The sequence below is a fragment of the Rhodobacter sp. P1_C2 genome (assembly GCF_056406375.1).
The window spans coordinates 55776-113446 of sequence record NZ_JBFUAG010000008.1; the positions used below are offsets into that span (position 1 = coordinate 55776).

45 protein-coding genes (2 of these 45 cut by a window edge) are annotated in these 57671 nt (G+C 67.2%); 25 read left to right on the plus strand and 20 right to left on the minus strand.

Going from position 1 to position 57671, the window contains the following annotated elements; translation table 11 throughout:
* The 4 genes in view from AC1DZT_RS15095 to AC1DZT_RS15110 are tightly spaced (at most 23 nt apart) and all read right to left on the minus strand, a layout consistent with a single transcriptional unit that may run on beyond the window.
* Positions 1-327: the 5' end (the start) of a zinc-dependent alcohol dehydrogenase gene (locus AC1DZT_RS15095; RefSeq protein ID WP_478007468.1), read on the minus strand. The gene continues 654 nt to the left of window position 1, outside the view; the window shows 327 of its 981 coding nt (coding positions 1-327); it begins with the start codon at positions 325-327; the stop codon falls past the left edge of the window.
* 23 nt (positions 328-350) lie between these two features.
* Positions 351-1358 (minus strand): Gfo/Idh/MocA family protein, encoded by a 1008-nt coding sequence (locus AC1DZT_RS15100; RefSeq protein ID WP_478007469.1) that lies wholly within the window; start codon positions 1356-1358, stop codon positions 351-353.
* Positions 1355-1642: a YciI family protein gene (locus AC1DZT_RS15105; protein ID WP_478007470.1), complete on the minus strand. Its 288-nt coding sequence runs from the start codon at positions 1640-1642 to the stop codon at positions 1355-1357. The genes AC1DZT_RS15100 and AC1DZT_RS15105 overlap by 4 nt, the downstream gene beginning before the upstream one ends.
* 14 nt (positions 1643-1656) lie before the next feature.
* Positions 1657-2727, minus strand: a complete 1071-nt coding sequence (locus AC1DZT_RS15110; RefSeq protein ID WP_478007471.1) for an SDR family oxidoreductase — start codon at positions 2725-2727, stop codon at positions 1657-1659.
* A 504-nt stretch (positions 2728-3231) separates the two neighbouring features.
* Between AC1DZT_RS15110 and AC1DZT_RS15115 the strand changes: the two genes are divergently transcribed.
* Positions 3232-3708 (plus strand): universal stress protein, encoded by a 477-nt coding sequence (locus AC1DZT_RS15115; RefSeq protein WP_478007472.1) that lies wholly within the window; start codon positions 3232-3234, stop codon positions 3706-3708.
* Positions 3709-3877: 169 nt separating this feature from the next.
* Here the strand turns inward: AC1DZT_RS15115 and AC1DZT_RS15120 are convergent, their stop codons facing one another.
* Entirely contained in the window at positions 3878-4789 is a 912-nt protein-coding gene (locus AC1DZT_RS15120; protein WP_478007473.1) for a fatty acid desaturase family protein, read from the minus strand.
* Between the two features lie 243 nt (positions 4790-5032).
* Here AC1DZT_RS15120 and AC1DZT_RS15125 point away from each other — a divergent pair, with 243 nt between their 5' ends.
* The 4 genes from AC1DZT_RS15125 (at position 5033) to AC1DZT_RS15140 (ending at position 9203) form a co-directional block, all read left to right on the plus strand.
* The gene (locus AC1DZT_RS15125) at positions 5033-5956 is read left to right on the plus strand and encodes a LysR family transcriptional regulator ArgP (protein ID WP_478007474.1); all 924 of its coding nucleotides are present in this window, start codon (positions 5033-5035) and stop codon (positions 5954-5956) included.
* A gap of 235 nt (positions 5957-6191) precedes the next feature.
* Positions 6192-6599, plus strand: coding sequence for a hypothetical protein (locus AC1DZT_RS15130; RefSeq protein WP_478007475.1), 408 nt, complete (start codon positions 6192-6194; stop codon positions 6597-6599).
* A gap of 765 nt (positions 6600-7364) precedes the next feature.
* Complete coding sequence (locus tag AC1DZT_RS15135; protein ID WP_478007476.1) at positions 7365-7949, plus strand: Hint domain-containing protein; 585 nt, start codon at positions 7365-7367, stop codon at positions 7947-7949.
* A 381-nt stretch (positions 7950-8330) separates the two neighbouring features.
* Positions 8331-9203, plus strand: coding sequence for an SH3 domain-containing protein (locus AC1DZT_RS15140; RefSeq protein WP_478007477.1), 873 nt, complete (start codon positions 8331-8333; stop codon positions 9201-9203).
* Between the two features lie 17 nt (positions 9204-9220).
* Here the strand turns inward: AC1DZT_RS15140 and AC1DZT_RS15145 are convergent, their stop codons facing one another.
* Positions 9221-9970 carry a response regulator gene (locus AC1DZT_RS15145; protein WP_478007478.1) on the minus strand — a complete coding sequence of 250 codons (750 nt, stop codon included), beginning with the start codon at positions 9968-9970 and terminating at the stop codon, positions 9221-9223.
* A gap of 11 nt (positions 9971-9981) precedes the next feature.
* A complete protein-coding gene (locus tag AC1DZT_RS15150; protein WP_478007479.1) occupies positions 9982-11223 on the minus strand; it encodes a GAF domain-containing sensor histidine kinase in 1242 nt (413 codons plus the stop codon).
* A 295-nt stretch (positions 11224-11518) separates the two neighbouring features.
* On the opposite strand from AC1DZT_RS15150, the gene AC1DZT_RS15155 reads away from it, so the two are divergent.
* From AC1DZT_RS15155 to AC1DZT_RS15175, 5 genes are all read left to right on the plus strand, one after another.
* Positions 11519-12529, plus strand: a complete 1011-nt coding sequence (locus AC1DZT_RS15155; RefSeq protein WP_478007480.1) for a substrate-binding domain-containing protein — start codon at positions 11519-11521, stop codon at positions 12527-12529.
* A 115-nt stretch (positions 12530-12644) separates the two neighbouring features.
* Positions 12645-14096 (plus strand): sugar ABC transporter ATP-binding protein, encoded by a 1452-nt coding sequence (locus AC1DZT_RS15160; protein WP_478007481.1) that lies wholly within the window; start codon positions 12645-12647, stop codon positions 14094-14096.
* A complete protein-coding gene (locus AC1DZT_RS15165) occupies positions 14093-15034 on the plus strand; it encodes an ABC transporter permease (protein ID WP_478007482.1) in 942 nt (313 codons plus the stop codon). The genes AC1DZT_RS15160 and AC1DZT_RS15165 overlap by 4 nt, the downstream gene beginning before the upstream one ends.
* The gene (locus AC1DZT_RS15170; RefSeq protein WP_478007483.1) at positions 15031-15972 is read left to right on the plus strand and encodes an ABC transporter permease; all 942 of its coding nucleotides are present in this window, start codon (positions 15031-15033) and stop codon (positions 15970-15972) included. Before AC1DZT_RS15165 ends, AC1DZT_RS15170 begins: the two co-directional genes overlap by 4 nt.
* 27 nt (positions 15973-15999) lie before the next feature.
* Complete coding sequence (locus tag AC1DZT_RS15175) at positions 16000-16920, plus strand: SMP-30/gluconolactonase/LRE family protein (protein ID WP_478007484.1); 921 nt, start codon at positions 16000-16002, stop codon at positions 16918-16920.
* 16 nt (positions 16921-16936) lie between these two features.
* Here the strand turns inward: AC1DZT_RS15175 and AC1DZT_RS15180 are convergent, their stop codons facing one another.
* The 10 genes from AC1DZT_RS15180 to AC1DZT_RS15225 form a co-directional block, all read right to left on the minus strand.
* Positions 16937-18058: an ABC transporter ATP-binding protein gene (locus tag AC1DZT_RS15180; RefSeq protein WP_478007485.1), complete on the minus strand. Its 1122-nt coding sequence runs from the start codon at positions 18056-18058 to the stop codon at positions 16937-16939.
* A gap of 73 nt (positions 18059-18131) precedes the next feature.
* On the minus strand, positions 18132-19349 hold the full coding sequence (locus tag AC1DZT_RS15185) for an extracellular solute-binding protein (protein ID WP_478007486.1): 1218 nt from the start codon (positions 19347-19349) through the stop codon (positions 18132-18134).
* 27 nt (positions 19350-19376) lie between these two features.
* Positions 19377-20249: a carbohydrate ABC transporter permease gene (locus tag AC1DZT_RS15190; protein ID WP_478007487.1), complete on the minus strand. Its 873-nt coding sequence runs from the start codon at positions 20247-20249 to the stop codon at positions 19377-19379.
* A gap of 4 nt (positions 20250-20253) precedes the next feature.
* Positions 20254-21138 carry a carbohydrate ABC transporter permease gene (locus tag AC1DZT_RS15195; protein ID WP_478007488.1) on the minus strand — a complete coding sequence of 295 codons (885 nt, stop codon included), beginning with the start codon at positions 21136-21138 and terminating at the stop codon, positions 20254-20256.
* A 3-nt stretch (positions 21139-21141) separates the two neighbouring features.
* Positions 21142-22299 carry a Gfo/Idh/MocA family protein gene (locus AC1DZT_RS15200; RefSeq protein ID WP_478007489.1) on the minus strand — a complete coding sequence of 386 codons (1158 nt, stop codon included), beginning with the start codon at positions 22297-22299 and terminating at the stop codon, positions 21142-21144.
* Positions 22300-22454: 155 nt separating this feature from the next.
* Complete coding sequence (locus tag AC1DZT_RS15205; protein WP_478007490.1) at positions 22455-23378, minus strand: ROK family protein; 924 nt, start codon at positions 23376-23378, stop codon at positions 22455-22457.
* Complete coding sequence (gene nagA, locus AC1DZT_RS15210) at positions 23375-24490, minus strand: N-acetylglucosamine-6-phosphate deacetylase (RefSeq protein ID WP_478007491.1); 1116 nt, start codon at positions 24488-24490, stop codon at positions 23375-23377. Before nagA ends, AC1DZT_RS15205 begins: the two co-directional genes overlap by 4 nt.
* 5 nt (positions 24491-24495) lie before the next feature.
* Entirely contained in the window at positions 24496-25584 is a 1089-nt protein-coding gene (locus tag AC1DZT_RS15215; protein WP_478007492.1) for a D-TA family PLP-dependent enzyme, read from the minus strand.
* A gap of 1 nt (position 25585) precedes the next feature.
* On the minus strand, positions 25586-27130 hold the full coding sequence (locus tag AC1DZT_RS15220; protein ID WP_478007493.1) for a M81 family metallopeptidase: 1545 nt from the start codon (positions 27128-27130) through the stop codon (positions 25586-25588).
* Between the two features lie 2 nt (positions 27131-27132).
* Positions 27133-27639, minus strand: a complete 507-nt coding sequence (locus AC1DZT_RS15225; protein WP_478007494.1) for a hypothetical protein — start codon at positions 27637-27639, stop codon at positions 27133-27135.
* Between the two features lie 190 nt (positions 27640-27829).
* On the opposite strand from AC1DZT_RS15225, the gene AC1DZT_RS15230 reads away from it, so the two are divergent.
* The 6 genes from AC1DZT_RS15230 (at position 27830) to AC1DZT_RS15255 (ending at position 34965) form a co-directional block, all read left to right on the plus strand.
* Entirely contained in the window at positions 27830-28741 is a 912-nt protein-coding gene (locus AC1DZT_RS15230) for a MurR/RpiR family transcriptional regulator (protein WP_478007495.1), read from the plus strand.
* A gap of 72 nt (positions 28742-28813) precedes the next feature.
* Entirely contained in the window at positions 28814-29584 is a 771-nt protein-coding gene (locus AC1DZT_RS15235) for an SDR family oxidoreductase (protein WP_478007496.1), read from the plus strand.
* A gap of 7 nt (positions 29585-29591) precedes the next feature.
* Complete coding sequence (locus AC1DZT_RS15240) at positions 29592-31493, plus strand: beta-N-acetylhexosaminidase (RefSeq protein WP_478007497.1); 1902 nt, start codon at positions 29592-29594, stop codon at positions 31491-31493.
* A 60-nt stretch (positions 31494-31553) separates the two neighbouring features.
* Complete coding sequence (locus AC1DZT_RS15245) at positions 31554-32987, plus strand: M81 family metallopeptidase (protein WP_478007498.1); 1434 nt, start codon at positions 31554-31556, stop codon at positions 32985-32987.
* A 2-nt stretch (positions 32988-32989) separates the two neighbouring features.
* Positions 32990-34216, plus strand: a complete 1227-nt coding sequence (locus AC1DZT_RS15250) for an MFS transporter (RefSeq protein WP_478007499.1) — start codon at positions 32990-32992, stop codon at positions 34214-34216.
* Positions 34213-34965, plus strand: a complete 753-nt coding sequence (locus AC1DZT_RS15255) for a copper homeostasis protein CutC (protein ID WP_478007500.1) — start codon at positions 34213-34215, stop codon at positions 34963-34965. Before AC1DZT_RS15250 ends, AC1DZT_RS15255 begins: the two co-directional genes overlap by 4 nt.
* On the opposite strand, the gene nagB is transcribed toward AC1DZT_RS15255, so the two are convergent.
* On the minus strand, positions 34923-35702 hold the full coding sequence (gene nagB, locus AC1DZT_RS15260; RefSeq protein ID WP_478007501.1) for a glucosamine-6-phosphate deaminase: 780 nt from the start codon (positions 35700-35702) through the stop codon (positions 34923-34925). The two genes, AC1DZT_RS15255 and nagB, sit on opposite strands and share 43 nt — an antisense overlap.
* A 10-nt stretch (positions 35703-35712) precedes the next feature.
* Positions 35713-36117, minus strand: a complete 405-nt coding sequence (locus tag AC1DZT_RS15265; RefSeq protein ID WP_478007502.1) for a Rid family hydrolase — start codon at positions 36115-36117, stop codon at positions 35713-35715.
* 321 nt (positions 36118-36438) lie between these two features.
* Between AC1DZT_RS15265 and AC1DZT_RS15270 the strand changes: the two genes are divergently transcribed.
* From AC1DZT_RS15270 to AC1DZT_RS15305, 8 genes are all read left to right on the plus strand, one after another.
* The gene (locus AC1DZT_RS15270; protein ID WP_478007503.1) at positions 36439-37050 is read left to right on the plus strand and encodes a phosphatase domain-containing putative toxin; all 612 of its coding nucleotides are present in this window, start codon (positions 36439-36441) and stop codon (positions 37048-37050) included.
* Positions 37047-37808 (plus strand): DUF1684 domain-containing protein, encoded by a 762-nt coding sequence (locus AC1DZT_RS15275; protein WP_478007504.1) that lies wholly within the window; start codon positions 37047-37049, stop codon positions 37806-37808. Before AC1DZT_RS15270 ends, AC1DZT_RS15275 begins: the two co-directional genes overlap by 4 nt.
* A 224-nt stretch (positions 37809-38032) precedes the next feature.
* Positions 38033-39820 (plus strand): ShlB/FhaC/HecB family hemolysin secretion/activation protein, encoded by a 1788-nt coding sequence (locus AC1DZT_RS15280; protein WP_478007505.1) that lies wholly within the window; start codon positions 38033-38035, stop codon positions 39818-39820.
* Position 39821: 1 nt separating this feature from the next.
* Positions 39822-40427 (plus strand): invasion associated locus B family protein, encoded by a 606-nt coding sequence (locus AC1DZT_RS15285; RefSeq protein ID WP_478007506.1) that lies wholly within the window; start codon positions 39822-39824, stop codon positions 40425-40427.
* A gap of 84 nt (positions 40428-40511) precedes the next feature.
* The gene (locus AC1DZT_RS15290) at positions 40512-46958 is read left to right on the plus strand and encodes a YDG domain-containing protein (RefSeq protein WP_478007507.1); all 6447 of its coding nucleotides are present in this window, start codon (positions 40512-40514) and stop codon (positions 46956-46958) included.
* Positions 46959-47071: 113 nt separating this feature from the next.
* Positions 47072-49231 (plus strand): peptidase domain-containing ABC transporter, encoded by a 2160-nt coding sequence (locus AC1DZT_RS15295; RefSeq protein WP_478007508.1) that lies wholly within the window; start codon positions 47072-47074, stop codon positions 49229-49231.
* Positions 49228-50526, plus strand: coding sequence for an HlyD family type I secretion periplasmic adaptor subunit (locus AC1DZT_RS15300; protein ID WP_478007509.1), 1299 nt, complete (start codon positions 49228-49230; stop codon positions 50524-50526). Before AC1DZT_RS15295 ends, AC1DZT_RS15300 begins: the two co-directional genes overlap by 4 nt.
* Positions 50527-50571: 45 nt before the next feature.
* A complete protein-coding gene (locus AC1DZT_RS15305) occupies positions 50572-51180 on the plus strand; it encodes a class I SAM-dependent methyltransferase (protein WP_478007510.1) in 609 nt (202 codons plus the stop codon).
* Between the two features lie 132 nt (positions 51181-51312).
* Here AC1DZT_RS15305 and AC1DZT_RS15310 read toward each other — a convergent pair whose 3' ends face one another.
* On the minus strand, positions 51313-53172 hold the full coding sequence (locus tag AC1DZT_RS15310; RefSeq protein ID WP_478007511.1) for an O-linked N-acetylglucosamine transferase, SPINDLY family protein: 1860 nt from the start codon (positions 53170-53172) through the stop codon (positions 51313-51315).
* Between the two features lie 276 nt (positions 53173-53448).
* Between AC1DZT_RS15310 and AC1DZT_RS15315 the strand changes: the two genes are divergently transcribed.
* A protein-coding gene (locus AC1DZT_RS15315; protein WP_478007512.1) for a hypothetical protein crosses the window boundary here: on the plus strand, positions 53449-57671 show its beginning. It continues 6751 nt past the right edge of the window; 4223 of the gene's 10974 nt are visible here — the first part of the coding sequence; its start codon is at positions 53449-53451; its stop codon lies off the right edge, out of view.

The window sequence follows — 57671 nt, forward strand, 5'->3', positions numbered from 1 at the left end:
AAAGAACTCGCGGTCCGCGCCGTCCATCGAGAATCCGAAATGGTGAATCCGCTCCGGCGTCCGGATCACGCATTCGCCGACGACGCGGTCGCCCCGGCTGAGGCCCTTGACGTTGCGGCCGACCTCGACCACCTCGCCCACCCATTCATGGCCCGGCGTGACGGGATAGGAGATCGGGATGATGTATTGTCCCGCCAGCAATTCGTAATCCGAATGGCAGATGCCGACGCGGGTGGAGCGGATCATCACCTCGTTCTCGGTGATCGTCGGCATCTGGACCTGGGTGACCACCGGCTTCTTGGGTTCGTCGAAGATCAGGGCTTTCATCGTCGTCTCCTTACGCCGCCGTTTTACGCGACCGTTTCGATCTTGCCCGACAGGGCCGAGGCGAAGACCGCCTCGAGAAGGGCTATGTTATCAACCAGATGGGCGGCGGTGATCGGATAGGTCTCGGTCCCCCGCACGGCGCGGGCAAACGCCACGAGATTGTCCTTCACCGGCTCTGCCGGCGGGATTTCCACCGTGGTGATCGGCCCGCCCTGCAGGGCCGAGGTCACGACCCAGCCATCCGGGCTTTCGACATGGGCCTTGTCGCGGATGTCGATCCAGCCCTTCGCGCCATAGACCGTGAAGCGCGACATGAAGGGATTGGCGAGCGAGGCCGAGACATAGGAGGTGCCGCCGCCCTTGAACTTCACGAAAGCCGCCACCGTGTCGCCATTGGGCAAGTCCGAGGACAGCTTCTCGCAGATGCAGAGCACACTCTCCGCCGGCCCCAGAAGCCGCACCGACAGGTCCAGAAGATGGATGCCGGTCGCCGTCATGCCCCCCGCCGGGGCCTGATCGGCCTTCAGGCGCCAGTTGTCGCGGTCGAGGCTGAGAAACTTGTCATGGCTGAAATTGGCCTCGATCTGCTGGATGCGGCCCAGGGCGCCGGCATCGGCCTTGGCGAGCATCTCTGCAATCGGCGGCTCCCAGCGGCGTTCGTGGCCCATGCCGAGGATCAGGCCGGCATCGCGGCACAGCGCCACCGCCTTTTCGGCCCCCGCCTTGGTCAGCGCCAGGGGCTTTTCGCAGAAGACATGCTTGCCCGCCGCCACCGCCGCCTCGATCTGGGCGCCGTGCAGGGAATGCGGCGTAGCGAGCACCACCGCCTCCACCGCCGGATCGTTCAGGGCATCGGCGTAATCGGCGGAGAGGGCGATGCCGCGTTCGGCGCAAAGGGCTGCGACCGAGTCCAGATTGGGCTCCACCGCGCGCACCACCTTGATTTCGGCCGGGGCTGCGGCCAGCACGGCGAGCATCTTCTTGCCCCACCAGCCCAGACCCACGAGGGCAATTCCAACCGGGGCGCTCATGACCGGTTGTCCACGCGCTTGAGGAAGGGCCGGATCGAGATCGTGGCCCAGAGCCCGGCCTTGAAGAAGGGATCGGCCTGGTTGAAGGCCTCGACCTCGGCCAGCGAGGCCGCCTCGACCACGAAACAGCTGCCGATCATCGTGACCTCGTCATCGGCCAGCAGGGGGCCAGAGATCACGGTCTTCATCTTGGCTGCCCCGAGATAGGCCTTGTGCGCCTCGTAATGGTCCAGCCGTTTCTGGACGGCGCCGGCATGGTCAAGGCAATGGATGACATAGTGCATGGGGTGCTTCGCTCTCAGGAGGGGATGATGCGACGGGCGCGGAGCTCGTCGAAGACGTCAAAGAAGCTGTGGCTGGTCTGCTGATAGGCGGCAAAGCCAAGGGTCCGGCTGTTGGTCATGTCGGTGAAACATTCCAGCGTGCGCCCCAGATCGGCGTCCGAATGCCAGAAGGAGGCAAGCTTGCCGACCGGGATGTCCTGCAAGCCGTGCTTGGCCACGATCTCGGCCCAAAGGGCAGGGGCCTCGGCCATCTGGCTTTCCAGTGTCACCGGATGGCCGGGATAATCCCCGACCTTCAGGCCGAAGTAATCCGCGATCTGCGCCCAGAGCCAGGTCCAGCGGAAGAGATCGCCGTTGACCGTGTTGAAGGGCATGTTCCACGCCGCCTCGGTCGTGGCGGCCCAGTGGAGCTGCTTGGCCAGGATGCGCGCATCGGTGACATCGGCCACCGCGCCATATTGCTCGGGCGAGCCGGGGAAGGTGAAGGGCCGCCCGGTGTGCTTGCAGATGCTGGCATAGACCGCGAGCGTCACCGCCATGTTCATCGCATTGCCGATGACGAAGCCGATCATCGTATGCGGGCGGTGCACGGTCCAGGTGAAGCCGCGCCTGGCCGCAAATTCGAAAAGCACGTCTTCCTGCGCGTAGTAGAAATTCAGTCCCGGCAGACGCGGGCTGCTTTCGAGGAAGGGGGTATAGGGCTTGACCTTGGCATAGTCGTCAAAGGAGCCGAGGTAGTGCTTCAACCCGGTCACCAGGGCCGCATGTCTGATCGGCGCCGCGGCCAGACCTTCGAAAAGGTTGCGGATCATCAGGGCGTTGACGCGGACATTCGCCGCCTCGTCCTTCTGGCGCGACCAGGTGCAGAAGAAGACATGGGTGACATCGCCGGCGGCTTTGAGCGCCGCAAGGCTCGCCGCGCCATCTTCCAGATCGGCGGCGATATGGCGGTCGGACCAGGGCAGGTCGGCGGCGCTGCGCGACAGGGTCACGACCGTCCAGCCCTGCTCTTTCAGGTGGCGTCCGGTGTAGCTGCCCGACAGCCCGGTCGCCCCCACGATCAACGCGACGTTTTCTTTGCTCATATGACAAGACTTTCCATTCTGACCTTGGCCCCGAGGAAGCCGGATCGGGTGATGCATCCGCAACTTCAGATGCCTGGCGCCCGGAACTGCAAGGCAATTCCCCTTCGCCGTCCTTCCCCCTGGCGCAGCCTCCCCGCTGCATCTTCCGCGTCCTCGCCTGTGGCGAAACCGGACGGGTCGACAGGGCAAAAGGTAGCAAACAATCCCGGCGTCACTTGGATTGATTTTTCCGGATCGGATAAATCGCAGCCGCAAGGCCGGGGTCCCCCGCCGCCCGGCGCGAAAGCCTGCGCCAGCCCGGGTTTCAAGGCGGCAGAGGGCGGGCGGCGGGGTCAGCGCCCCGCCTTGCGGGCCAAGGAAAGGGCGTCGCGGGGGCGGGAATGTCCGGATCGGATTTTTCGCGAAATCGGTGGGTGGCACCTTGGGCGGGGAGGGCGAAACCGCATCAGCTTTGCCGCGACCTGTGGTAGGATCGGGCAATGACCTGCCGCGATGGAGGGCAAGATGTACCGACAGATCCTTTTGGCCTATGACGGCACGCTGGAGGGGCGGCTGGCCCTGCGCGAGGGGGCCCGGCTGGCGCAGACCTGCGGCGGGCAGGTGACCCTGCTGGCGGTGGTCGATCCCGGCTTCGGGCCGGGGATCGGGATCGACATGGTGGGCGCCTATCTGCCGCCGGACGATACCGCCGCCTACCAGAAGATCCTCGATGACGGGGTCGCGCGGCTGACGCGGCTGGGCCTGCGCCATGCAGCGCGGCTGGAATATGGCCCGCCCGCCGAAAGGATCGCCGCCGTGGCGCGCGAGATCGCGGCCGATCTGGTCGTCGTCGGCCACCGGCCTCAGGGCCTTGTGGCGGGATGGCTGCTCGGCTCGGTCACCTCCGATCTGACCAACAGCCTGACCTGCAGCCTGCTGGTGGCGCGGATGGAGATTTCCGACGAGGTCCTGTTCGGGACGGGGCAGGCAGCTTCGGCCTGAGTGCGGCCCGGTACGCCAAAAGCAGCACGCCCCGGGACTGACTTGGGCCCGGGGCGAAGGTGTCGGTATGTGGGGAGTCAGTGTCGTAGGCCTCACGCAGGGCCTGTCACGGAAAAAGGGCGCCCTGTGTCAGGCGCCCCTTGGGGGGCGGGGCGTGCTGGCCCGGGCGTTACAGGCTGGGCCGGTTGCGGGCAACCTTGGCGCGCTTGCCCAGCACGGCCACCGGCAGATGCTCGGCCAGGCCATGGTGGACGGGCCGCGCCGCCGTGCGCTGGTTGCGATAGCTCGGGTCCTTGCAAAGCTCGGAATGGGCATTGTGCAGAAAACGCGCCGGGATCTGCGGGAAGAGATGGTGGACCAGATGGTAGGAGTCGTTGCGCGGGAAGAAGACCCAGCGCACCGGCCCGGGGGCCAGAACGTTCCGCGTCGCCTCCAGCTCGTCCTTGGCGCCGACCAGCCCGGCATGGTCCAGGCAATCGGTCCAGAAGTTCAGAGTCGGATAGATGTAGAACAGCGGCAGGACGACGAAGAACAGCGTCGTCAGCGGCGCGAGGTACAGGCCCAGCCCCATCAGCGCCAGCAGCACGAGCTTGAAGCCGACGAAGAGGCGGCCATCCTCGGCCGAGAGGTTGATCCCCGAATAGATCGGCAGGTGACGCCCCATCAGGGGCACCATCGCCAGCCGGAAGATCTTGCGCGGCGTCAGCTGCTCATGCAGGCCGAACTTCTCGATCACGGCGAATTCCTCGTCGCTTTCGTAGTCGCCATTGTATGCATGATGCGACAAATGATCGGACCGGTACTTCTTGAACGTCTTCATCAGAAGCGAGGTGCAGATCCGGCCGATCGTCACATTGTCGTCGCGGTTGTCCGAAAAGGTCGAATGGCAGCATTCATGGACGATGTTGTTCAACCCGCGCAGACGCGTGCCGATGAAAACCGCGGTGGCGACCATGCCCAGCACGGACCAGACCGAAATCGGGCGCGACAAAAGGTAATTGCCCAGCCAGACCGAGGCGAGGATCACCAGGAGATAGGCCCCGAGAACCGCCCAGGCGGCCCACCGGTCATAGCGTCTCATCCCTGAAAACTGACCCATGAATTTCTTGCGTAGCAGTAATCCCGACATTCCGGCCCCCGAGCTTCTCTTCCAATATTCTACACAATTTGAACACTTTGTGAACACAATCGGAGAAATCTTCTTGGCCGGAAGGTGTCGCATCAGGCTGGCTTATGGATAATTAGACTTGCCGCCGGGTCTGTGTTATTTCATAGAGAACTATTCTAGTGCGGCATTAGCGGCACTTATGCAGAGAGACCTGACATGTTGCGCTATGACTACGATTCCCTCGCCGTTCTGTCTGCCGTCGTCCGCGAAGGCAGCTTCGAAGCGGCTGCGAAATCGATCAATGTCACCCAATCGGCGATCAGTCAGCGAATCAGACAACTGGAAGAAAAGGTCGGCGCGGTGCTGGTGGCGCGGGGTCGCCCCTGCGTTCCGACCGATGCCGGCCTGCAGCTGTGCCGGCATTTCGAACAGGTCGCGCTGATGCAGCAGGAGCTGGGCGAGCGGATGAGCACGCTGATCGGCGGCGGGGCCTCCACCACGGCGACGATCCGGATCGCGGTGAACAACGACAGTCTGGCGACCTGGTTTCCCAGCGTGATCTACCGCGCGACGCAGGAGCTGGCGGTCCGGGTCGACATCCTGCCCGACGATCAGGAACATACCGAGGACAGCCTGAAATCGGGCGATGCGCTGGCGGCGGTGACCTCGCTGGAAACGCCGGTCCAGGGCTCGCGCCGGATCTCCCTCGGCTCGATGGATTACATCGCCGTCGCGGCGCCCGAGATCTACCACACCCGCTTTGCCCGCGGCGTCTCGCTGGAAACGCTGCGCGGGGTGCCCTGTCTGGCCTTCAACCGCAAGGACACGATCCAGGCCCAGTGGATGACGCTCTGCTTCGGCGAGGCGATCCCGCTGTCGACGAATTTCGTGCCCTCCTACGAAGGCTACATGTCCTGCTGCCTGAACGGCACGGCCTGGGGCCTGGTGCCGCGCACCCCGCGCGTCAACAAGCTGATCGCGGATGGCGCGCTGTTCGAGATGAGCCCGGGCAAGGAGGTGAAGATCTCCCTCCACTGGCAGGCGACCAACCAGCCAAGCGCCATCCTCTCCCGCCTGGCCGAGATCGTGCAGGAAGAGGCGAAGATCCATCTCTATCCCGACCGGTTCCGCTCGGCCTGAGGCGCGGTCCGCCTCGCCTGCGATGCGCCGCCCGGACCTGATCCGGGCGAGCGGGCGCCGTTTTGTGTGACGCTTCCGCAACAGAGCCCCCTGAAAAGCGGCCCGGGTCTGCCGGGCTGCGGCCCAAGCATCGTCATGTCAAAAGCTTATTTAAGCCACATTAACCATCAGAATGGTACGGGCGCTGATCGTGCCTCGGTGCGCTATTCAGGTTTTCGTGTGGGGATTTCGTATCATGATGTGGTTCAATTTTCAGTCCGGGTCAGAGCGTCACGCGGGAGGTCTGCACGGCACCCCCGCCTATGCCGCCGCCTCTGATCGCGACGCAGGCCAAGGCTTCGCGGCGCTGAGCGAGCGCGACACCGGCCTGCTGGTCCTGCGCCGGCTGATCGAGGATTTCGGCGGCGAGGCGACCGGCACCAGCCTGTCGGCGCGCATCGCCGCGCAGTTCCGAGCGCTTGGCCGGCTGCAGGCGCCGCCGCGTGGCCAGATCCTTGTCCAACTCGCCGAACTTGCGACCTGCGGGGCCGTGACCCTGGAAGAACTCGACGCGCATGAGGTCGTCGCCCGGATCACCGCCGAGGGCGCACGGCTGGCCTATGACAGCTATGTCTATGGCGGTACCGCCTTCGAGGCCCGCTGAGGTCCTTTGGCGCCCGGGCTTTCACCGTGAAGCCCGCGCGCCCCGCATCCCCTTTCGTCTGACCCGGCTTCCGCGCTGATCCTTTCCTGCGCAGGCAAGCCGGGATCTGCCGCCAGATGGCAGAACCGGCGCCTCGCCCCAGCCCACCCACCTTGCATTCCGCCGCCCACCCGACCGCGCAGCCTTTGCTGCGTCAAGCGGGGGCAGGGCAAGGTCGCCGCCAGACGGCCCCGCCTGATCGGTGCAGCCGCATCTGCCCGCGCTGTGTCGTCCTCGCGGGCCTCATTCCCTTTACCCCACGGATCGACCCAGGCCCCGGTTTTCCCCCAGAAGAGGCGGTTGCACGTTCCCCTGCTGCCCCGTTTTCCTCGCGAGGGGTGCGTAGCGGGCCTGGCGGCCATCTGCACGGCCATTTTCCGATGATTCCCGGCGGGGCGCTGCGGCTGACCCGCACACCCCATCCTGTGGCACTGAGTCGCAAGCCAAACCCGGCCGCACCCCCGGTTTTGGGGGGTGCAGAGGCCCGATTTCACCCCGTTCCCCGAAATCGAAACGAAGTGTTGCTAAAGTGACAACAGTGTCCTGACTGCCATTCTGGCCGGGGTCGCGGGCTAATCACATGATTTAGATCAAGGTTTCCGAAAATTTCGCCAAAAGCGTCTTCGGCAGGCCTCGGACGGCCGCCTCTCCATAAAAATTGAAAGTTAACTTTTCTAATGCTAGATTAGTTATGCTAATTACGGATTTGTGTAGGAGTGGTTGACCATGTTTATCGCCCAAAGTGCCGCAAAAGCCTTCTCGATCGCCGTTGGTATGGTGCGCCCGACCGTGCGCCCGGTTCAACGCAACATGCCCATCGACCGGATGGCCAACTGGACCATTCCGGGCTTCCTCGGGCAAGCGCGTGTCCTGACGGCCTTTGGTGCGATCCCGATCGAACTCCTGCGCGTCAATGACCCGGTTCGCACCGTGACCGGCCGCATCCTCTACGTCCGCCGCATCCAGCGCGTTGGCCTCGACGATGGCTTCCTCGGCCGTCACCCCGAAGCCCAGCCGATCAAGATCGCCACCGACGCCTTCGCCCAGGGTTATCCGGAGCAGGACCTCTACCTGTCGCCGGGCCAGGAACTGTCGGTCGCCCTCGGCAATGCACCGGCCCAGCGCATCCGCGCCGGGGACATCCAGGGCAACAGCGCGGTGACGAGCGCGCCGCAAGAAGCGCTGGTCTACTACAGCATCGAACTGAGCGAATCCGCCTATGTCTATGTCGAGGGCGTGCCCGCCCTGATCCTTTCGACGCCTTCGGTCCAGCAGGACGAAGACGAGTACGATGAAGACTTCGACGCGTGATTTCGGCAATCGGGCCGATCTGACCACGCCTCGGATCGCCTGACGTTTCTGCCGCGCGCCTCCACTGAGGACTGAGGTCTCTGGTGGCGCAGGGTGCAAAAGCCGGGAAGACCCCCCAAACCAGAAGAATGTCCTGACCCTCGGTCAGATGGCCGCCGCGCCGGGCGCTTCGTACCACTGCCAGACGCCCCGCCTTTCCCCACCTCACCCACATGATGGCCCTAGAAGGCCGCAAGCGGCGTGATCGCCGCTGCCGTCCTGCGGGTGCGCAGCCGTGGCAAGGATCCGCGCGGGGGGCAGAAGTTTGTCCACCCGCCCGGCCTTCCGGTCTACACTCGGGTCCGGCGGCAGCGTTCTGCCCGCCGTGCCGGAGTGCCCCGTATGCGACGCCTTGCCCCTGTGATCCTGTCCCTGGTTCTGGTCCTTGCCAGTCTGGCCCCTGCCGTCCTGGCGCAGGAGCGCAGCGCAAGGGTGACCTTTGCGCCCGGCAGTTCTGCCACCGCGATCGACGACAGGATCGCGAAGGGCAATGCGCTCAACTATCTTCTGGACGCGCGGGCCGGGCAACGGCTGACCGTGACGCTGACCTCTGCCAGCGCCAACGTCTTTTTCAACATCCTGCCCGGCACCTCGAAACTGGCCTATTACAACGGCGCGCAGTCGGGCAATGCGGCGACGGTGATCCTGCCGGAAAGCGGCGTCTGGGTGGTGCAGGTCTATCAGAGCCGGGAGGCCGCCTGGCGCGGGGCGGTGGCGGATTTCAGGCTGTCGATCGCGCTCAGCGGGCGCCCGTTGGATCAGGCCGCGCCCGGGGCCGATGGGGCGAGCGGTCCGGCGTGGTTCGTGGTCGCGGGGGTGGAGGCGGGGCAGCTCTTGAACCTGCGCGCTGGGCCCTCCACGGGCGAGCGCGTGGTGGCGCGGGTGGACAATGGCACGGTCCTGCGCAACGGGGGATGCGGGGCGGGCGGGCTTTGGTGCCGGGTCACGAGTGTCGATGGCGGCCTCACCGCCTGGGCCTCGGCGCGCTATCTGCGCGACGCGGGCGGGCCGGAGGCGGGGGCCGGGCTCGACGCGCTGCCCGACCGCTGCCGTGTCGCGGTGGGCCACGCCTTCGGCGTGCCCTTCGACGGGCTGCATGCCGCTGCGGCAGAGGGGACGGGGCAGGGCTTCGAGGTTCGCGTCCAAAGCTTCACCCCGCGGCGCGACTTTACCTGTCGCTTCGGGTCCGGGGGGCAGCTGCTCGGCATCAATTGAGGCCGAAGGACCAAAGGTCAGCGTGCGCCGAAAGGCTCCTGCGGGCGGCGCCCCTGCATCCAGTGCTGCAACTCGGCCTCGGCCTTTTCCAGCGCGCCGTAGTTCAGAAGCTTGCGCAGCATGGCCACGGTGACCGCCCGGGCCCGTAGGTTGAAGGGGCTGTCCTCGCGCGGGCTGTCGGGCGAGGGATGCACGTCGAGCTTGCTGTAGATCTGCTGCAGCCGGTTCTGCACCGAGCGCAGCGACAGATGCCTGCGTTCGGCGATCACCCGGTCGGTCAGGCCAAGGGCGATGTCCATCAGGATCTCGTATTCTGAATCGCTGAAACCCGAGGTCTGGGCAAAGCTGCGCTGCTGCATGCCGCGCACTTCATTGTCGATAACACACTGATTTTCGATGAAAATGCTGCGCAGCGCCAGTTTCAGCCGCTCTTCCGAGGTGGATTTCAGCACATAGCCATAGGCCGCGCCATTGGGCACGATCCGGCTGATGCCGCGCACATAGGCCTCGTCGGCATAGTTCGACCAGAAGAGGATGCGGGTGTCGGGCCGCTCGCGCCAGATGGTGCGGGCGGCCTCGATGCCGTTGCGGGCGTTCATCTGCAGATCCATCACGATGAAGGCGGACCGGTGCAGGCGGGCGAGGCTCTCGCCCTGCTGGCCGTTCTCGGCCTCGTGGATGGTCAGGCTTTCCGGCAGGGCGGCGCTGACCTGCTCGCGCAGGAAAGAGCGGTGCAGCGGGTCGTCCTCGACGATCAGAACGTCCATGGTGGTTCCCTTCATTCTGCGATGGCAAGCGGGACGGGCAGCGCCGCCAAGGGCAGCACGATGCCGACCCCGGTGCCCGCGCCGCCGATCCCCGCGCCCAGGGTGCAGCGCGCCGAGATCAGGCGCGCCCTTGTCTTCATGTTGTCGATGCCACTGCCGATCCGCGTGCGTTTCTTGGTGATGCCCTTGCCGTCATCGCTGATCACCAGCGAGATCTGCCCCGAAGCCGCCGCCAGGATGACCGAGATCCGCGCCGCGCCGGCATGGGAGACCGCGTTGTTGATCGCCTCTTGCGCGATCCGGTAGAGGGCGATGCTGACCTGCGGCTCCAGCGCGTCGAAGGCGCCGCCGGACTCGTCCTTCAGGGTCCAGTTGATGCCCTGGCCCGAGTCGCGCACCGCCCGGTCGAGATGGTGTTCGATGGCATGGGAAAAGCCGAAAAGCTGCAAGAGCGAGGGTTTGGCCTGTTCGATGATCTGGCGCAGATCCTGCATGCAGAGGTGCAGGCCGCGGGTGATCGGCTCCACCAGGTCGCCGGGCGCCGGGGCCTGATGCGGCAACCGTTCCAGAAGCCGGGTCAGGCGGGTCAGGTCGGCCAGGGTCTGGTCGTGCAGGTCCATGCCGATACGCTGGCGTTCACGCTCCAGGGCCTCGGTCAGCTTCAGGGCGCCGAGGCGCAGACCCTCCTCGCGCGCCCGCGCCTCGGCCTCGATGATGGCCGAGCGTTGCGCCTGTTCGGCGGCGCGCAGGGCGTAGAAATAGGGTGACAGCAGGTCAGCGATGTAGCGGGCATTGCGCACGTCCTCCGCCCCATAGGCCCCGGCGCGCTGCAGCGAGGCGCTGAAGGCGCCGATCACCTCGCCATGCACCATCATCGGCACATGGATGCGGGCGCGCAGGCCGTGGTCGTGGATCGGCTTGTAGAAGCCGCCGGGGAAGTTGAAGCGCGGGTCGGTGCAGGCATCCTCGGTCAGGATATGGTCCACCGCGCCTTGGAGTAGCGCCCGGATCGGGCTGTTGGCGATCGGCGCATGGGGTTGCTTGCCCCAGTCGGTCTCGATCCCGCTTTCATAGGCCGTGTGAAACAGGCCATCGGCGCGCAGGATGCAGACATCCAGATGGTCATGCGGCAGGATCTGCGCGATCTCGGTCGAGACGGCCTGGATCGCCGACTGGAAATCCAGCTGGCCGGCCAGTAGCCGCGAGATGCTGAAGAGGTGGTCCAGCAGGGCCGTCGGGGATGTATCGACCATCATGCGATCCTCTGCCGCCCCGGCTGTCGCGGCGGCGCCGTCTTTCGCCCCGATCATGGCAGACAAGCCCGCCGGGGCCTATTGTTGCCAGTGCAAAGCCCTTGCGGGAACCCGCAGATTTTTGGGGGAAACCCGCACATGCGCTGCCTGAAAAACCCTATACAGACTGGGCCTTCTGACCCATCCTGTCCGGACTGAGTGGAGGAACCTCAGCTTCAAGACAAGCAGAAAACGGCCGCCCGGAAGGGAAAGGCCATGACGGCAGCATGACTGCAGTTCACCTAGGGAGAGAGACATGAATACCAGAACGATATTGCTGGCTTCGGCCACAAGTCTTGCCATGGCCATGCCCGCCTTGGCCGATACATCTGCCAAAAAGATTGCCTTCTCGAACAATTACGCCGGCAATTCCTGGCGTCAGGCCATGCTCACCAGCTGGGAGAAGATCACCGGTGCGGCCGTGAAGGCCGGGGTCGTCGCTTCCGCCGACGCATTCACCACCGCCGAGAACCAGGCGACCGAACAGGCCGCGCAGATCCAGAACATGATTCTGCAGGGCTATGACGCCATCGTCATCAACGCGGCCTCGCCCACGGCGCTGAACGGTGCGGTGAAGGAGGCCTGCGATGCCGGCATCACCGTCGTCTCCTTCGACGGGATCGTGACCGAGCCCTGCGCCTGGCGCATCGCGGTGGACTTCAAGGAAATGGGCCGCAGCCAGGTGGAATACCTCTCCGGCGTGCTGCCCAAGGGCGGCAACCTGTTGGAGATCCGCGGTCTGGCCGGCGTCTCGGTCGATGACGAGATCTCCGCCGGGATCGCCGCCGGGGTCGCCCAATTCCCGCAGTTCAAGATCGTGGGCTCGGTCCATGGCGACTGGGCGCAGGACGTGGCGCAGAAGGCCGTGGCCGGCATCCTGCCCTCTCTGCCCGAAATCGTCGGCGTGGTGACCCAGGGCGGCGACGGCTATGGCGCGGCCCAGGCGATCGCCGCCACCGACCGCAAGATGCCGACCATCATCATGGGCAACCGCGAGGATGAGCTGAAGTGGTGGAAAGAGCAGAAGGACGCCAATGGCTATACCACCATGTCGGTGTCGATTGCCCCCGGTGTTTCGACCCTGGCCTTCTGGGTGGCGCAGCAGATCCTCGACGGCAAACAGGTGCCGAAGGATCTGACCGTGCCCTTCCTGCGCATCGACCAGGACAACCTCGAAGCCAACCTGGCCAAGACCCAGGCCGGCGGCGTGGCCAATGTTGAATACAGCCAGGATGACGCCATCGCCGTGATCGCGGCCACCAAGTAAGCCGAACCCTCGCCGGCACCGGGCTTGCCCGCGTGCCGGCACAGAACCTGCCCCTTGCCCTCTCGGGGGGCAGGTTCGCTGTCCTTTTCCGCCGAAAGTCCTCCGAAAGCCCGACATGAGCCCGACACCGCCTCTCCCCCTTCTGGAAGTCGCCGATGCCTCGGTCCGCTTTGGCGAGGTGCGCGCGCTGGATGGCGTGTCGCTGGCCGTGCTGCCGGGCGAATGCATCGGGCTGGTCGGCCATAACGGCGCGGGAAAATCCACCATCGTCTCGGTGATCAACGGCGGCCTGACCCCGCATCAGGGCGAGATCTTCAGCGAGGGCCAGCGCCTTCTGCCCTATGGCATCGGCGTGGCGCGCAGCCGGGGCCTGCGCTGCGTCTTTCAGGAACTGTCGCTCTGCCCCAACCTCAGCATCATCGAGAACACCCGGATCATGCATCGCAGCCTCGGCGGCCTCGGCTGGCGCACCCGGGCGGGGCGCATCATCGGGGCCAGCCTCGACACCGTCTTTCCCGGCCATGGCATCGACGTCGGCGCCCAGGTCGGCGCGCTGTCGATCGCCCAGCGGCAGATGGTCGAGATCGCGATGGCCTTCTCGGACCCCGGTCTGCCGCCGCGCCTGGTGATCCTGGACGAGCCGACCTCCTCGCTGGATGCGGGGCTTGCGGCGCAGCTTCTCGCCCATGTCCGCCGCTTTGTGGCTTCCGGCGGGGCGGTGATCCTGATTTCCCACATGCTGAACGAAATTCTCGACACGGCGAGCCGGATCGTCGTGATGAAGGATGGAAAGATCGTCGCCGAGCGCGGCGCCGGCGGCTTTGACCACGCAGGCCTGGTCGAGGCGATGGGCAGCGCCTCGGCCCACCACGCTTCGGCGCGGCGCAGCGCGATGGTGACCGCGCCGGTGCTGCAGCTGGCCCTGCCGCAGGGCCTTCCCTTCCGCGCCTCAAAGGGCGAGGTCGTGGGGCTGGCCGGCCTCGGCGGCCATGGCCAGACCCGGATGCTGCTGGCGCTTTTCGACCAGAACAGCCCGCAGTGGTGGCCGCGCCGCGACCCCGCCGTGACCTTCGTCGCCGGCGACCGGCGCGAGAACGGCATTTTCGATCTGTGGAGCATCCTGAAGAACATGACCGTGGCTTCGCTGGGCGACCTCTCGCGCCGGGGCCTTTTGCAGGACGCGGCCGAGGCGCGGCGCGGTGCGGACTGGAAGGACCGGATGAAGATCCGCACCCCCGACATGGAGAACAAGATCCTCTCCCTCTCCGGCGGCAATCAGCAGAAGGTGCTCTTCGCCCGGGCCCTGTCGACGCGGGCGCCGGTGGTGCTGATGGACGACCCGATGCGCGGCGTCGATGTCGGCACCAAGCGCGAGGTCTATGGCATGATCCGCGCCGAGGCCGAGGCGGGCCGCACCTTTGTCTGGTATTCGACCGAGATGGAAGAAATGGAGCTCTGCGACCGCGTCTATGTCTTTCGCAACGGCGTCATCGTCGAAGAGCTGGCGGGCGCGGCGATCAGCGAGCAGAACATCCTGCGCGCCTCCTTCGAAGGAGCGGCGGCATGAGGCTTTCGACCGATGCGCTGCGCCTCGCCGTCCCGGCGGCCTCGCTGCTTCTGCTGCTGGCCGGGGTCTTCTATTTGCAACCGCGCGCGATGAGCTATGGCGGGCTGAACCTGCTGTTCAACCTGGCGGTGCCGATCGCCCTGGCGACGATCGCGCAGATGCTGATCATGGCGGTGAACGATCTTGACTTGTCGATGGGGACTTTCGTCAGCTTCGTGGCCTGCATCGCCGCGACCTATCTGCATGACACGCCGCTTCTGGGGGCGGCGATCCTTCTGGCGGCCATCGCGGTCTATGCGGTGATCGGGGTCGTCATCCATCTGCGCGATCTGCCCTCCATCGTGGTGACGTTGGGGATGAGCTTTGTCTGGGGCGGGCTGGCCGTGCTGATCCTGCCGGCGCCGGGGGGCACCGCGCCGGAATGGGCGCGGGCGGTGATGACCTCGAAACCGCCGCTGGTGCCGATGGCGATTGTCGCCAGCGTGCTTCTGGCGGTCTTTGCGCATCTGTTGATCATGCGGTCCTCCTTCGGCGTGCTGATCCGTGGTGTAGGCGGCAACGAACGCTCGGTCCGCCGCGCCGGCTGGTCAATCCTTGCGGCGCGGGCGGGGGCCTATGCGCTGGCCGCGACCTTTGCCGTGGCGGCGGGGATCTGCCTTGTCGGCCTGACCACCAGCGCCGATGCCAATATCGCCCTGCGCTACACGCTTTTGTCGATCGCCGGGGTGATCCTCGGCGGGGGAGAGTTCACCGGCGGCCGCGTCTCGCCCATCGGCGCGGTCATCGGCGCGCTGACCCTGACGTTGGCGGGGTCCTTCCTGTCCTTCCTGCGCATCTCGCCCGATTGGCAGATCGGGGCACAGGGCGCGATCCTGATCATCGTGCTGGCCTTGCGGCTGTCGCTCAACCTTCTGGAAAGCAAGGGGAGGCGGGCATGAGAGGGCTTCTGGCCAAGCCGTGGATCTGGTCCTTCGTCGCGGCGCTTGCGGTCTGGCTGGCGACGATCGCGGTGACGCGCGGCGCCTCGACGCTGGGCCTGTCGCAGGCGGCGCTGACCTTTGCCGCCTTCTCGGTGCTGGTGGGGGTGGGGCAGATGTTCGTCATCACGCTCGGGCCGGGCAACATCGACCTGTCGGTGCCCGCCACCATGACCCTGGCGGGCACGGTCTCGCTCAAATACATGGACGGGCAGGACGGGCTGATCCTGCAGGGCCTGGCCATTGCCCTGGCCACCGGCATCGCGGTGGGCGTCTTGAACTATGCCCTGATCAAGGCGCTGCGCATCCCGCCGATCATCGCCACCCTGTCGATGAGCTTCATCGTGCAATCCGCCGCGATCTGGACCAACCGGGGCCTTCGCATCAAGCCGCCGCCGGTGCTGGCCGATTTCACCACGCTGACCAGCTTCGGCCTGCCCAATATCGCGCTGGTGGCGCTGGTGATCTCGCTCGCGGCCTGGGTGCTTTTGCACCGCACGCCCTATGGCCGCTGGATCGCCGCCATCGGGCAGAGCCTGCCCGCCGCCCGGATGGCGGGCATCGCGGTCGATGGCACGCGCTTCGTGACCTACCTCCTTTGTGCCATGCTGGCCTCGGTCTGCGGCTATCTGCTGGCCTGTTTCTCGGGCGGGGCGGCGTTGAACATGGGGACGGAATACCTCTTGATGTCGATTGCCGTCGTGGTGATCGGCGGGACGGCGGTGGCCGGAGGCAACAGCAATGTGCCCGGCATCTGGGGCGCCTCGCTTTTCATGTTTCTGGTCGTGTCGATGCTGAACACCTATGGCCTTGGCGCCGGGGTGCGGCTGATCATGACCGGCCTTATCATCATCACCGTGATCCTGCTGGCCAGTGGCCGCAAAGCCGGCGCACGCTAGGACCGCAAGCAAGAACAAGGGTTTCCCATGACTGCCCCGCTCTATCAGATCGACGACCCGGACTTCGCGCATCTCATCATGCCCTCTGCCAAGCTGGAACAGCTTTTCACCGGCTGCCGCTGGGCCGAGGGGCCGGTCTGGTTCGACGACATGCAATGCCTGCTCTGGAGCGATATTCCCAACCAGCGCATCCTGCGCTGGGCGGGGGAAAGCGCGGGCGGCGGCAGCGTGACGACCTTCCGCCAGCCCTCCAACTTCTCCAACGGGCAGACGCGGGACCGGCAGGGTCGCCTGGTGACCTGCGAACACGGGACCCGCCGCGTCACCCGGACCGAGCCGGATGGCAGAGTGACGGTCCTGGCCGACCGCTTTCAGGGCAAGCCCTTGAATTCGCCCAATGATGTGGTGGTGCATTCCGATGGCAGCATCTGGTTCACCGATCCGACCTATGGCATCCTGTCGGATTATGAAGGCTACCGTGCGACGCCCGAGCAGCCGGTGCATGGCGTCTACCGCATCGATGGCAGCAGCGGCGAGATCAGCCTTGTCGCCGATGATTTCTGCCAGCCGAACGGCCTCGCCTTCGCGCCGGATGAGGCCAGGCTCTACATCGCGGATTCCGGCGCCAGCCATGACGGCAGCAAGCCCCGCCACATCCGCGCCTTCGATGTGGAGGGGGGCAAGCTCTCGCGCAGCCGGACTTTTGCGGTGATCGACGCCGGCGTGCCCGATGGCATCCGCTGCGATCTGGCCGGCAACCTCTGGTCCTCGGCCGCGGATGGCGTGCATTGCTTTGCGCCCGATGGCCGCCGGCTGGGCAAGATCCTGGTGCCGGAGACCGTGGCGAACCTGACCTTCGGCGGCCCGCGGCGCAACCGGCTGTTCATCACCGCCACGTCGTCGCTTTACGCGATCTACCTCACCACCAATGGCGCGCAGCGGCCCTGAGCGGTCTCTCGCAGCCTCAGGCCGCGGGAGAGACCGACATCGCGGTCAGGTCCACCCGACGCTCCAGCGCCTGGCCCTCGGCGTCGAAGAGGTGGCATTCGCCGGTCGAAAAGCCGATGTCGAGCGGCTTGTCATCCTCGATCACCTTTGTGCCGGGCAGGACGAAGCAGAAGCTTTCCTCGCGGCCGGGCAGGGTGGCATAGCCGATGGTCTGCTGGCCAAGGTGTTCGACCACCGAGGGTGTCACGCGCAGCGTCAGGTCGCCGGCGCCCGGGGTGATATGTTCGGGACGGATGCCCAGTTGCAGCGTCGCCCCCTCCAGCCCGGCGCGGGGAGTGACCGGGATGACGGCCCGCTGGCCCTCCAGGCTCACCTCGACCCCGGCAGCGGAGACGCCGGTGCAGGTGACGGGCAGGAAGTTCATCCGCGGATTGCCGATGAAGCCCGCAACGAAGGTGTTCTGCGGCTTGTGGTAGAGTTCCAGCGGGGCGCCGACCTGGGCGATATAGCCGCCGTTCAGCACCACGATCCGGTCGGCCATGGTCATCGCCTCGACCTGGTCATGGGTGACATAGATCATCGTGGCGCCCAGCTGCTTGTGCAGGCGGGTGAGTTCCAGCCGCATGTCGGCGCGCAGGGCGGCGTCGAGGTTCGACAGCGGCTCGTCAAAAAGGAAGATCTCGGGCTCGCGCACGATGGCGCGGCCGATGGCGACGCGCTGGCGCTGGCCGCCCGACAGCTGGCCGGGCTTCTGCTGCAGCCGAGTTTCGAGGTGCAGGATGGCGGCGGCGGCCTGAACCTTCTGGCGGATCACCTCTTCGGAGGCGCGCTCGACCCGAAGCGGGAAGGCGATGTTCTCATAGACCGACATATGCGGGTAAAGCGCGTAGCTTTGAAACACCATCGCAATGCCGCGCTTGACCGGGGGCAGGTCGTTCACCCGCTTGCCGTCGATCACGATATCGCCCGCGCTGGTATGTTCCAGCCCCGCAATCATCCGCAGCAGCGTCGATTTCCCGCAGCCGGAGGGGCCGACGAAGACGACGAATTCGCCATCGGTCACGTCCAGAGAGACGCCCTTGACGACCTGGATGTCGCCGAAGGTCTTGATCACGGTCTTGAGGGAAAGCTGGCCCAAGCTGGGACTCCTTGGATGGGACGGCAGGCACGGAAAAGGCCGGCCACCCGCGAGGGGCGGCCGGCCCTGGCTGTTACTTGAACTCTTCGAGGGCGCCGGCGGCCTTGGTCAGCGCATCCTTCGGCTCGGCCTTGCCGGTGACCACGGATTGCACCATCTCGATCATGACGTTCTGGAAGCCCTTGTAATCGGTGAAGAGGGGCTCGGGCCCGCCATAGGCGATGCCGTCGATGAACGGCTTCCAATAGGGGTTGGCCGCAACCATAGCATCCACCGCGGGGCCGGGACGCAGCGGGGTCAGACCGGCGAGACCGCCGCCTTCATAGGCCTCCTGGATCTCGGGCGAGGTGATGTACTTGGCAAACTCCGTCGCCTTGTCCTCGACGCCCGAACCCTTGAAGACAGCCAGCGAGTCGGTGATCAGCAGCGTGCCGGGTGCGCTGGCCGAAGGGCCGAGCGGCAGGTTGGCGACACCCCAGTTGATCGGCGTGTCCTTCAGCTTGAAGGCGGCGCCGACCGAGCCCTGGATCATGCCGACCTTGCCATCGAGGAAGATCGCCCGGATCTCGTTCTGTTCGTAGGCGGTGGCGCCTTCGACCGAATAGGGGGTGATGTCCTTGTAGGCCTGCAGGGCGGCCAGCACTTCGGGGCTGTCCATGGTGATCTTGCCATCGGCGTCGATCACCGTGCCGTTGTTGGTGTAAACCCAATGCATGAACTGGTGCATCGTGTTGTCAAAGGTCTTGGCGGGCAGGCCATAGCCCGCGATCCCGGTCTTTTCCTTGATGGCCTTGGCATCGGCGATCTCTTCCGCCCAGGTCGTCGGCGGCTTTTCCGGGTCGAGGCCGGCGGCCTTGAAGAGGTCCTTGTTCCAGTAGAAGGCCTTGGTCGAGAAGGCGATGGGCACGCCCCACTGGGTGCCGTCGAAGGTCACGGTATCCACGATATGCGGATAGTAGGAGGCCTTCTCGGCATCGGTCATCGGCACCGGAACGATCAGGTCGTTCTTGGCGAATTCCTTCAGCGTGCGCGAGCCGACATAGGCCATCGCCGCCGGGCTGCCGGCCGCGGCCAGCGTGGTGGCCTTGTCCTGGCACTGGGCCCAGCCCACGACCTCGACCGCGATCTTGTAGTCGGGGTTCTTCTCGTCCCAGGCCTTGATGTATTTTTCATGGACGGGGTCGATGCTGTCCCCGCAATAGATCCAGCTGATGTCCTTGGCCAGCGAAGGCAAGGCCGTCGAACTGGCCAGAACGAGGCCCAACAGGCTTTTGTGGAAGAGGCTTGTCACGTCAGATACTCCCGGTTGTGAATGTTGTTATTGTTTCACCGCGCCTGCGGTCAGCCCGCCGACGAGATAGCGTTGCAGGAAGAAGATGAGGACCATCGCGGGGGCAATCCCCACGAAGCTTGCGGCCATCAGCTCGTTCCAGATCACCTCCTGCTTGCCGAAATAGGCGTAAAGGCCAATCGGCAGCGGCATGTATTCGGTCTTGGAATTGAAGGTCAGGGCGAAGATGAACTGCTGCGAATAGGCCCCGATGAAGGTGACGATCGCCACCACGATGATGCCGGGCCGCGCAATGGGCAGGATCACCCGGCGGAAGGTGTAGAACTGGCTGGCGCCGTCCATGTAGGCGGCTTCGTTCAGCTCGGTCGGGATTCGCATCATGTAGGTGCGCAAGAGCCAGATCGCCGAAGGGATCAGGAAGGCCGCGCCCGGGATGATCATCGCGAAATAGGTGTTCAGAAGCCCCAGGGTCCGCATCAGCCGGAACAGCGGGATCAAGAGCACCGCGCCCGAGAACATCGACACGGCAAGAAACCCGCCCAGCACCAGCCCCATGCCCTTGTAGTCGAACCGCGCAAAGGCATAGGCGGCGGGCACCACCAGCAACAGCACGATCACCGTCGAGATGATCGAGATCAGGAAAGAGTTGAACACATAGCGCCCGAAGCCCGGCACCCGGTCCCACATGGTGAAATAGGCGTCGAAGCTGCCGTTCTTCGGCCAGAAACTGTAGGGCGAGGAGAAGAGCTGCGCGATGGGTTTCAGGCTGACCAGGAAGCCCTCGATGAAGGGGGACAAGAGGAAGAACAGGAAGACGAAGAGCCCGGCATAGATCGCGATGACCTCCCACCAGCGGTAGCGGTCGATCATGGCCCGGTTGTCGAGAGCGGATCTTGCCATGCGATCAGGCCTTCTCAGTCGCCGACAGGCGGCGGGTGACGCGGAAATAGGCGATGCAGAACAGCGACAGGAAGATGCAGATCACCACGGCCCGCGCCGAACCCTCGCCGTATTTGTTCGACCCGATGGCGGTGCGGTAGGTGTCGATGATCATCGTCGTCGTCTCGCCCGAGGGGCCGCCCTGGGTCAGGATCCAGATGATGTCGAAGCTGTTGAAGGTGGCGATCAGCGACAGCATCGACATGGTGATCACGGCGGGCATCATCAGGGGCAGGGTGATGCGGCGAAAGCGGGTCCAGCGGCTGGCGCCATCGGTCCAGGCGGCCTCGTACAGATCTTTCGGGATCGACTGGATCGCGGCGAGGAAATAGATCGTCACCATCGGCACGCCGATCCAGACGTCGGTGACGATGGTCGCCCAATAGGCGGGCCTGCCATAGGCGAGGAAGGCCACCGGACCGTCGACCAGACCAAAGCGCTGCAACAGGCCCGAGATCATGCCGAACTGGCCGTTGTACATCCAGCCCCACATGAAGATGCCGATCGCCATCGGCACGATCCACGGCGGCATGGTCAGGATGCGGAAGAGGTTGCGCCCCGGCACCGCACAGTTCAGAAGGACCGCGCCGAAGGTGCCGATCACCATCTTGAACAGCACCGAGAAGAAGGTCCAGGTGAAGGTCCGGGTGATGACCGTCAGGAACGTGTCGTTGAAGATCTTGTTGTAGTTGCGCCAGCCGACATAATCGGTGACCCGGCTCAGCGAGGCATTGGTGAAGGACAGCCGGAACGTCTCGACCAGGGGCCAGGCCACGATGACCAGCACATAAAGGATAGCCGGGGCCAGAAGCGCCCAGGCAAAGATCATGCTGGCGCGCGACTTGATCATGTCTCAGGCCACCTTGCGGACGAAAGCGTTGTCGTAACGGTCCCAGACCGGGCGCAGGTCCACCACCTGGCGCGCGCGGCGCGCCTCGTCGGTGGCAAGGGCGAGAATCCCCGCCTCCAGCGCGTCGAGCGGCGAGACGGGCACCGGGCCGCCGCGCATCACATTGGCCACGACGCCTTCGGCCATCTTCTCGTCGGCGCCGTAATGCTGCGACAGGGCGGTGGCCTTGTACTCGGTCTCGGTCACGCGCTTTTCGCTCAGCACATCGGTGACTTTCAGGAAACCGCGGATGAAATCGCCTTCGGCCTGCCCCTTGGTGCCGAAGACGGCAAAGCGGCGGAACTGGTCGGGGGCGTTCAGGTTGGTGTGGAAGTTCATCCCCACTCCATTGGCGTATTCGATGATCGCCACCTGATAGTCGATGATGTCGCCATCCGAGTCAAAGACCTTGTCCGACCCGTTCCAGCCCGAGGGCTTGCGGTGATAGAGGCTCAGGTCATTGACGCCTTCGTGGCGCGGGTCATTGGCCGGGATGAAGGTCTTGCGCCCGCCAAAGGAGGCGACCCGTTCGGGCCGCGCGCCGATCAGACCGTTGTAGAGGTCGAGGTCGTGGCAGCATTTTTCCAGCATGAAGCTGCCGGACCATTTCTCGTACCGGCGCCAGTCGCGCATGAAGAAGGCGCCGTGATAGGGGAAGATATGCTCGGCCGCCTCGATCGAGACGATCTTGCCCAGCTGCCCGGCATCGCGCGCCGCCAGAAGGTCGCGGTAAAGCGGCGCATAGCGCAGCACCAGCCCGACGAGCAGGCGGTCGGCACCATATTGCCCCATCAGGGCCGCCATCCGGTAAGTGTCTTCGATGGTCGAGACGATCGGCTTTTCGGAGAAGACCTTGACCCCGGCCTCCAGCCCCAGCCGGATGTGATCGAGGTGCAGGTGGTTGGGCGAGCCGACCATCAGAAGGTCAAAGCCGCCGGCCCGGACGAGTTCCTCGGGCGTGTCATAGGCCTTGCCGGCCGAGATGCCGTGCCGCTCCAGCACTTCCATGCCGGCGGGGGCGGGGTCGTGATAGCCCACGATCTGAAAATCGGGGTCCATTTCGGTGAAGACGTGGCCCAGATACCCAAGACGATAGCCAAGGCCGATGATCGCGACTCGCATTCCACGCTCCCAGCGGAGAAATTCTTTTTCTGGATCATGCGCAGGTCAGCGCATTGCGTCAAGAATTTTTCACATCAACGATGATTTTGTGTAATTCGTTTTCACGTCCAGCCGGAAAACAGGCAGATGCGCGGGTTTCGGCCGGGTCTGTGGCCTCAGCGGGGGCTGCGGCCCTGCCGGGCAAGGCCAAGGATCGCGGCGCCGATCAGGCCAGGCTCGATTCTGCACTCGGCCGGGACGACGAGGGGCCGGTCAAAGCGGCGCAGGATGCGGGCGCGGACCTCGCGGTCCAGTGCGTCGATCAGCGGGGCCGCGTTGGAGAGGCCACCGCCCACCGCCATGATTCCCGCGCCGAGCATGTTCTCCAGCATGGCGAGCGGCCCGGCCAGAAGCTCCAGCCAGATCGCGATGGTGCGCGATTCTGCCGGCGCGCCCGCGGTCCAGCCCGCGACGATGGCTTCGCTGGTGGCTTCCACTCCGGCATGCAGGTGGGTGTGGAGCCGTTCCATCCCCCGGGCCGAACAGACGGCATCGAGGCAGCCCTTCAGGCCGCAGCCGCAGGCAAAGGCGGGCAGGGTGACCTCGGGCGCGCCGAGGACGCGCTGCGCCACCGGCCCGTGGCCCCATTCGCCGGCAAAGCCGCCGCCCGCGTTGATCAGCTCGCCCCGTACCACCAGCCCGCCGCCGACGCCGGTGCCGAGGATGATGCCGAAGACCACCTCATGCCCGCGCCCGGCGCCGACCGCCGCCTCGGCCAGGGCAAAGCAGTCGGCGTCATTGGCCAGATCGACCGGCAGGCCCAGTTCGGCCTCGAGGTCCTCTTGCAACCGGCGTCCGGTCAGGCAGGGGATATTGGCCACGGTGGCGCGCCCGGTGTCGGGGTCGATCACTCCGGCGATGGAAAAGGCCAGCCGCTCGGGCCGGGTGCTGGCGCCGTCCACCGCCATCTGCAGGGCTGCGACGAAGGCCGGGTAGTTCTGCGCCGGGGTCGGCACGCGCCCCTGCGGGCGGATGTCGGTGGGCGAGAAGGCCTCGGCGCTCTTGATCGCGGTGCCGCCGATGTCGAGACAGAGGATCATGCGACGCGCGCCCCGCCGATCCAGGTGGCGCTGGCGCGGATCTCGGGCGCAAGGCTGAAGAAATCCGCCCGCGCGCCGGGGCGCAGATGGCCGCGGTCGGCCAGCCCCAGCGCCCTGGCCGGCGCGGCAGAGCCAAGCTGCAGCGCCTGCTCCAGCGGCAGGCCAAGCGCCAGATGCACATGGCGCACCGCGTCGATCAGCGCGATATCCGCCCCCGCCAGCGTGCCATCCGTCAGCGTCAGGCGGCCCCCGGCGCGGAAGATATGCCGCCCATTCAGCACCAGCCCGGTCAGATCGCTGCCCACCGTGCTCATCGCGTCCGAGACGAGGAAGATCGTCCCCGCCTTGGCCCGCAGAGCCACGCGCAAGGCGGTATCCTCGACATGGAAGCCATCGGCGATCAGCCCCACCGCCAGGCGCGCATCATCCAGCGCCGCGCCGACCAGACCGGGGGCACGGTGCGACAGCGGGCTCATCGCGTTGAAGAGATGGGTGACCATCGCCGCCCCCGCCCCGGCATAATCCCGGGCCGTGGCCGCATCGCAGTCGGAATGGCCGAGGCTGACCACCACCCCCGCCGCCGCCAGCGCCCTGACTTGCGCGAGGGTCACCGCCTCGGGCGCCAGGGTGCAGATCAGATGCGGCAACTTCGCCGCAGCCTGCAGGATGAGGGAAAGGTCGGCCGCCTCCATCGGGCGGATCAGCGCCGGGTCATGGGTGCCCTTGCGGGCGCGGTCGAGGTGCGGGCCTTCCAGATGCAGGCCCAGAAGACCGGGCACAACCGCCCGCTCTGCCGCGTCAATCGCGGCCTTTGTGACCTCTGGCGCATCGGTGATGAGCGTCGCCATGACGGCGGTCGTCCCGAAACCGGCATGGGCGGCGCAGATCGTGGCGATGCCGGTGGGGGTTGGGTCGTTGTTGAAAAGAACCCGGCCGCCGCCGTTCACCTGCAGGTCGATCAGGCCCGGCACGATCCAGCCATCAAGACGCTCGGCCCCCTTGGCGCCCGCGACAATCTCCACCACGCGGCCCGCCCTGACGCGCAAGGCGGCATCGTCGTGCCACTGCGTGCCGTCGAAGATCCGTTCCGCGTGAAAAAGACCGTCGCCCATCGCCGTCACCAGACCGTGCCGCGCGCGGCGACGTCTTCCACCCGTGTCACCACGCCATCGCGGTGAAACACCATCCGGTCGTAAAGATTGCTGATGACGCAGGTGTGGTTCGGGATGACCCGGACCCTTGCGCCAACCACGGGCCGTGCCGCGGTGCAGGCGCTCAGATCCACCACCGCATGTTCCTCGGAGAGCGAGACGATGCGCGCGCCGGGCAGCTCCTCGATCTCGCCATGATCGGCAAAGCCCAGAAGGTCCGAGGTCAGCGCCTTGGACCCGCAATCCAGCACCGCCCGCGTCGGAGTGGGACAAGAGACGACGGTGGCCAGCACATGCATCGCCAGATCCTCCGGCCCGCATTCCCCGGCCCGCACCATCGAGCGGTCGTTGTAGACGTAAGTCCCGGCGCGATGCTCGGTCGCACTGGGCACCAGATGCGCCTTCCACAGATCCGGGCTGCCGCCGTTCGACCGGATCGGGCAGGGCAGGCCCGCCGCCTGCAACAGCGTCATGGTCTGGGCGAGGAAGGCCTCGACCCGGGCCGCGCCGCCCGTGGCGGGATAGGTCAGAAGACCGCCAAAGCGCAGACCGGGCGCGGCTGCGATCTGGCGGGCGAGGGCGAACGCCTCCGCCGGGCTTTGCACGCCGCAGCGCCCGGCGCCGGTGTCGCATTCGACCAGAACGGTCAGCGGGCGGTCGGGGGTGAAGGCGGATGCCAGCCCCGCCACCGTCACGGCGCTGTCAGCCACGACTTTCAGCGCCGAAATCCGCGCGTTCAGCGCGGCGAGCCTTTGAAGCCTTGCCTCTCCCAGCAGGTTGTAGGTGATCAGGATGTCGTCAAAGCCGGCCTCGGCAAAGACCTCGGCCTCGGTCAGCTTCTGGCAGTTGATGCCTATGGCGCCGGCCTCCACCTGCTGTCGGGCCACGGCGGGTATCTTGTGGGTCTTGATATGGGGCCGGAAGGCCAGGCCCTGCGCCGTCATATAGTCCTGCGCCCGGGCGATGTTGGCGGCAAGGCGCGCCTCGTCGATCACCGGCATCGGGGTCATCACGTCGCTGAGCGGGCTGCCCACCTCGGGCCAGGGAAATGCCATGTCAGTTGCCTTCGCCAAAAGGGTCGGCGCTGCGCGGCCAGATATCGCGTCGCACCAGCCGGTAGGGATTGGTCGCCGGGTCGTTGGGATAGGGCTTGCCGGCCGAGCAATACAATATCTCCGCCGCGATCGGCTGGAAGGCCGCATAGAAATGGTTGGTCGATTTGATCACCAGGATCTTCTGCGCCAGAGGGTCGATCCCCAGCGCGGTGAAAAGCGAGGGGTCATAGCTTTGCGCCCGCACCGTGTTGAGGATGACCTCGATCCCGGTTTCCGCGCCTGCCGCATCCAAGAGGGCAATCCGCGCCGCCGGGCCGAAGGGCACGACGCTTTCGCCGAACTTCATCTCGGCCTCGGGGGCGAGGCGCTGGATGCGGACGAGGGCATCGAGGGGCTCGCCGGTCAGGGGCGCCGACTTGGCACCAAAGCGGAGCAGCATCTCGGCCCCTTCGCCGGCGGCAAAGCACAGCTGCACCGCGACCGGGTCCCAGATCGTGCCCACCGCCACGCCGCGCGCGCCGCGCGCCAGAAGCTCCTTCAGGATCACCGTCGCATCGCCGGCCGTGCCACCGCCGGGATTGTCCCACATGTCGGCGATCACCACCGGACCTTTCGGTGCGGCCATCGCCTGCGCGACCGCGACCTTCTCGTCGATCTGCGGCATCATGTGGCGGCCCCGGTTGGCGAAAAGCTCGCGCCCGAGCCGTTCGGCCATTTCGGCCCCCAAGGCCGCATCGCCATCGGTCACGGCAATCATCTTGGTGCCCATTTCCGGCACATCGCCCGCCATGAAACCATGAATGGCGGACAGCGACAGAAGTCGCGGGGTAGAGGCCTCCAAAGCCATCATCCGGTCGACAAAGCCGCGCATCGGCTGGCGCGAGGTCGGGAAGACGTCGATCATCCGGCAGTCGAAGACCGACATCACCGGTTTGACTCGACCTTCCAGCGTGTCCACGGCGATGCGCCAGAGATCCTCGGCCCGGTCGACGAAATCGGTATGGGGAAATTCCTTGAAGACGACGAAGAAATCCGCCGCCGCCACCCGTTTCGCGGTCAGATGCGAATGCGGGTCAAGCTCGGCGCAGACGAGGACATCCGGCCCGACGATGGCGCGCACCCGGGTCAGAAGGTCGCCCTCGGGGTCGAGATAGCCCTGCGCCACCATCGCGCCATGCAGGCCCAGAACCACGGCATCGACCGGCAGGGCGGCCTGCAACTGGGACAGGATCTCGTCCCGCAAGCCCTCGTAAGCGGTGCGCGCGACAAGGCCCGCAGGGTCTGCCCAGGCGGCGGTGCCCTCGATCAGGGTCCAGCCCTTGGCGGCGCAGACCCTGCGGCCCACCGGGATCGGTGCGGTGCAAAGCGTCGGCGTCACCGGATGCTGGCCCGGCGCGGCATAAAGCGAATCCTCAAAGCCCTTGCGGTCGATCGCGATCGGCGAAAAGGTATTGGTCTCCGTCGCGAGGGCCGCAACGAAGATCCGCTTCGGGGCGGACGAGTTCGGGGCGCTCGCGTTCGGGGCGGTCGAGGACTGAGAGGACATGATCACTCCTTGATATGCGGCAGGTAGCCGACGAACCCCGCGATTTTCCAGCGCCCGTCCTCTTTGCGGCAGATGTAGAGCGTCTGCCAGTTCATCCGGTCGAAACTGCCATCGGCCTTGGCGAGCCTGCCATCGAACTTCTTGCGCACCATGGCGGCCTCGCCGGTGATCTCGATCACCTCAAGCCGGGTTGCGGCATAGATGCCGTCGCGCGGATCGCCGGCAAAGGCGCCCGCGGCCTTGGCGGCGCCGAAGTCGGCGGCCTGGCGCAGCCATTCGGTCCGGTAAGCCTCCAGCGTCGGGAAGGCGAGGGTGTAGCCATCCGGATCGCCCTGAAAATTGCCGCTGATCCCGGTGAAATTCTCCGCGATGAAGTCGCCGGCCACCGCCTCCCAATCGGCGCTGACGAAAGCGTCGATGTCGCGCGGCACCAGCATCTGCCAGATCGCGTTGCGGTCGGTGTCTTCCGCGGGGAAGGGAGTCTTGAACGGATCACGCTCTGCCGTCATTTCATGCGCCCCATGAAAAAAATTTCAGTGCCCTTGCATATCTTCTGGAATATTCGGGCCTCATATGGCTAAATGTCAAGGTGGCAAGAAAATGAATTTCGGGATTCATCCAAATGCTGGACCAAGCGATCACTTCAGGGCGCAGCGTGGCGGATGGCCGCGTGCAGGCCTTTTGCCGGACGGGAGCGCCATGATCAAAACCGAGGACCCCGCGCGCGAGCCTGTATCGCAGTCCGCGCCCAACCTGATCATCGCGCTCGGCGATGCCGAGGGCAAGCTTTCTGCGCTGGAAAAGCGGCTGGCGGCTTCGGTGCTGGCGGATGTGAACTTTGCCACCAATGCCTCGATCACCGAGATCGCCGAAAGGGCAGGGGTCTCTCCTCCCACCGTGACGCGGTTCTGCCGGCGGCTCGGCTGCGTCTCCTTTTCGGATTTCAAGGTGCAGCTGGCCCGCAGCACCTATGTCGGGCTGCGGTACCTGAAGCCCGAGTCGGTGACCTCCAACGCGGTCGAGGTGGCCGAGGATATCGTCACCAAGGCGCAGAACGCCCTGTTCGAGATGCACCGCGGGCTTGACCTTGCGGCGGTCGAGACGGCGGTGGGCCTCTTGAACAAGGCCGACATGATCTATGCCTTCGGTTCGGGCGGCAATTCCTCGATGATCGTGAACGAGCTGCAGAACCGGCTCTTCCGCTTTGGCCTGCGCATCTCGGCCAGCAATGACCACGGGATGAGCCTGATGCTTGCCGCCGCGGCCCAGCCGGGCACGGTGGTCTTCGGGTCTTCCTTCACCGGGCGCAATCTGGAACTGGTGCGCTGCTTTGGCCTCTTGCGCGACCGGGGGATCCCGACCATCGCGCTGACGCAAAGCGGCTCGCCGGTGGCCGAGGCGGCGGATGTGGTGATCGCGGTCGATCTGCCCGAGGGCAAGAACATCTTCCGCGCCTCCTCCACCCGGTTCGCCTTTCTGGCGGCGGTCGACATCCTGGCCAATCTGGTGGCCTATGCCGACCGCGACCGCGCGGCCCGCATCCTGCGCGGCATCAAGGAACAACTGGTCAAGCACCGCGACGGCGACGACCGCCAGCTTTTGGGCGACTGACCTCTGCGAGGGCGGGGGCGCAGGCGGCAGCCCCGGCTTTCGGATTTTGACATGCCGCAAAGGAAGTGACCCATGGGGCAACGTCTTGCCATTGTGACCGGGGCGGCCGGGGATATCGGGCGGGCCATCGCGCGCCGTCTGCGGGCGGATCATGATGTGGTGGTGCTGGCCGACCGCGACCTGCCTGCCGCGAGCCGGGCGGCGGCCGATCTGGGCGCGGGTTTCGTGGCGGTGCAGCTGGACGTGACCGATCCCGAGGCCTGCCGCAGCTTCGCCGCGAAAGTGGAGGGCATGGGCGCGCTCAGGACCCTCGTCAACAATGCCGGTGCCGCCCAGGCCGGCAGCCTGCAATCGACCACCGTTGAGAATTGGACGGCGGACCGGGCGCTGAACCTCGATGCGATCTTCTATGTCTTCTCGGCGCTGGCCCCGCAGCTGAAGGCGCATCAGGGCGCGCTCATCAACATCGCCACGGTCAACGGATTGGGCGTCTTCGGGCATCCGGCCTATTCTTCGGCCAAGGCGGGGATGATCCATCTGACCCGGCAGATCGCGGTGGAATACGGCAAGTTCGGCATCCGCGCCAATGCGGTCGCCCCCGGCACCGTGCGCACGCAGGCCTGGGAGGCGCGGGCCGCCGCCAACCCCGATGTCTTCACCGAAGCCGCCTCGCACTATCCGCTTGGCCGCATCGCAAGGGCCGAGGATGTGGCCGAGGCGGTGGGCTTCCTCGCCTCCGACCTTGCGCAAGCCATCACCGGCGTCTGCTTGCCGGTCGATTGCGGCCTGACGGCGGGCATCCCCGCGCTCGCGCGCACCTTCTCGCAATCCGCTGATTTCTGAGGCGAACATGACCCTGTTTCTGGAAAATGACTGGGCGCTGGAGCCTGCGCCCGCCGGCACCTGGACCCTGCGTCTGACCAACCTCTCCGAGGCGGTGCTCAGCGATTTCACCCTTTCGGTGACGACGATCACCCGCGTTCTGCCCGAGCATTTCATCGAAGGCGGCCGCCTGTTGCGCCGCACCGCGAATTTCCACGAATTTGCCCCGCACGAGGGTTTCCGCCTCGCCCCCGGGGCCAGCTGGACCCTGCGGGCCGAGGGGCTGAACCGCTCGCCCTTCCACCGCAACGATGCGGCCAAAAGCGCCTGGGTCACGATGGGCGGCGCTTACCTTCCGGTGCAGGTCGGCGATCTGACCTATGATGCGGCCACGCCGCCCCTGCCGCCGCCGCGCCTGCCCGAGGGGCGGCTGACGCTGCCCTTCGCGTTGTTGCCCTGGCCCAATGCGATCAGCGCCACGCCCGGTGCGGCGCCGGTTCTCCTCCACGCAGCACCCGCCAGTTCGCTGGCCGAAAAACGGCTGATGCTGTCCATCGACGCGCTGCACGCAAGGCTCTTCCCGGCGGCGCGCAAGCTCTTTCAGCTGACGGCGGTCCCCGGCAGCCGCGCGCTTGCCTTTGCCCATGATGCGACCCTCGCCCCCGAGGCCTACCGCCTGACCTTCGCCGAGACGATCACCCTGACCGCCAGCAGCGCGGCCGGCCACCGTTTCGGCCTTCTGTCGCTGGCCCAGATGCTGCACGGCGCCTTCACCGACAAGGCCTTCCAGTTCCCGGCCACGGGAGAGATCACCGATGCGCCGCGCTATGGCTGGCGCGGCTGCCACCTCGATGTCTCCCGCCATTTCTGGAGCTTCGATGAGGTCAAGCGCGTGGTCGATCTGATGGCCTGGCACAAGATGAACCTGTTCCACTGGCACCTGACCGATGACGAGGGCTGGCGCGCCGAGATCCGCGCCTATCCCGCCCTGACCGAGGCTGGCGCCCACCGGTCCGCCGCCACCCCCGCCATGCTGCCGCAGCTGGGTGACGGGCCGGACACCTCGGGCGGCTACTATACGCAAGACCAGATGCGCGCCGTGGTGGCCCATGCCGAAGCCCTCGGCGTCGAGGTGATGCCGGAAATCGAGACCCCCGGCCATGCCTCCTGCGTGGTGGCCGCACTGCCCTTCCTCGTCGATCCCGACGAGACGCCCAACAGCTATTACCCGGTCCAGGGCTTTCCCAACAACTCCTGGAACCCCGGCATCCCCGAAACCTTCACCGTCCTTGAAACCATCATCGACGAGCTGTGCGAAATCTTCCCCTCGCGCCATTTCCACATCGGCGGCGACGAGGTGGCGCGCAATGCCTGGCTGCAAAGCCCGCGCGCCAGGGTCTTGATGCAGCGCGAGGGCCTGTCCGGCACCTTCGAGCTGCAAAGCTGGTTCCTCAAGCGGATCAAGGACATGCTGACCGCGCGCGGCAAGGTTCTGGTCGGCTGGAACGAGGTGGCGCATGGTGGCGGCGTGCCGCCGGAAGATACGCTGCTGATGGCTTGGGAGAACCCGCAAGTGGGCATCGACCTCGCGCTTGAAGGCTATGACGTGGTGATGACGCCGGGTCAGGCCTATTACCTTGACATGGTGCAGGGGCCGGACTGGCTGGAAAACGGTGCCGGCTGGGCCGGGCCGGTGCCGCCGGAAAAGACCTATGCCTATGAGGCCGAGGGCGATTTCCCCGAAGAACTGCGCCCCCGGATGCGCGGCGTTCAGGCCTGTATCTGGTCGGAGCATTTCACCACCGTGGACTGGTTCAACGACCTCGTCTTCCCGCGCCTTTCCGCCGTGGCCGAGGCCGCCTGGACCGAGCGCGCCAACAAGGACTGGCTGCGTTTTGCCGCCCAGGTCCGGCTGCATCCGAAACTGTGACCGCAAGGGCAGGGGCATTTCGCTGCCCCTGCCATCCTGACCTTTCCGAAAGACAAACCCATGCGCATCGCCGTTGGCGGCATCCACACCGAATGCTCGACCTATTCCCCCGTCCTGATGCAGGTCGAAGACTTCCGCGTGCTGCGCGGGGCGGAGCTGACCGCGCACGACTATTTCGCCTTCCTCGGAAGCCACCCGGCGGAGGTGGCCCCCTTCCTGCACGCCCGCGCCGTGCCCGGCGGCCCGGTCTCTCGCGCGACCTACGCGGCGCTGAAGGCCGAGTTCCTGCAAAGGCTTGCGGCGGCCAAGCCCTTCGATGCGGTCTATCTCGCGATGCATGGCGCGATGAAGGTCGAAGGCATGTGGGATGCCGAGGGCGACTGGATCTCTGCCGTCCGCGAAGCTGTGGGTCCCGACATGCTGATCGCCACCAGCTATGATCTGCATGGCAATGTCTCGGCCCGGATCATCGACCAGATCGACATCTTCGCCGCCTACCGCACCGCCCCCCATATCGACGTGGGCGAGACGATGGCTGCGGCCTATGGCATGTTGCTGAAGGCGCTGGAAACCGGGGCGCGGCCCGGCGTGGTGCGCGTCCCGGTGCCGCTGCTTCTGCCGGGCGAGCGGTCCTCGACCGAGGATGAGCCGGCCCGCAGCCTTTATGCCGCCCTGCCGGGGCTGGAGGGGCCGGGCGTCTGGCGCACCGATCTGATGATCGGCTATGTCTGGGCCGACGAGCCGCGCGCCACCGCCTGCGCCGTGGTGACCGGCACCGACCTGGCCTCCGCCAAAGCCGCCGCCGCCCGCATCGCGGGCGATTTCTGGGCCGCCCGCGACGCCTTCCGCTTTGGTCCGGTGACCGGGCCGCTGGACCGGATGCTGGACATCGCCGCCACCACGACCACCACCCCGATCATCCTGGCCGACAGCGGCGACAACCCGACCGGCGGCGGCGTCGGCGACCGGGCCGATGTTCTGGCCGCGCTGATCGCTCGTAACTGGCAGGGCGCGCTTCTGGCCGGCATCACCGACCGGCCCGCGGTCGAGGCCTGCTTTGCGGCGGGTGAGGGCGCTTTTCTGCCCCTCACCATCGGGGCGAGCCTTGACCCCTCGGGCGTTGCGGTGATGACCGAGGCCGAGGTGATCCGCCTGGCCGAAGGCGCCAGTCTGGCCGAGCGTCAGGCGGTGGTGCGCATTCAGGGCATCACGCTGGTTCTGGCCGCACGGCGCAGGCCCTATCACAACCTGTCCGATTTCGCGGCGCTCGGGCTCGACCCGGCCAAGGTGCGGCTTCTGGTGGTGAAATCGGGCTATCTCTCGCCGGAACTCGCCCCCTTGGCCAATCCCAACCTGATGGCGCTCAGCGATGGTGTGGTCAATCAGGACATCCCGCGCCTGACCAACCTGCACCGCGCCCGCGGCACCGTGCCCTTCGAGGCCCGCGCCGAGTTCGAGCCCGCGCCGCAAGTCTCTGCCCGGTTCCCGGCCTGAGCATGGGCCCCTGGCTGGACATCCTGCGCCGGCACCGGGTGGTGCGCGCCTCTGCGGCGGCGATCTTCCTCTACGGTTTTGCCGGGGCGGCCACCTCGCCCTATCAATCGATGATCGCGATCCGCGAACTGGGGATGAGCGACCATCTATACGCGGTTCTGGCCCTCGCCTCATCGCTGGCCTATGTGGTCATGGCGATCGGCGTCGGCATGATCTCGGACCGGTTCCGCAGCTACCGGCGGCCGATGATCTTTGTCAGCCTCTTTGGCATCTTCGGCTATGGCATGGTCTGGGCCTTGCCCTCGGTGCCGACCTTCGCGCTGGCGACGCTCGGGCCGCTGGCGCTGTTCCACTCGATCAACTCGATGCTCTTCGGCAATGTCTCCGCCCATTCCGCCCGCTTTGACGCCGAGGAGGCGCGGATTTCCAACGCCTTGATGCGGATGATGATTTCGCTGTCCTGGGTGGTGATGCCCGGCGTGGTGGGCCTGGTTCTGAGCGGGCAGAGCAGCATGATGGCGGCCTATCTCATCGCGGCGCTGGTCGCCTGCGGCATCTGTCTGACCGTGACCTTCGGGCTGGAGCCTGACGCGCCACCCCGGACTCGGGACGACCCGGCAGAACCTATGCCCGCTGCGCCGCCCGCCCGGCGCGCCGCCCTGGCCGATATCGGGCTGATCCTGAAGCCGGGCCTTCTGGTCCGGGTGCTGGGCGTCGCGCTGATCAGCCAGATGCTCAACACCAACGGCACCGTGCTGCCGCTGATCGTGACCGGCTCGGCGCAGGGCCGGGCCGAGGATGTGGGCTTTCTGGTCGGCTTCGTCGCCGTGCTGGAGGTGATCTTCATGGTCTTCTGGACCCGGGTCAGCCGCACGATGGCGATTCCCCGCGCGCTTCTGATCTGCGCGGGGCTGTATCTTTGCTACCTGACCGCGATTGCCTGGGCCACGGCGCCCTGGCAGGTGTACCTGGCCAGCGGTCTTGCCGGACTGGCGGCGGCGGGGATGATCTCCTTGCCGATCACCTATCTTCTGGACATGATCCGCGACCGGCCGGGCCTTTCCGCCTCGCTGATCGCGGTCAATGCCTTTGCCGGCGGCGGGCTTGGCGCCTGCATCTTCGCGCTGGGCACCAGTCTTGGCGGCTATCCTGCCGCGGCGATGCTGAGCGGGCTCTGCGGTACCCTGGGCGCAAGCCTGCTCCTCTTCATGGAACGGAGGCGGACATGACAGCGATCACCCTGGAAATCTGCGTCGACGATGCGGCGGGGCTTGCCGCGGCGGCGGCGGGTGGCGCCGACCGGATCGAACTTTGCGCGGCCTTGGCGCTGGGGGGCCTGACACCTTCGGCCGGGTTGATGGCGCTGGCCGCCGAGGGACCCTTGCCCGCGCTGGCGATGATCCGCCCCCGCGCCGGCGATTTCGTCTGGAGCGGCGCCGAGGTCCGCGCGATGCGCGCCGAGATCGCCGCCGCCCGCGCCGCGGGGCTGGCGGGCGTGGTGATCGGGGCCTCCCTTTCGGATGGGCGGCTGGATGGCGCGGTGCTGTCCGACCTGGTGGCTGCGGCGGACGGCCTTGATATCACCCTCCACCGCGCGATCGATCTGGTGCCCGATGTCGCCGAGGCGATGGCGCTTTGTGCGGACCTGGGGATCAAGCGCGTCCTGTCCTCGGGCGGGGCGCTGTCGGCGCTGGCGGGGATCGCGCGGCTGGCGGATATGGTCCGCCCCGGGCTGGTCGTCATGCCGGGCGGTGGGGTCAATGCCGGCAATGCCGCGGCTTTCGCGGCCCACCTGCCGCTGACAGAGATCCACGCCTCCTGTTCGGCCCCCCTCGCCGCGCCCGCAGATGCCCGCATCACAAGCTTCGGCTTTCAGCCGCCAGGGGCGCGCGGCACCGATGCCGGGGCCGTGCGCGCCCTGCGTGCGGCACTGGATCAGATCGCGGCGTCGCGGCCCTCGGGGTGGACATCCTCGTAATAGTCGCGCAGCGCCAGTTGGCTTGCGGCCTCCTGATCCAGCACCACCGTCACCTTGCGGTGCAGTTGCAGCGCCGAGGCGGGGCAGGCGGCGGAAAGCGGGCCTTCCACCATCGCGGCCACCGCGGCGGCCTTGCCCGCGCCATGCGCCAGCAGCACCACCTCTTCGGCCCGCAGGATCGTGCCGATGCCCATGGTGATGGCCAGGCGCGGCACCTCCTCGGGATTGCTGAAGAAGCGGGCATTGGCGGCGCGGGTCGAGCGGGTCAGCGTCTTGATCCGGGTCAGGGAGGAGAGGCTGGAGGTCGGCTCGTTGAAGCCGATATGGCCATTGGCGCCAAGGCCGAGCAGTTGCAGGCCGATATCGCCGGCGGCCACGATGGCGGCCTCGTAGCGGTCGGCCTCGGCCTCGGGGTCGGGCGCATCGCCGCGCGGCAGATGGGCGGCTGCGGCGGGCAGGTCGACATGGTCGAAAAGTTGCGCGCGCATATAGCGCCAGTAGGAACAGGGGTGATCCGGGGCGAGGCCGACATATTCATCGAGGTTGAAGCTTTGCGCCCCGGCAAAGCTGACCTGCCCCGCCTGATGCAGGGCGATCAGCCGCGCATAGACCGATTCCATCGTCCCGCCGGTCGCAAGCCCCAAAACCGAAGCCGGCACCCGCCGCAGCCGCGCCGCGATCAGCCCGGCGACACAATCGACCGCCGTTGCGGCATCGCGCTGGATCAGAACTTTCATGGCGGGTTCCTTACAGCGGTTTCCAGGCCAGCGCGTCGATCTCGACCTTGGCATCGACCATCAGCCGCGACTGCACGGTGGAGCGGGCCGGCGGATGCGCCGCGAAATGACGCTCGAAGACCGCGTTGAAGCTGGAGAAGTCGCGCGGATCATCCAGCCAGCAGGTGACCTTGATCACATCCTCCAGCCCGCAGCCGGCCAGGGCCAGCACGGCCTTGATATTCTCGATCACCTGTTCGGTCTGGGCGACGATGCCGCCGAGGACGACCTCGCCATCGACGGTCGGCACCTGGCCCGAGACATGGACATAATCCCCCGCCCGCACCGCCTTGGCGAAGGGGCGCTTCTGCCCGCCGGCCTGCGCATCGGCGATGCCATAGCGGATCAGACGGGTCTCTGCGGTCGGTTCGGCCATGGGAAAGCTCCAGTTCGGTAATTTTTTTCATGATACCCGCAGATGCGGGCCTCTATCAAGCGTATCCGCAGGGATTGGCCGAAACTTCTGTAATTCTATTTCATGGCGCCGAAGGCGGACCCACGGCGCCGGCCTGTCACCGCCATAGGGCAGGGCGCGGCCCGGTCTTTCCTTCAACCGCAGCCCCATCCGCGCCCCTCCCCTGACGCCTGCAGAGCAGGCGACCGGCCCGCAAAACCGGGGCGAGGGGCGGCCCGATCCTGCGCCTGTCTTGCTTTTTGGCCGATTTACCCGCATCCTGAGGGCCGAAAAGGAGCCTTGATGCCCGCTGCCCGTGTGTTTTTTCCTGCCGCGCTCAACCGCAGATCGCTTCTGGCGGCCATGCCCAGTTCTTTGCTGCCGATTCCGGGCCTGGCCTTCGAGGTGCGGCCCCTTGCCTGGGCGCCGCGTGTGCAGCCCGATATGGCGGGGGTGCCGAATTTCTACCAGGTGACGCCGCAGCTTTACCGCGCCTCGCAGCCCGATGCGCAGGGCTTTGCCGGGCTGGAGGCGATGGGCCTGCGCAGCGTCTTGTCGCTGCGCCAGACGCTGGATGACAAGTCGCTGGCCGCGGGTACGAGGCTTGTGCTCCGCCGTGTGCCGATGAAGACACGGCATGTCGGCGAACAGAACGGCGCCAAGGTGGTGCTGGCGATCCGGGCGCTGCGGGCGGGGATGCAGGAGGGGCCGGTGCTGGTGCATTGCCGCCACGGCGCCGACCGCACCGGGCTGATCGTGGCGCTGTGGCGCATCCTTTACGAGGGCTGGTCGCGTCAGGCCGCCATCGACGAGCTGATCGAGGGCGGCTACGGCTTTCACCCGATCTGGAGCAACATTCCGCGCTACCTGCGCCGGGTCGATCTGGCCGACCTGCGCGACCGGATCGAGTCATGACAGGTTTTGACGCGCAGGCCCATGCCGCCTGGAAGGGCGAGCGGCTGCAAGGCCTCATGGCGATGGACGGCTGGCTGAACCTGACCGACCGGGTCGAGATCGGGCCCGGGCCGCAGAGGTTGGGTTCGGCGCCCGACAATGACCTCGTGATCTCGGTCGGTCCGGCGCATCTGGGCACCCTGACCGCCAGCGCCACATCGGCGCGGCTGGAGACTCCCGAAGGCGTGCAGGACTTCACCGCGATGGGCGGCAATCCGATGCTGGAGGTCGGGCATCTGCTTTTGGAACTCCACACGGTCGAGGGGCAGCCGGCCCTGCGCGTGCGCGATCTGACCATTCCGCGCAGCGTGGTCCTGACCCTTTATCCCTTCGATCCGGCCTGGGTGATCTCTGCGACTTGGGAGGTGCTGGATGCGCCCCAGGCCCAGGCGGTCGACCAGAAGGGCGCGGGGCCGACCGAGGTGCTGCTGACCCATAGGGCGCATTTCACCCATGCGGGCCATGCCGTCACCCTGCTTGCGACGCATTGGAAGGCCGGCAAGCCGATGTTCGTGATCCGCGATGCCACCTCGGGGCCGGAGACCTATGCCGCCAGCCGCTTTCTGATCGGCGCGCCAGACGGCGACCGCATCACGCTGGATTTCAACCGCGCCTTCAACCCGCCCTGCGCCTTCACCGATTTCGCGATCTGCCCGCTGCCGCCGCCGGAAAACCGGCTGCCCTTCGCGGTTCGTGCGGGCGAACGCAAGCCCGGCTGACCCGTCCCCCGCCCGGCGCGCGATTCGCCTGCCAGCCGGGCGCAGGCGTCCCGCAGCCCGATCCGCCGCTTTGATCGGGCGCGCGCCGCCCTCTCACCTGCGTTACACCAGCGTGAGTAAAGCGTGATTGTCCCCGCCTTTGGCACAATCGCGCAATCATCCTCTTTGGATTTTGAATTTATGCGTTAAGACTTGTTAGACATTCGCGACTTCAGGGAAAGCTCATGGCCGCAGAGACCTTTGTCACGCTCTATCGCAGGGAATTGATCGGTCCGGCGTTGTCCGGCGCGGTCGCGGTCCTGGTGAGCGCCGGACTTGCGCAGGCCCAGGGGCTGGAGACCCACCCCGCCCCGGTGCTGCACGGCCCGCAGACCACGACGCTGAGCGCGAGCGCCCTTGAAAACCGCCTGACCGACCCGACGCCCTTCGGCGTCGATCTCTCTGGCCTGATGATCGTCGATGCCCATGCCAACGGGCCGAAGGCGCGGGCGAAATCCGGGGCGGGGGTCAGCACCGCGCTGGCCGGACCCACCGCGCAGGGGGCGGGCTTCAAGAGCATCCTGCAGAAATACATCGGCCAGCCCCTGTCCTACAAGGTCATCGGCGCGATCGAGACCGACATCACCAAATACTACCGCGACAATGGCCGCTCGCTGGTGCAGGTGACCGTGCCGCCGCAGGAGGTGACCTCGGGCGTCCTGCAGGTCAACGTCAACACCTTCGTCCTGCAGGCGACCGAGGTGGCCGGCGCCAAGGCCGGGGCGCAGGGCTATGTCGCAAGCCAGATCCGGGTCCGTCCGGGGCAGGAGGTCAATACCGCGACCCTGCTCGAGGATGTGAACTGGCTGAACCTCAACCCCTTCCGCCATGTCGCGGTGGTCTTCGAGCCGGGCAGCGCGCCAGACAGCACCAGGCTGACGCTTCAGGTGCAGAACGGGCGGCCCTGGTCGGGCTATGCCGGCATCTCGAACTCGGGCACCGATGACACCGGCAAGGAGCGCATCTTCACCGGCTTCAACATGTCGGCGCTGCCCTGGCAGGACCATCAGCTGTCCTACCAGCTGAACATGTCGCCCGACAGCCTTGGCCATGGCGACATCTGGGACACGCAGCACGACAAGGGCTATCTCTCGCATGCGCTGAGCTATTTCATCCCGGTCACCTTCTCCAACGGGCTGCGGATGAAGACGACCCTCGGGCTGAGCCACATCTCCAGCTATTCGGTGCCCGACGGGCCGATCACCTCTTCGACCACGACCAATGGCTTTACCGCCGAGCTTGCCTTCCCGCTGCCGCGCAAGCCCGGGACCTGGACGCTGGTGCCGGAGGTTTTCGTCGGCTTTGCCGCCAATACCTACGACCGCACCCAGTACCTCGGCGGCGTCCTCGCCTTCGGGCGCGAGAAGACCGACCTCGAACACCTGCAGCTTGGCCTGCGCTCGGCGCTGAACGGGCAGATCTTCGGCAAGTCCACCCATGGCAATTTCGAACTGTCGCTGACCGGCGGGCGTTCGCAGACCGAGGGGGCGGCGGACAAGAGCTTTGCCTATTTCAAGGCCTCGATGGCGCAGGAGATCGCGATCGACAAGGACCGCGCCGTGGCGCTGCGTCTGGGGATGCAATATTCGCCCGACGAATTGCACGCGCTGGAGCAGTTGTCGCTTGGCGGCGATGCGACGGTGCGGGGCTATCCCTCCAACGCGGTGCCGACGCAATCGGGCGCCTGGGTCAGCGTCGAATACCGCGCCGCCCCCTACAGCGTGCCGATGGGCAAGGCGCTGGGCCAGTTCCGCCCGCATGTCTTTGCCGATTTCGGCCTTGCCGACAAGGTGACCCTGGGCGGGGTGCAGGTCTCGCCGGTCGAACATATGGCGGCGGTGGGGATCGGCGGCGAATTCTCGGTGGGTGAGAATTTCGTGGCCAAGATGGATCTGGCCAGGGCCCTGACCTCGGCGGGCACCACGCCTTCGGGCGACACCTCGCTGGCCGTGCAGCTGACGGCGAGGTTCTGAGATGGAATTCGGGAAGATCGCGATGCTTTTGAAGATGACGGGGCCGGTGCTGGCCGTGACGCTGGCGGCGGGCGGGGCGGTGCTGGCCGATACGGCGCCGCCGACCGCGACCACGGCGACCTATGGCGCCTGGACGGTGGCCTGCAATGTGGTGCCCCAGGCCGATGGCTCGCCGGCGAAGCCGCTCTGCCAGATGACGACGCGGCTGAACCTGAAAGGCCAGGACGGCCAGATGCATCCCTTGCTGGCCTTCACCATCGGCACCCCGCCGGGGGCCAAGGCGGCGCGGCTGGCCCTGCAGGTGCCGACCGATGTGGCGCTGCGCGCCGGTGTGACGATCAGCCTTGACCAGCCCGCCGCCGCCGGGGCCGATGCCACGGCGCCGCGCCCGCAGGAGGATCTTCTGCAGCTGACCTATCTGACCTGCGCGCCGCAGGGCTGCATCGCCGATTCCGATGGCAGCGCCGATCTCTGGACCCGGCTGAAGGCGGTGCCCTCGGCCAATGTCAGCTTCACAGCACTGGCCGGACAGAAGAAGATCGTGGTGCCCGTCTCGCTCGACGGGTTCACCGCGGCGATGGCGGCGCTGGACGCCAATGCGAAATGAGACGACGCCCGGCAATTCATTAACCTTTGCCGAGACTTGGACTGCGAATTTAATACCTGACTTTAAACCCGTCGAGGGCTCGTGATGTCGCAAAGAAACCTGCTCGCCGCTTATCTTCTTGGCGCCGCCTTCCTGCCGAGCGCGCTTTACGCGCAGGATCTGCCGACCAGTCCGACGGTGGTGGCAGGCGATGTCACCGTGTCCAACCCGTCGCCGACCCAGCTTCTGATGCAGCAGGCCAGCCAGTATGGCATCGTCGACTGGGGCAGCTTCTCGATCGGGCAGGGCTTCGGGGTTCAGGTCAACAATGGCAGCGGGGCGACGCTGAACCGGGTGACGGGCGGCGATCTGTCGGCGATCATGGGCAGCCTGTCGGCGACGGGCTCGGTCTATCTCGTCAACCCCAATGGCATCGTGGTGGGCAAGACCGGGGTGATCAACACCGGCGGGCGCTTTGTGGCGACGACCTTGGACATGTCGGACAGCGACCTGCTGGACGGTGGCGATACGACCTTTGCGGGCGAGTCGGCGGCCTATGTCGTCAACCTCGGCCAGGTCTCCTCGATGGGCGGCGATGTGGCGCTTCTGGCGCGGCATGTGGTCAATGAGGGCACGATCACCGCGCCCAACGGCACGGTCGGTCTGGTCGCGGGCCGCGAGATCCTGATGCGCGACGCCGCCGTCGATGACGGGCTCTTCTCGGTCAAGATCGGCGGCGATGACACTTCGGTCAGCGAGAGCGGCACGATCCGCGCCGCGGCGGCCGAATTGCGCGCCAATGGCGGTAATGTCTATGCCCTGGCCGGCAATACCAAGGGCACGATCGAGGCGACGGGTGTGGCCAAGGTCAAGGGCAAGATCTTCCTGACCGCCGGCGACACCGGCACGCTCAAGGTCGACAAGCCGGTCAAGGCGAAGAACGGCGACGGCACGGGCGGCACGGTCATAGCCCATGGCAAGGTGGTCGATCTTTCGGGGCTGATCGACGCCTCGGGCACACAAGGCGGCACGGTTCAGGTCACCTCCACCGGCACCACCACCTTTGACGGCCAGATCTTCGCCAAGGGCGGCGAGGGCGGCTTTGTCGAGGTTTCGGGCGAAGACCTCAGCTTCACCGGCTCGGTCGATACCGAGGGCGGCACCCTCCTGATCGACCCGCGCAACCTCGAGGTGACCGACAACAACTCGGTCATTCTCAGCGGTGCTTCGGCGATCACCACATCCAGCCTGATCACCGCGCTTGCGACGCAGAACGTGATCGTCCAGACCAATGGCGCCGCGACAGAGGCGGGCACCATCCTCGTGTCCAGCGAGCTGAACTACTCCTCGGACTTCGATCTGACCTTTCTGGCGCGCGGCGACGTGATCTTCTTCGCCTCGGTGCAGAATGCGCAGGGCGATGGCGTGATCGGCGGCGATGTCAACGTGGTGGCCGGCTGGAACGGGCTGACCTCGACCACGACCTTCAACCCGACGCCTTTCCTCAACGCCGATCTGGCGACCACCACGCTGTTCGGTCAGGCCAATGGCACCGCCTATACGGTCAACGGCGCGACCGGCAGCGCCACGGTGAACGCCTCGGGTTCCTTCCTGATCACGCCGCAGCTGCGCGGCTTCAACCATGTGGCTGTCGGCTCGATGACCGGGGCAACCCGGCTTTTCGCCAGCGGCGGCGCGATCGGCGGCGGCTCGGGCTATTCGCAGCTTGGCTTCAACGTCACCAACATGATCCCGGGCGAGACGGCCAGCGGCGACATCGTCCTGCGCTCGACCGGCGTGGTGAACCTGCTTGCCGGCAGTTCGACCGATGACGGCGCGCAGATCGGCCATATCGGGATGAATTTCGCCGATGTCGGCAGCGGGTCCACCGTCAGCGCCACCGGCGCAATCACGGTCGAGGCGCAGAACGGCATCGAGCTGTCGGGCAGTTCGGCCTCCGGGGCCTTCAACCAATATGCGATGATCGGCCATGGGTCACTGGACCGCTTCGGCGTCACGCAGAGCCTCGGCGACCGCTCCGGCGCGATCACGGTGATCTCGCATGGCGACCTCAGCCTGCAACCCGGCACCCTGGGCGGCAATGTCGAGGCCTGGATCGGCCATGCCACGGCGAGCGGCGTGATCTCGGGCGCCGATGTGGCGATCACCGCTTTCAACTTCGACCAGAACGTCTCGGTCTTCCCGGGCCCGGGTTCCGCGGGCACGCTGGATGTGGCGATGCTAGCGGCCGATACCGAAGGCGGCAATGTGACGGTGACCCAGACCGACACGACGGCGGGCGCCTCGCTTCTGCTGACCGGCACCACCGCGACCAGCAGCTGCGAATGCGGCAGCGTCACCACGGCGGGCACGCTCACCGTCCAGACCGGCGGCGATCTGCAGCTGGATTCGGGCTTTGCCTATTCCAACCTTGGCGGCGGCGACCTGATCCTCGCCTCGGGCGGGAATCTGCAGAACGATGCCGGGGCTTCGGCCATCGGCACGATGAAGGGGCGGTGGCTCCTGTTCTCCAACAGGCCCGATGCCGACAGCGGCACCCTGGGCGTGCTGACGCCGAATTTCATCCAATATGGCACGAGTTTCGACCCGCTGGCCCTGCCGGGCAGCGGCAATGGCCTGATCTACCGGGTGACGCCGGTGGTGACGGTGGGTTCGGTCACCCAGACCTACGGCGACACCTTCGTCGCCCCCGCCGTTTCGGTGCAGGTCGGCGGGGTGGATGTCTCTGCCGCCGCCTTCGGCTTTTCGGTCGATCCGGCGACGATCGACACTTCCGTCGTCACCTTCACCAATGGCTTTGCCAATGCCGGCACCTATCTGGGCGGCCTGATCACGGCGGTGAATAGCCTGCCCGACGCGACCGGCGCGCCCGGCCCAACCCTGACAGGTGTTACGGTCAACCAAGGCGATCTGCAGGTCGACCAGGCGACGCTGAGCGTGCTCCTCGCCGACGAGACCAAGGATTACGATGGCGTGGGCCTTTACACGGGCGCCGTGACCTTCTCGGGCTTCGTGGCCGGGGATACCGCGGCCCTGATCACCGCCGGCCCGACCTTCAGCTATGCCGGCGGCGACGGAAGCGGGATCAATGCCGCGACCTATACCGTCTCGGCGAGCGGCACGACGGTGAACAGCAGCAACTACGCCATCGTGCAGAGCGATACCGCCACGCTGGTGATCAACCCCCTGCAGTTGAGCGCCTCCCTCGGCACGATCACCAAGGCCTATGACGGCACCGATGTGGCGACGCTGCAGGCCTCGGACTTCACCCTGACCGGCTTCATCACGGGTGAGGGGGCGACGGTGACCAAGACCACCGGCACCTTCGCCACGCCCAATGCCGCGGCGAGCAATCCCGTCACCGCCACCCTGGCCTCGGGAGACTTTGCTGCCACCGGCTCGACCCTGCTGTCGAACTACGTCCTGCCGACCACGGCCACGGGCAATGGCGCCATCACCCAACTCACCCTCAGCGCCGCCATCATCGGCACGCCGACCAAGGCCTATGACGGTACTGATGTGGCGACCCTGCTCGCCAGCAACTTCCAGCTGACCGGCTTCATCGCGGGCGAGGGCGCCACGGTCACCCAGACCAACGGCACCTATGCCTCACCCAACGCCTCGGCCACCAACGCGGTCACTGCCACCCTCGGCGCGGGCGATTTCACCGCGACCGGTTCGACCCTCCTGTCGAACTACGTTCTGCCGACCACGGCCACCGGCAACGGCGCGATAACCCAACTGGCCCTCAGCGCCGCCATCATCGGCACGCCCACCAAGGCCTACGACGGCACCGACATCGCGACCCTGCTCGCCAGCAACTTCCAGCTGACCGGCTTCATCGCAGGCGAGGGCGCCACAGTGACCCAGACCACCGGCACCTATGCCTCGCCCAACGCCTCAGCCACCAACGCGGTCACCGCCACCCTCGGTGCTGGAGATTTCACCGCGACTGGTTCGACCCTGCTGTCGAACTACGTCCTGCCGACCACGGCCACGGGCAACGGCGCCATCACCCAACTTGCGCTGAGCGCCGCCATCATCGGCACGCCCACCAAGGCCTATGACGGCACTGATGTGGCGACGCTGCTCGCCAGCAACTTCCAGCTGACCGGCTTCATCGCGGGCGAGGGTGCCACGGTCACCCAGACCACCGGCACCTATGCCTCGCCGAACGCATCGGCGACCAACGCCGTGACCGCCACCCTCGGCGCGGGCGATTTCACTGCCACCGGTTCGACCCTCCTGTCGAATTACGTCCTGCCGACCACAGCCACGGGTAACGGCGCCATCACCCAACTGGCCCTCAGCGCCGCGATCATCGGCACGCCCACCAAGGCCTATGACGGCACCGACATCGCGACCCTGCTCGCCAGCAACTACCAGCTGACCGGCTTCATCGCCGGTGAGGGCGCCACGGTCACCCAGACCACCGGCACCTATGCCTCCCCCAACGCTTCCGCCAACAACGCGGTCACCGCCACCCTCGGCGCGGGAGATTTCACCGCAACAGGCTCGACCTTGCTGTCGAACTACGTCCTGCCGACCACGGCGACCGGCAACGGCGCCATCACCCAACTGGCCCTCAGCGCCGCGATCATCGGCACGCCGACCAAGGCCTATGATGGCACCGACATCGCCACCCTGCTCGCCAGCAACTTCCAGCTGACCGGCTTCATCGCGGGAGAGGGCGCCACGGTCACCCAGACCACCGGCACCTATGCCTCCCCCAACGCCTCCGCCACCAACGCGGTCACCGCCACCCTCGGCGCGGGAGATTTCACCGCCACCGGCGCGACCCTCCTGTCGAACTACATCCTGCCGACCACAGCCACGGGTAACGGCGCGATAACCCAACTGGCCCTCAGCGCCGCCATCATCGGCACGCCGACCAAGGCCTATGACGGCACCGACATCGCCACCCTGCTCGCCAGCAACTTCCAGCTGACCGGCTTCATCGCGGGCGAGGGCGCCACGGTCACCCAGACCGCTGGCACCTATGCCTCCCCCAACGCCTCGGCGACCAACGCGGTCACCGCCACCCTCGGCGCGGGAGATTTCACCGCAACAGGCTCGACCTTGCTGTCGAACTACGTCCTGCCGACCACGGCGACGGGCAACGGCGCCATCACCCAACTTGCCCTCAGCGCCGCGATCATCGGCACACCCACCAAGGCCTATGACGGTACTGATGTCGCGACCCTGCTCGCCAGCAACTTCCAGCTGACCGGCTTCATCGCAGGCGAGGGCGCCACGGTCACCCAAACCGCCGGCACCTATGCCTCCCCAAACGCCTCGGCCACCAACGCGGTCACCGCCTCCCTTGGCGCGGGCGATTTCACTGCGACCGGGTCGACCCTGCTGTCGAACTACGTCCTGCCGACCACGGCCACGGGCAATGGCGCCATCACCCAACTTGCGCTGAGCGCCGCGATCATCGGCACGCCCACCAAGGCCTATGATGGCACCGACATTGCGACCCTGCTCGCCAGCAACTTCCAGCTGACCGGATTCATCGCGGGCGAGGGCGCCACGGTCACCCAGACCGCCGGCAACTATGCCTCGCCCAATGCCTCGGACAGCAATGCCGTGACGGCCGCCCTTGCCGCCGGCGACTTTGCCGCCACCGGGGCGACGGTTCTGTCGAACTACATCCTGCCGACCACGGCCACCGGCAATGGTGCCATCACCCGTCTGGCGCTCAGCGCCTCGATCATCGGCAATCCGACCAAACCCTTCGACGGCACCACCAATGCGGTGCTGACCAGCGCCAATTTCCTGCTCGACGGCTTCATCGCGGGCGAGGGCGCGACCGTCACCCAGACCGCCGGCACCTATGACGCGGCCGATACCGGCACGCGGCAGGTCTCGGCCACGCTTGCCCCGGCCGATTTCACCCCGACCGGCGCGACGCTCTTGTCGAACTACATCCTGCCCACCGCGGCCACCGGGGCCGGCACGATCGGGGCGAGCCCGACCCTGCCGCCGCCGCCCATCCTGATCCGCAGCCTCGACACCTTCCCGACGACGCCCTTGGGCGAGCCGACCGGGCCCTCCGACGTGCTGCAGACCATCAACACCGAGACGACTCAGGCCATCCTGGACGAGATCAACGCCGGGACCAGCTTCTGCCGCGAGTTCGTGCAGAAGGAATATGCCATCGACTGTCTGTCGGACCGGCTGCAGGCCGTGGCGGACGGGCTCTCCTCGACCGGCGAATATTCCGAGGTGCGCGCCGCACTCGAGGATGCGGCCCGCCAGCTGCATGCCCTGGCGCTGGCCAATGCCTCTTCCGTTCTGGATCAACGGATTGCGCGTTCGGTCTCTGGCCCGGTGCGGTCCTCCTCGCGCCCGCTGACCGCGATTTCGGACGACCGGCTGGCCGCGGCGAATGCCCAGGCCGCGGCAATCATCGTCTCGACCCAGCTGGTGCTTTTGCGCTCCAGCGCCAATTCCGAGCGCCGCCGCGTGGCCTTCGAACAGGTCGGTCAGGTGCTCGGCTCGACCAAGGTTCTGCTGCGCTCGTCGTGATTGCGTAAAATGCGCGGCAAATCGCGGTCCCTGCGCGGGGTGCGGCGGCAATTGCCGGGCGCAAGCGGGGCCGTCTTCACCCGGTGTTAAGGACAACCCGCCTAGGGTCCGGCATGAGCGTTTCGGACCCCAATCTTGCCAGAGAACTGGCGCTGCGCCACCATCAGATGTCGGCCCTCCGGGCGACATTCCTGATCGCGGCGCATCACGGCGTGACCCTGCGCCCCGAGGATCTGCCCCGTCTGGTCGAGGGGGATATCGCGCCCTCGGTGCAGGCCACGCTGCGCAGGGCGGGCTTTCGCACCCGTCTGATCGAAAGGGCCAATTGGGCGAAGATCACCGGGCTTGGCGCGGCCTATCCGGCCATGGCCGGCTGCCGGACCGGGGCCTGGCTGATCGTCGTGGCCTTGATGCCCGAAGGCCAGATCGCGATCCTCGACCCGGCGGAGGAGGGCAAGGGCGTCCAGACCCTCTCACGCGCGAGCTTTCTGGAACATTGGGACGGCCGCATCCTTCTGGCCCGGCCCGAGGCGCGGGCCGCCGATCAACCCTTTGGCCTGACTTGGTTCCTGCCGGCCCTCAGGGCGCAGCGCGGCCTTCTCGCCGGGGTGGCGCTGGCGGTGGTTACCGGCAATCTGATCGGCTTCGCGCTGCCCTTGCTGTTTCAGGTGCTGATCGACCGGGTGATCTCGCATCAGGCCTGGAACACGCTGGCGGCGATCGTCGCGATCTTCGTGCTGCTCGCGGCCTTCGATGCGGCCTTCACCTATGTGCGCCAGCGGCTGATGCTGATCGCCGGTGGCAAGATCGACGCCGTGATCGGCGCCCGCAGCTTTGCCCATCTCATGGCGCTGCCCCTGTCGGTGTTCGAGACTACCCCGGCCGGCGTCATGGCGCGCCATATGCAACAGACGGAAAAGATACGAAATTTCCTGACCGGCCGCCTGTTCCAGACCCTGTTGGACGCGCTGTTCCTGCCGCTTCTCCTTGGCGTGCTGATGCTTCTCTGCGGGGCCCTGACGCTGGTCGTCCTCGGCTTTGCCTTGGCCATCGCCGGGGTGATCGGGGCGCTTCTGCCCCTGTTCCGCCGCCGTCTTAACGCGCTTTATCAGGCCGAGGCGGGGCGTCAGGCCCAGTTGGTCGAGACGCTGCACAACATGCGCGCCGTCAAGTCGCTGGTCCTGGAACCCTCGCGCCGCAAGGCTTGGGAGGACAGTCTCGCCGGCACCCTGCGCCGGCAATGGGATGTCGGGGCGATTGCGGCGCTGGCGGCGTCGGCCACCGGGTTTCTGGAAAAGATGATGCAGATTTCCGTCATCGCCTATGGCGCGGCGCTGGTGCTGGAGGGGCGGCTGACCATCGGCGCGCTGGTGGCCTTTCTGATGCTGTCGGGCCGGGTGACCGGGCCGTTGGTGCAGATCGTCGGCCTGATCAACGAATATCAGGAGGCGGCGCTTTCGGTCCGGATGCTGGCCGGCGTCCTGAACCAGAAGCCGGAACGCGGCACGCAGGCCCGCCCGGCCCGGCATCCGATCGGCGGGCGTCTGCGCTTCGATGCGGTCAGCTTCACCTATCCCGGCGCCGCCACCCCCGCGCTGGACCGCGTGAGCTTCGAGGTCACGCCGGGCCAGGTGATCGGCGTCGTCGGGCGCTCCGGTTCGGGCAAGACCACGCTGACCCGGCTGATCCAGGGCATCGAAAGCCCGCAGGCTGGGCTGATCCAGCTGGACGGCGTCGATATCCGCCAGATCGACCTTGACCATCTGCGCCGGTCCTTGGGGGTGGTGCTGCAGGAAAACCTGCTGTTTCGCGGCACGATCCGCGACAATATCGCGATGGCCCGCCCCGAGGACGGGCTGGAGGAGGTGCTGATCGCCGCCAAGCTCGCCGGGGCGGAGGAGTTCATCCGTCGCCTGCCGCAGGGCTTTGACACGCCGATCGAAGAGGGCGCCGCCAACCTTTCGGGCGGACAGCGGCAAAGGCTCGCCATCGCCCGCGCCCTGATGAGCGCGCCGAAAATCCTGGTGTTCGACGAGGCGACCTCGGCGCTTGACCCCGAAAGCGAGGCCGTGGTGAACCGCAACCTGGCCGCCATCGCCAAGGGGCGGACGGTGATCATCGTCTCGCACCGGCTGTCCTCGCTGGTGCGGGCGGATGCGGTGCTGGTGCTGGACCAGGGCCATGTCGTCGACATGGCGCCGCATGCCGAGCTTCTGGAGCGCTGCGAGATCTATCGCCACCTCTGGCAGCAGCAGACCGAGCACATCACATGAAGATCGCGCCGGAAGCACTTGATTTTCAGGCCGATCTCGACCGGCTGGTGGCAGAGCCCGCCCCGCTGATCCTGCGGCTCTGGCCCGCGCTCGGGGCGGCGCTGGTGGTGGCACTTGTCGTGATGGCCGGGGTGGTCCGGCTGGATATCGTCGTCTCGGCCCGGGGCCGGATCGCGGCGGATGCGCCGCCGGCGATCCTCGCGCCGATGAGCCGCGCCGTCCTGCGCGCGCTTCTGGTGCGGCCAGGGGATCGGGTGGTCAAGGGGCAGGTGCTGGCCCGGCTGGATGCGACGCTGCCCGATGCCGACCGCGCCGCCCTTCTGGCCCGGCGCGACAGTCTTTCGGCGCAGGAGGCGCGGCTGCAGGCCGACCTCTCCGGCCAGCCGATGGCGGCGGGAAGTGCCGAGATGGCCCTGCAGGCCGAGGTGCAGGCCCAGCGCAGCGGCCTTGCCGCGGCCCAGCGCGCCCAGCTGCAAGCCGCCCGCGATGCCGCCGCCGATGCCCTTGCCGCTGAGGATCGCGCAGGCGCCGGCCTGTCCGACCGCCTCTCCATCGCGCGCGAGGTCGAGGCGATGCGGACCAAGCTCGCCGCCAGCCAGAACGGCTCCCGCCTCGCCGCGCTCGAGGCCGAGGTCGCGCGCATCGACGCCGAGGCCGCGATCAACCAGCATCAGGCCCGCCTGAAGGACCTCGCCGCCCGCCGCGCCAGTGCCGAGGCCGCCCTCGCCGCCTATGACAGCGACCGCCGCCGCGCCGATCTGGAGGCTTTGGCCGCCCTGCGCCCGCAGATCGCCGACCTGGACGAGGCGCTGGCCAAGGCCGACCGGCTTTCCGCCCTGTCCGACCTCGTGGCGCCGGGGCCGGGCGTGGTGATCTCGGTCGCGCCGGGCGGTCCGGGCTCGTCCCTGGCAGAGGGGACGCCGGTCGTGGTCATGGTGCCGGGCGATGTGGCGCTGGTGGCCGAGATCGGCATCCGTTCGGCCGATGCGGGCCTCGTGGCCGCCGGCGACCTTGTCGACCTCAAGATCGACGCCTTCCCCTGGCGGCGCCACGGCGCGCTGCAGGGCCGGCTGATCGATGTCTCCAGCGCCTCCTTCACCCCGGAAGGCGGGACCGAGGCGCAGCATCCCGCCCGGATCCGCCTTGGCGGCGCCTTGCATGACCTGCCCCCCGGCACGGAGCTTTTGCCCGGCATGACGTTGGAGGCCGATGTGAAGACCGGCACCCGCAGCCTGCTGGATTACTTCATCGACCCGCTGGCCCGCGGCATGAGCGAGGCGCTGCGTGAGCCCTGACCCGCAATTCCCTAAGACTTCCTCCTCCTCCAGAAAGGACAGACCATGACCATCGCCTCCCACCCCGCGGTTGAAACCGCGGAAATCGTCTCGGTTCCGACGCGGACCGTGCTGCATGTCGGTTGCGGGCCCGCTGATCCGGCCAAGCTTCCGGCGGCCTTCTTTCCGGCCGGGGCCTGGCGCGAGCTGCGGCTGGACATCGACCCCGGCGTCGCCCCCGACATCGTCGCCTCGATCACCGATATGGCCGTGGTGCCCAGCGGTTCGGTCGAGGGCCTCTGGTCGGCGCATAACCTCGAACATCTGGCCGCCCATGAGGTGCCCCTTGCCCTGGCGGAGTTTCACCGCGTGCTGGCCCCGGGCGGCTTTGCCCTGGTGACCATGCCCGATCTGCAGCAGGTCGCGGCGCTGGTCGCCGAGGGCCGGCTGGAGGATCCGGCCTATATCTCGGCGATGGGGCCGATCGCGGCGCTGGACATGCTTTACGGCCACCGTGCCTCGATCGCGGGGGGCAATGGCTTCATGGGGCATCGGACCGGCTTTGTCGCCACCACGCTGGCGCGGCATCTGGAGGTGGCAGGGTTCCAGAACGTCCGAGTGCAGCGCGACGGGCATTTCGCGCTCTGGGCCTCTGGCGTCAAGGCGCTGGCCTGAAGCACCCGGCGCGGCAGGCCGGGCGGTGATGCCCGGCCTGAGTGGAGCGCCGCAAGACCGGCGCTGAAATGCCAAAGCGGCCGGGAGATTTCTCCCGACCGTTCTGGCGTTGTGCAAGGGACCTGGGTGGGGTCAGCCTCGGAGACGCACTTTTTGCAGGGCGGCCTCGAACCTTCGGGTGAAGCCTGTCGCATCGCCCAGCGTTCGCGCCCAGGTGTCGCCCGACAGATGCGCCTTCATCCAGTGATGCGCCGCCCGGTCGCGGCAGAGGGTAATCGCGCGTGCCTCGTATTCGGCGGGGGAATGGGTGATCCCGCCCTCCAGCCCGACCGCCGTGAGCAGGCTGGAGGCCATCCGCGCGGCAAAGGCCTTGCCCTGCAGCGTCACGATCGGCAGGCCCATCCGCAGGGCATCCGAGGCGATGGTGCCGGCATTGTAGGGATGGGTGTCGAGAAACAGATCGGCCAGGGCCAGCCTTGCGCGGTAGCGGTCGGGGTCGACGCGGGGCGCGAAGATCAGCCGCTCGGCCGCAAGGCCCTTGGCCTGCCAGCGCGAGGTCAGCGCCGCCCGGCTTTCGGGATTGTCGTCGATCAGCCAGAGGACCGAGTTTTCCGTCGCTTGCAGGATGCGGCACCAGCTGTTCCACATCGGCTCGGTCAGTTTGTAGTGATGCGACACGCAGGTGTAGACGAAGGCGTCCTCGGGCAGACCCTCGGCCTGGCGGCTGACCGCGGGCAGGGCGGGCAGGCGGCTGTCATTGGCCTGATAGCAGCCCTCGATCCGCAGGGGGCGCGGGCTGTAGGCCTGCTCCAGAAGCTCGGGGATCGTGACGGCATCGCAGAGGAGGTAGTCGAGCTCGGGCAGGGGGACCGGGCCGATATAGCCGAGATAGGTGGCGATGACCGGCGCGGGTTTCCAGCGCAGGATGCCCAGCCTCGCGCCCTTGGTCAGGCCGTTGAGGTCGATCAGGATGTCGATCTCGTCCGCGGCGATCGCCCGTGCGGCGCCTTCGTCGGGCAGGGCGTGGATCGGGATATGGTGGTCGAAGGCGGCGAGGACCCGGGCCCGGATCTCGCTGCCGTCTTCGGGCGAGGCATCGTAGCCATAGACCTCGAAAGCGCTGCGGTCGTGGCGTTCGAGGAGTTCGGCGATCAGGAAGCTCATTGCGTGGCGGCAGAAATCGGTCGAAAGATAGCCGATGCGCAGCTTGTCATGGGCATAACCCCGGGGCGGCGCCAGATGGGAAGCGGCGGGCGGCACCTTGCGCGCGATCCAGTCGGCGGCGCTGGCGGCCTGCAGGCGCGGGTCGTCGAACATCGCGAGCGCCGCCAAGGGACCGCAGTTGAAGGCGGCCTCGGCCTCGGTCAGGCCGGGCACCTCCAGCCGGGTGACGGGCCAGGCCGTGGTGCGCTGGCGGATATGGACGAGATGTTGCTGCACATCGGCCTGATGCGGCGCGATCAGCAGCGACGCATGCAATTCCTCGGCGGCGGGGCCAAGCTTGCCCTGCGCCTCCATCACGCGGCCAAGCTGGTTGTGGAGCAGCTGGCGCAAGGGCGCCGGCGGCAGGGCCGCGCGCCAGGCGCCCAGCGCCGCCTCGGTTTGGCCGGCGGCTTCGAGGGCGGAGCCGAGGTTGATCGCCGCCTCGGTCATGTCGGGTTTGAGGCGCAGGGCGGCGCGGTAGGCCTCGACCGCCCCGCCGGGATTGCCCGCCTTCATCCGCGCCACGCCGAGGTTGAACCAGGCCGCACAGGCCGGCATTTCGCCGCCATGCGCGCCGAGCCAGAATTCGTAAAGCGCCGCGCCATCGGCCTCGGCCGCGGTTTCGGCCAGCTTGACGAGGCCCAGAAGATCAAGCCCCGCCACCGCGCGCCCAAGATAGGGCAACTCGCCCGCGGGCACGGCGGAAAGCCCGCCGGGGCGGGCCATGGCCTGGCGCAGGCTGTCTTCATCGCCCGGCAGGGGAAAGGGCAGAAGCATCGGCATCGACATCGGGAACCTCCATCTCGGTTTCCGGCAGAGTGCCGCAGCATTGGTGAACGAGGGGTGAACAAATCGCCGACAAATCCGGACTTTCCCGCCAATTCAGCTAAAATTTGCGGTTCTTTTCGGCTGCAAAGGCAGGATAGCGGCGCGGGTTTCATGCCCTGTTCACCGTTTTCTAAGCCTCGCCTGCCAGCCTCTGCTGCAGCAATGCGCTTCGAAATGGGGCGTGTCCGGGGGCAGGGATCACCTGCTCCGCATCGCATCTTGTCAGACGGAGCCCCCATGACCACGATTTCAACGCTGACCACTGCCCAGATCGCCGCGCTCTCCACGGCCGCCATCGCGGCGCTGACCACGGCGGATATCCAGTCGCTGACGACGGCGCAGGTTCCGGCGCTGACGACAAGCCAGCTTGCGGTGATGAGCGCGGTGCAGATCGCGGCCTTCAAGTCGACGCAGGTGGCGGTCCTGACCACGGCGCAGGCGGCTTCGCTGTCGACGACACAGATCGCGGCCCTGACGCCGGTGGCGCTGGCGGGGCTGACCTCGGCGGATCTTGTCGCGCTCGGCACGGGGCAGGTCGCCACTTTCAGCTCGGCCCAGCTCGCGGCGCTGAGCACCGCGGCCATCGCGCATATGGAGACGGCGGATATCGCGGCCCTGACGACCGCGGCGATCAAGGGGCTGACCTCGGCCCAGATCATCGCGATGGATGCGGCCCAGATCGCGGCGCTGACCACGGCGCAGATCGCGGCGCTGCCGGTGGCGGATGTCGGAAAGCTCGCCTCGGGCGACCTTGCAGGCCTGTCGACGGCCCAGGTCGCGGCCCTGTCGACGGCGCAGATCGCGGTCCTGAGCTCGACCCAGATCGTCGGCCTGACGACGGCGCAGACGGCGGCCCTGACCACGGCGCAGGTTGCCGCCCTGTCGACGGCGGGGCTGAAGGGGCTGAGTTCGGCCGATGCGGTGGCCCTGACCACGGCGCAGGCGGCGGTCCTCACCTCGGCCCAGGTGGCGGCGCTGTCGACGGCGGCGGTCTCGCATCTGGAGACGGCGGATCTGGCCGCGCTGACCACGGCGGCGATCAAGGGGCTGACCTCGACCCAGGTCGAAGTGATGACCTCGGGGCAGATCGCGGCGCTCAGCACGGGGCAGATCGCGGCGCTGTCGACGGCATCGGTGCCGAAGATCGGCACGGCGGCGATGGGGGCGCTTTCGACGGCGCAGATCGCGGCGCTGACCTCGGGGCAGATCGCCACGCTGACCTCGGGCCAGGTGTCGGTTCTGACCACCGGCCAGGTCGCGGCCCTCAGCACCGGGCAGATCGCGGCCCTGACCACCGCCGCGCTGAGCGGGATGGGCTCGGCCGATATCGAGGCTTTGAGCACGGCCCAGGCCGGTGCGCTGACCTCGGCCCAGCTTGGCGCCTTCAGCACGGCAGCGATCTCGCATCTGAGCACGGCCGATGTCGCCGCGCTGAGCACGACAGCGATCAAGGGCCTGACCTCGACCCAGGCGGGGGTTCTGACCACGGGGCAGGTGGCGGCCCTGTCGACGGCGCAGGTCGCCAACCTGTCGGTGTCCAGCGTGACGAAGTTGAGCACGGGGGCGGTGGCCGCCCTGTCGACGGCGCAGGTCGTGGCCCTGACCACGGCGCAGGTGGCGGGCCTCGGTTCTGCGCAGATCCGCGCGATGACCACGGCGCAGGTGGCGGGCCTGACCACGGCCCAGGTCGCGGCGCTGTCGACGGTGGGCCTTCTGGGGCTGACCACGGCAGAGGTCGTGGCGCTGTCCTCGACCCAGGTCGCGGCGCTGAGCTCGCTGCAGATGGCGGCCTTGAGCACGGCGGCCTTTGCGGCGCTGGGCACGGCGGATATCGCGGCGCTGAGCACTTCGGCGATGCGGGGGCTGACCACGGCGCAGGTCGCGGTGATGAGCACGGCCCAAGCCTCGGCCCTGTCGACGGCGCAGATCGCGGCGCTGACGGCCACGCAACTGGCCAAGCTGCCGGCCGCCGATCTTGCGGCGCTGAGCACGACGCAGGTGGCGGCCCTGACCACGGCCCAGGTCGCTGCCCTGACCTCGACCCAGCTGGCGGCGATGACCACGGCGCAATTTTCCAACCTGACCGTGGCGCAGGTCGGCGCGCTGGGCACCACCACGCTGAAGGGCCTGAGCTCGGCCGATCTGGTGGCGCTGACCACGGCGCAGGCGGCGGCCCTGACCTCGGCACAGATCGCCTCGCTGTCGGCCACCGTGCTGAACAAGATCGAGACCGCCGATCTCGCGGCGCTGAGCACTTCGGCGATCAGGGGGCTGACCTCGGCGCAGATCGTCGCACTGGGCACGGCGCAGATCGCCGCCTTGAGCACTGGCGATATCGCGGCCCTGAGCACGGCCCAGGTGTCGAAATTCACCACCGACCAGATGGAGGGGCTGACCACGGCCCAGGTCGCGGCCCTGTCGACGGCCCAGCTGGCGGGGTTGAGCGGATCGCAGGTCGCCGCCTTGCAGACCGACCGGATCGCCGCCCTGACCACCGGTCAGGTCGCGGTGCTGACCACGGCGCAGGTTGCGGCCCTCGACACCGGCTCGATCGCCGCCCTGACCAGCACGCAGACCGCCGTCCTGACCACGGCGCAGATCCACGCCCTGTCTTCGGCGCAGCTCGCAGCTTTTGGAAGCGATGAGGTCGCAGGCCTGACCTCGGCCCAGTTTGCTGCCCTGACCACCGGCGCCCTGGCCGGCCTGACCACGGCCGAGGCCGCCGCGCTGACCACGGAGGAGGCGGCCTCGCTGACCTCGGCCCAGATCGCGGTCCTGTCGAGTGCTGCGGTTGCGGCCCTGCAGACGGATGAGGTGGCGGCGCTGACCACCGCGGCCCTGCGCGGGCTGACCACGGCGCAGGTCGCGGCCCTCGGCTCGGATCAGGTGGCGGCTTTGGGCAGCGGGCAGCTTGCGGCGCTCAGCACCGGGCAGTTTGTCGCCCTGGGCACGGCGGGGATCGCCGCGCTGAGCACGGCGCGGCTGGCGAGCCTCGGGACGGCGCAGATCGCGGTCCTGACGACGGGCCAGATGGCCGCGCTGACGACGGGGCAGGTGGCGGCGCTGACGACGGCGCAGATCGCGGCCCTGACCACCGGCAGCCTGGCCGCGCTGACCACGGCAGAGGCGGTGGCGCTGACCACGGCGCAGATGGCGGCCCTCTCCTCGATCCAGGTGGCGGCTTTGACCACGACCGATCTCGCGGCGATGGATGTGGTCGATATCGCGGCGCTGAGCACGACGGCGCTGCGCGGGCTGGGTGCGGGCCAGGTTGGCGCGCTGACCTCGAACCAAGTGGCGGGGCTGACGACGCTGCAGCTTGCCTCGCTGACCACGGGCCAGATCGCGGCCTTGGGGACCGAGGCCGTTTCCGCCTTGACCACGGATCAGATCGTGGCGCTGACGGTAGCGCAGGTGGCGGGGCTCAGCTCCGATCAGGCGGCGGCGCTCACCACGGCGCAGGTGGCCAAGCTGACCACCCGGCAGATCGGCGCCTTGACCACGGCGGCGCTGGTGGCCCTGCCCACGGCGGATATCGCGGCGCTGACCACGGTGCAGACTGCGGCCCTGACCACCGGGCAGTTGCTGGCATTGCCGACGGCGAGCTTTGCCGCCCTGACCACGGCGCAGATCGCCGGGCTTTCGACGGCGCAGGTCGCGGCGCTCGGCTCGGCCCAGGTGGCGGCGCTGACCACGGCGCAGACCGCAGCCCTGACCACTTCCGAGATCGTGGCGCTGGGCAGCGCCGCGCTGGCCGGGCTGGGCACCGCAGATGGTGTCGCCCTGACGACGGGCCAGGCGGCTGCGCTGACCTCGGTCCAGATTGCCGCGCTGGGCACGGCGACGATTGCCGCCCTTGAAACCGCGGACCTTGCGGCGATCAGTGCAGCGACGATCAAGGGTCTGACCACCGGCCAGATTGCCGCCCTGACCACTGGTCAGGTCGTGGCCATGACCAATGCGCAGGTCGCCGCCCTGACGACCGCGCAGATGCAGCATCTGACCACCGCCGATCTGGCCGCCCTGACCACGGGCCAGGTCGCCGCTTTGACGACCCAGCAGGTGGCCGCCCTCGGCTCGGCCCAGGTGGCCAGCCTGACCACGGCGCAGATCGCCAACATGACGACCCAGCAGATCGCCGCCCTGACCACGGCGGGCCTGCAGGGGTTGAGCACGGCAGACACCGTGGCCCTGACCACGAGGCAGGCCGCGGCCCTCTCCTCGGCCCAGGTCGCCAACCTCGCCACCGCCTCGATCGCGGCGCTGGAGACGGCGGATCTTGCCGCCCTGACGGTGGCCGCGATCAAGGGCCTGACCACGACGCAGATCGCAGCCCTCGGCACGGCGCAGATGGCGGCGCTGACCACGGCGCAGGTCGCAGCCCTGCCCACCGCCTCGGTCGGGCTGATCGCCACGGCCTCGCTGGCCGCCATGTCGACGACCCAGGTCGCGGCCTTCAG

Bases quoted from the DNA above. Each gene is read 5' to 3' on its own strand.
- AC1DZT_RS15105 (WP_478007470.1), bottom strand. From the start codon at position 1,642: ATGCACTATGTCATCCATTGCCTTGACCATGCCGGCGCCGTCCAGAAA.
- AC1DZT_RS15155 (WP_478007480.1), top strand. From the start codon at position 11,519: ATGAATACCAGAACGATATTGCTGGCTTCGGCCACAAGTCTTGCCATG.
- AC1DZT_RS15250 (WP_478007499.1), top strand. From the start codon at position 32,990: ATGGGCCCCTGGCTGGACATCCTGCGCCGGCACCGGGTGGTGCGCGCC.
- AC1DZT_RS15295 (WP_478007508.1), top strand. From the start codon at position 47,072: ATGAGCGTTTCGGACCCCAATCTTGCCAGAGAACTGGCGCTGCGCCAC.
- AC1DZT_RS15310 (WP_478007511.1), bottom strand. From the start codon at position 53,172: ATGTCGATGCCGATGCTTCTGCCCTTTCCCCTGCCGGGCGATGAAGAC.
- AC1DZT_RS15245 (WP_478007498.1), top strand. From the start codon at position 31,554: ATGCGCATCGCCGTTGGCGGCATCCACACCGAATGCTCGACCTATTCC.
- AC1DZT_RS15305 (WP_478007510.1), top strand. From the start codon at position 50,572: ATGACCATCGCCTCCCACCCCGCGGTTGAAACCGCGGAAATCGTCTCG.
- AC1DZT_RS15110 (WP_478007471.1), bottom strand. From the start codon at position 2,727: ATGAGCAAAGAAAACGTCGCGTTGATCGTGGGGGCGACCGGGCTGTCG.
- AC1DZT_RS15265 (WP_478007502.1), bottom strand. From the start codon at position 36,117: ATGGCCGAACCGACCGCAGAGACCCGTCTGATCCGCTATGGCATCGCC.
- AC1DZT_RS15145 (WP_478007478.1), bottom strand. From the start codon at position 9,970: ATGGACGTTCTGATCGTCGAGGACGACCCGCTGCACCGCTCTTTCCTG.
- AC1DZT_RS15115 (WP_478007472.1), top strand. From the start codon at position 3,232: ATGTACCGACAGATCCTTTTGGCCTATGACGGCACGCTGGAGGGGCGG.
- AC1DZT_RS15120 (WP_478007473.1), bottom strand. From the start codon at position 4,789: ATGAGACGCTATGACCGGTGGGCCGCCTGGGCGGTTCTCGGGGCCTAT.
- AC1DZT_RS15220 (WP_478007493.1), bottom strand. From the start codon at position 27,130: ATGTCCTCTCAGTCCTCGACCGCCCCGAACGCGAGCGCCCCGAACTCG.
- AC1DZT_RS15300 (WP_478007509.1), top strand. From the start codon at position 49,228: ATGAAGATCGCGCCGGAAGCACTTGATTTTCAGGCCGATCTCGACCGG.
- AC1DZT_RS15285 (WP_478007506.1), top strand. From the start codon at position 39,822: ATGGAATTCGGGAAGATCGCGATGCTTTTGAAGATGACGGGGCCGGTG.
- AC1DZT_RS15205 (WP_478007490.1), bottom strand. From the start codon at position 23,378: ATGATCCTCTGTCTCGACATCGGCGGCACCGCGATCAAGAGCGCCGAG.
- AC1DZT_RS15290 (WP_478007507.1), top strand. From the start codon at position 40,512: ATGTCGCAAAGAAACCTGCTCGCCGCTTATCTTCTTGGCGCCGCCTTC.
- AC1DZT_RS15235 (WP_478007496.1), top strand. From the start codon at position 28,814: ATGGGGCAACGTCTTGCCATTGTGACCGGGGCGGCCGGGGATATCGGG.
- AC1DZT_RS15175 (WP_478007484.1), top strand. From the start codon at position 16,000: ATGACTGCCCCGCTCTATCAGATCGACGACCCGGACTTCGCGCATCTC.
- AC1DZT_RS15165 (WP_478007482.1), top strand. From the start codon at position 14,093: ATGAGGCTTTCGACCGATGCGCTGCGCCTCGCCGTCCCGGCGGCCTCG.
- nagB (WP_478007501.1), bottom strand. From the start codon at position 35,702: ATGAAAGTTCTGATCCAGCGCGATGCCGCAACGGCGGTCGATTGTGTC.
- AC1DZT_RS15215 (WP_478007492.1), bottom strand. From the start codon at position 25,584: ATGGCATTTCCCTGGCCCGAGGTGGGCAGCCCGCTCAGCGACGTGATG.
- AC1DZT_RS15280 (WP_478007505.1), top strand. From the start codon at position 38,033: ATGGCCGCAGAGACCTTTGTCACGCTCTATCGCAGGGAATTGATCGGT.
- AC1DZT_RS15270 (WP_478007503.1), top strand. From the start codon at position 36,439: ATGCCCGCTGCCCGTGTGTTTTTTCCTGCCGCGCTCAACCGCAGATCG.
- nagA (WP_478007491.1), bottom strand. From the start codon at position 24,490: ATGGGCGACGGTCTTTTTCACGCGGAACGGATCTTCGACGGCACGCAG.
- AC1DZT_RS15130 (WP_478007475.1), top strand. From the start codon at position 6,192: ATGATGTGGTTCAATTTTCAGTCCGGGTCAGAGCGTCACGCGGGAGGT.
- AC1DZT_RS15150 (WP_478007479.1), bottom strand. From the start codon at position 11,223: ATGGTCGATACATCCCCGACGGCCCTGCTGGACCACCTCTTCAGCATC.
- AC1DZT_RS15255 (WP_478007500.1), top strand. From the start codon at position 34,213: ATGACAGCGATCACCCTGGAAATCTGCGTCGACGATGCGGCGGGGCTT.
- AC1DZT_RS15170 (WP_478007483.1), top strand. From the start codon at position 15,031: ATGAGAGGGCTTCTGGCCAAGCCGTGGATCTGGTCCTTCGTCGCGGCG.
- AC1DZT_RS15160 (WP_478007481.1), top strand. From the start codon at position 12,645: ATGAGCCCGACACCGCCTCTCCCCCTTCTGGAAGTCGCCGATGCCTCG.
- AC1DZT_RS15125 (WP_478007474.1), top strand. From the start codon at position 5,033: ATGTTGCGCTATGACTACGATTCCCTCGCCGTTCTGTCTGCCGTCGTC.
- AC1DZT_RS15190 (WP_478007487.1), bottom strand. From the start codon at position 20,249: ATGGCAAGATCCGCTCTCGACAACCGGGCCATGATCGACCGCTACCGC.
- AC1DZT_RS15140 (WP_478007477.1), top strand. From the start codon at position 8,331: ATGCGACGCCTTGCCCCTGTGATCCTGTCCCTGGTTCTGGTCCTTGCC.
- AC1DZT_RS15230 (WP_478007495.1), top strand. From the start codon at position 27,830: ATGATCAAAACCGAGGACCCCGCGCGCGAGCCTGTATCGCAGTCCGCG.
- AC1DZT_RS15275 (WP_478007504.1), top strand. From the start codon at position 37,047: ATGACAGGTTTTGACGCGCAGGCCCATGCCGCCTGGAAGGGCGAGCGG.
- AC1DZT_RS15100 (WP_478007469.1), bottom strand. From the start codon at position 1,358: ATGAGCGCCCCGGTTGGAATTGCCCTCGTGGGTCTGGGCTGGTGGGGC.
- AC1DZT_RS15240 (WP_478007497.1), top strand. From the start codon at position 29,592: ATGACCCTGTTTCTGGAAAATGACTGGGCGCTGGAGCCTGCGCCCGCC.
- AC1DZT_RS15195 (WP_478007488.1), bottom strand. From the start codon at position 21,138: ATGATCAAGTCGCGCGCCAGCATGATCTTTGCCTGGGCGCTTCTGGCC.
- AC1DZT_RS15135 (WP_478007476.1), top strand. From the start codon at position 7,365: ATGTTTATCGCCCAAAGTGCCGCAAAAGCCTTCTCGATCGCCGTTGGT.
- AC1DZT_RS15200 (WP_478007489.1), bottom strand. From the start codon at position 22,299: ATGCGAGTCGCGATCATCGGCCTTGGCTATCGTCTTGGGTATCTGGGC.
- AC1DZT_RS15225 (WP_478007494.1), bottom strand. From the start codon at position 27,639: ATGACGGCAGAGCGTGATCCGTTCAAGACTCCCTTCCCCGCGGAAGAC.